We start from the raw sequence: 55470 nt of genomic DNA, 5'->3' as shown, positions 1-55470 counted from the left end.
CCATGGCTGCTGGCGGTGATCTTCTTCTTCTGCTCGGCGCTGCTCTACTCCCAGGCCGCCACCGCCAAGGCGCTGATGCCGATGGCATTGGCCCTGAACGTCAGCCCGCTGACGGCCGTCGCCTCTTTCGCGGCGGTATCCGGCCTGTTTATTCTGCCGACCTATCCGACGCTGGTCGCCGCAGTGCAGATGGACGATACCGGCACCACCCGTATCGGCCGTTTCGTGTTTAACCACCCGTTCTTTATTCCCGGCACCATCGGCGTCATCCTCTCCGTAGTGCTCGGCTTCCTGCTGGGCGGCATCATGCTGTAACTCTCCACGGGGCCGTCAGGCCCCGTATTTCCTGCGGTATCCGCGCTGGTGATAAACTCGCCTTCTAGCCGCTAGGCCTTCAGGGTATAGTGCTCTGCAGAGAATCGGGTTGAGAGGGAGTCAAGATGTCTGATTGCGAAGCCGTCGTCATACTTTGTACCGCACCGGATGAGGCCAGCGCTCAGGAGCTGGCGGCCCGCGTGCTGGGTGAAAAGCTGGCCGCCTGCGCCACGCTGCTGCCCGGCGCGTCATCGCTGTATTACTGGGAAGGGAAACTGGAACAGGAGTACGAAGTCCAGATGCTGTTCAAAAGCAATCGCCAGCATCAACACGCCCTGCTCAGCTATCTGAAACAACATCACCCGTACCAGACGCCCGAGCTGCTGGTACTGCCGGTGATGGCCGGAGATAAAGACTATTTGTTATGGATCAACGCATCATTAAACTGATTTTCCTGCTGTGCAGCCTGTTCTTCCTGCCGCAGACGGTGCAGGCCTCGCTGTTCAGCAACGGCGGCGGCAGCCAGTTTGTGCCGGTCGATCGGGCATTTGCCTTCGACTTCCAGCAAAAGGGCCAGCAACTGACGCTGAACTGGCAGATCCGCCCCGGCTATTATCTGTATCGCCAGCAAATAAAACTGGTGCCGCAGCAGGCGCAGCTGGCCGACTTCAGCCTGCCGAAAGGGATAAGCCATAAAGACGAATTTTTCGGCGAGACCGAGATTTATCAACAGCAGTTGCAGCTGCCGCTGACGCTGCGGCAGGCCTCGGCGAACGCCAGCCTGAGCGTCACCTATCAGGGCTGCGCCGCCGCCGGTTTCTGCTACCCGCCGGAAACCCGTGTGATTCCGCTGGACGCCGTGGCGGCGTCATCCCCGCCAACGCCGGCCAGCGCGACGCCGGCAACGCCCGCTCCCGCCAGCCTGCCGTTTTCACCGCTGTGGGCGCTGCTGATCGGTATCGGCATCGCATTTACCCCCTGCGTCCTGCCGATGTACCCGCTGATTTCCGGCATTATCCTCGGCCGGGAGCGACCGCACAGCAGCGGGCGCATCCTGCTGCTGGCGGTGGTGTATGTGCAGGGTATGGCGCTGACCTACACGCTGCTGGGCCTGGTGGTGGCCGCCGCTGGCCTGCAGTTCCAGGCGGCGCTGCAGCATCCGTACGTGCTGATTGGCCTCTCCGCGCTGTTTATCGCCCTCGCGCTGTCGATGTTTGGCTGCTATTCGCTGCAGCTGCCTTCCTCACTGCAGACACGGCTGGCCAACTGGAGCAACACTCAGCGCGGCGGCTCGCTGTTCGGCGTCTTTGTGATGGGCGCGCTGGCCGGGCTGATCTGTTCGCCTTGCACCACCGCACCGCTCAGCGCCATCCTGCTGTATATCGCGCAAAGCGGCAATATGTGGGCCGGCGGCGGCACGCTGTACCTGTACGCACTGGGGATGGGCATTCCGCTGATTATCGTCACGCTGTTCGGCAACCGACTGCTGCCGCGCAGCGGGCCATGGATGCAGTACGTGAAAGAGGCCTTCGGCTTTGTCATCCTGGCCCTGCCGGTATTCCTGCTGGAGCGGGTGATCGGCGATCTGTGGGGGCTGCGCCTGTGGAGCCTGCTCGGCCTGGCGTTCTTCGGCTGGGCCTTCGCGCTGAGTTTGAAAAGCTCACGCGGCTGGACCCGCGCGCTGCAGCTACTGTTGCTGGCCGCAGCGGTGATCGCCGCCCGCCCGCTACAGGACTGGGCGTTTGGCCCCGGCGCCGCGCAGCAGGCCGTCCAGCCGCACCTGGCGTTCACCCGTATCAGCAACGTAGAACAGTTGAATCAGGCGCTGCGGCAGGCGCAGGGTAAGCCGGTGATGCTGGACCTGTACGCCGACTGGTGCGTCGCCTGCAAGGAGTTTGAGAAATATACCTTCAGCGACGCCGGCGTGCAGGCCAGCCTGGCCGACACGGTGCTGCTGCAGGCTGACGTCACCGCCAACAGCGCCGAACAGGCGGCGCTGCTGAAACATCTACAGGTCTTGGGATTGCCCACCATTTTGTTCTTTGACCGTAACGGCCATGAGCAAACGGCCAATCGCGTTACCGGTTTTATGAATGCCCAGACGTTTAACGCACATTTGCAGAAAACTGTGCAGTAAACGACACTGAGGTGCAGAAGCAGAATTTGGAGGGGAACACAGGTGCAACGCGAACATGTTCTTGATACCGCGCTGGGGTTGCTGGAACAGCAAGGTCTGGCGAACACCACGCTGGAAATGCTGGCAGAGAAGCTCGACGTACAACCTGCTGATTTCAAGCCCTACTGGCCGGATGCGGAAGCCTTGTTGTATGACTGCCTGCGCCATCACGGGCAGCAGATCGACGCCTGGCGCCGGCAATTGCTGCTGGATGAGACGCTGACGCCGCAGCAAAAACTGCTGGCGCGCTATGACGTGCTGGCGGAATACGTACAGAACGGTCGCTATCCCGGCTGCCTGTTTATTGCCGCCTGCAGCTTCTTCCCGGAGGATGACCATCCGATCCACCAGCTCGCAGAGCAGCAGAAGATGAGCTCGCTGGCGCTGACCCGCGACCTGCTGCGGGAAATGGACGCCGACGACGCCGATATGGTGGCCCAGCAGATGGAGCTGATTCAGGAAGGCTGCCTGAGCAAATTGCTGATCAAACGACAGCTTCAGGATGTTTCCGTCGCCAAACGCCTGGCGGAAGACATTCTGCAGGTGGCCCAGTGCCGCAAACACGGAGCCTTGGGCTAGGTGATTACAGCGCTATCCGGCCATATAACGCGCTGATTATCCTGCTTAAGGATAAACTTCACGCAAGCTGAATGAAAAGAAAGCAAACGACGCTGTTTTTTCACGTTTATGTCATAAAGCGATTGACGCCAACCGGGCTTTACGGTTTAATGCAGCCCGTTGCCCGGATAGCTCAGTCGGTAGAGCAGGGGATTGAAAATCCCCGTGTCCTTGGTTCGATTCCGAGTCCGGGCACCACTAATTCTGCATATTTGCACGCTTGTTAGAGGCATTCCCTGTAACGGGCGAAATCGGAACCAGCAAGTCGTTAATCATTCAGTTAGCTAATTACAGCAAGACTGTTATGGGTATGGTTCCTCAAGAAGGATGCCTGTGTTCCAGCACAGGCGTCCTTTTCTTGATCACTGTTCATATTCACAGCGAATCATCATATTGTCAAGCTTTGTAAGCCTCTCGCTGCAGTTATATCTGTATGCAAAACAAGCTCCTTTTCCAAAGCCTGGCCGGCGACTTCCATATCCAACTCGATATACTCCATTGTGGTGCTGACATTCCTGTGCCCCAGCAAATCTTTAACCAGCTTTAAGTTTCTGTCCGGCGCCTTCATCAGCTCTGTTGCTAACGTATGACGGAATCGATGTGAAGAAACATCAAATCCACATTCCCTGGATAAGCGGCGATAGAAACTACGAAACGACTGCATCACCCCTTTCTCGCTATAGACGTATTGCGTGTGTCGTGGCGTCGTAAAACGTTTCACGTCAAAGAGCAGATCTTGAAGGCCGGCGCCTCGCTCCATGGCACGGGAGATCAACTGTTTTATCCGTTCTCTCAACTGCCGGACAATGGGCACCTTCCACTCTCGATGGGTCTTGCTCCCTTCCAGTCGTAACTCTATCCAGCCTTGCTCAAGATTGACGTCTCCCAAGCGTATGTGTACCAGCTGATTATTCCGCATGCCGGTATACCTGAACGTATCAAGCACAGTCATCCAGAACCAGGTCGGATAAAGTGCGCACTTCCCGCCACGTAATGGTTTTCTGTCCTTTTCCCGTTGTTCATACTGCTGCATGATTAGATACATGCGAGTCAGCTGCGTCCGCGTTAATATTCGCTTTTTCTTTGTGTCAGAACGGACAACCGTTCCGTTAAACGGATTATCTTCAAACTCAACAAGTCCTTTTTTTATCCCCAGATTAAAGATCGCACGCAGATGCGCCACCTTGTTGTTCCAGGTATGTACCGATAAATTTTTCTCCTTTAATAAATGCCGGCGCCACAACAAAACGTCACGTTGAGTGATCTTGTTTGGCGGAACCGTGGCACCAATGAAACGAGTAAAAGTGAGAACAACCTTCCTATAGCTCCACTCGGTAGCCGAACGAAGCTGCTTGGTGAAGAAATACTCTTCGAGTAAAAACTCCCATTCATCATGCATCAATTCTTCGTTTTTCATTGCAATACCTCATCGTTGCTTTATCGCACCCTGACCATTAAGTGATTCAGGGTTCCCTGGTTAACTACGGGATCACCAATAACTGGCTATCCTCAGGTACATGTTTCCCCCCATATAAACTATTGGCTTTCACCAGGTAGCCATTGATACGCCGGTACGAACCGCATCCGGCAGGCTCCTGGTACAAATGACCAATAAAAAATCGCTGCCCTTTACGTACTCTGTGCCTCCCCTGTTTTTCAAACGCCTTCTGAATAGCATTCCGCTCGGAACGCTCCTTACCACACTCTTTTATATACAAGTGAAAAATCTCTGGAACACAAAGGAAAACAAATCCGCTGACCATATGCGCCCTGGACTCAGGATGATTGACGCTGATGCGCTGCTCTTGAAGCCCTGTGGCCAGCCACTTCCAAAACTCATCGTCTGCATTTTCCATCTCTTGTTGCCGCTGACTTATCGCCATCTGTTCAGATCCCTGATTGCTTAAATCAGTTTGAACAAGGGGTTGAGCGTCTGGCTCTTCAAGAAGAAGCGGTTCGGCAATAGATTCTGATGGAGAAGGCTCTGGGTCATCAGCTGCCTCAGTTTCAGTGCTAATATCAGTTGCCGGCTGCTGACTGCCTTCTGATGGAGGTACCTCATTCTGAGGGGCGTCACCTTTCTCAACGGGCTCTGAAGCAGCCGGCGCCAATACACTGACATTCATCAGCGAAAGTAGCGCCTGCATATCCTCCTCAACCTCAACAGCAGGTTCGGGTGCAACAACCATCTCGGCCAGGGGTAAATCATTTACAGGGGCATCCAACGCGGAGCTCAGCAGTACATCCCCCGATGGAACAGCCATGGCTTCTTCCGAGCTGACTGCAGCTGCAGTGTCAGCACCATTTTCCTGGTCGTTAGTGGCAGCAGGTTCTCCCGTCACAACACTTTGGACTGCTGCACCAGGTACACTGCTCTCCAACACAACCTGCGCAGCAGGTGCACCAACAGGATCTGGCGATGTCTCTGCCGGCACGGGTATGGAAGAGGAAGGAGCAGTAACGGCCGTTGGCGCCGCCATGCCAATGGCATCACCGCGCGCCAGCTTGACAGCCTCCTGGACTATCTCATCGATCACCGGCAGGGAACTGGGCTGACGTGAAGCTATCAGCATCACTGCCTGCGCGGCAGCCGGCAGGGTAGACAGCCAGTTGACCGCCTCAGCCGGTAATAACCGACACGCTATTAACCCACTTTGGCTTGCCGTGATAACAGGCTCAGGAACAGCCGGTCTGAACCGAAAACGGTAAGGTTCGGCAGGAACGGTCAACCCGGGTAACCACGGGCGCCCAGTCTGCAGCTCACCTTGGAACAGCGCGAGTTGTGGCAGGTAACGCCAGAGCGCCGCGTAAAACACCACCGCGTTCCACAGAATATTTTGCGCCGACTGATCTTCAGGTGCGGCGCCTGGCGGCAACATATGCCCCTTGGCCAGGCGAACGGCAAAGGTCGTCGTCTGCAGCGTGATATCGACCAGGCCTCCTTCGTTGGCATATTCACCTTGCTTGGTTGCCGGCAGTTGCTGCATCAGCGTCACCAGGTGATGCAGCGGCTGCAGATAAAACTGCTCGTACAAATCCTTTGGCAATGAGCTGTTTTCCCACAGCTGCTGCAGGCACTGTTTACGGGCGGGTATGTCCAGCAGCTGCGTGGCGGACTTCGGCATAAAATACCCTGCCTGCCCAGCAGGCGGTGAAGATGCTGATGATTTTGCCCTGGCCGGTACTTCACGGGTACCGACCAGCAGCTCCTTGATGGCTTTCAACATGCAGGTATATCCCCTTCCCCGTCATCCGCGGCGTCTTCGTCGAGGAGTACCTGCAGCAACCCGTTAATCACCAGGACTTTTCGCGCGCGAGTGACAGCTACATACAACAGATTGGTTTCATCGGTACGTTCATCATCAGGCAGCATCGGGTCGGTGATGTCGGCAAAGTCTTCATTCAGGGCGACCACCGGCCATTCCAGTCCCTTACTGCGGTGCGCCGTCGACACCGTAACCTGGGCCTGGGTTTCCTCCTTCACCGCATGCTCACGCATCACCTGCAGTTTTTGTGGCAACGGGAAATACTGTTCAAGCAGGCGTAAACCCTGGTTCATTTCCGGATCTTTCGTGGCCTTGGCCACCGATTCGAATTCCTCAAAATCACGGTACTCCCGCGACAACGCCGGCGAGCGCATCCGTTCGGGCATGTCTGCAGAGAACCAGTACAGGTCCTCGAGCTCCTCGGTTTTGTAGCCGGCGATACCGCCGACCCAGAACACCTTCTGTCCTGCCAGGCTGGCATCCAGCGCAGCCCCGATCACGCCGGCAACGGTTCGGCTTAATACCGTGACGTGCTCTCCCCGGTTTTCTTCTGGCAGACGTGTGACCACCGCGTCTTCCCCGCCATCGCCCACAACGGGCAGCGTTTCCCCCTGGCGGGCCAGCAGCATGTTGGCCACGCTGGCCACCGCCGGTCCGAACCGGAAACTGTGAGTCAGATTCAACCGTTCAGCGTCAACCAATGCCGGCGCATCGAGGGCATTCTCGGCACCTCGGAAGCGGTAAATCTGCTGATGACGATCGCCGACCAGCACCACATTACAGTTCTGCGCCAGCACCAGGCTCTGTGTCACCGGATTGGCATCCTGCGCCTCGTCGAACAGCAACGTTTGCCAGCGTTTTGAGAGATCTGGCTGAGAGAGCTGATACAGCTTGAGATAGACATCGTGTGTAACCAGGAACGTGCCGTCCTGGCGCGCAGATTCGCGCCATAACAATTGCGCGGCCGTCAGGATCCTTTCAGCGGACACCCCGCTGCGGTCATCTTCATCCGGCAGATGTTGCGCCCCCAATTCGTGGTCGGCACTGCACAAAAAGGCGTTGAAGGCCATGATGGCCGTTCTGGCCAGCGGCCAATGGCGGGTATTGAGCAGGCGGGCAACGTCGGTGATCCGCAGATTCCCTGTTAACCGCTTCTGGTAATGACGGCCGAAGTTTGCCCAGGCCAGCTGATGCGACGTTTTGCACTCAACGTTGAACGGGAATTTCTGTTCGGCTTCATCCCTAACCGCGCGGTTATACGCAAGGTAGAGCATCCTGCTGTTCGGGTTCGCCAGGGCATAGCGCACCAGGGTGGACGTTTTGCCCGTGCCGGAAAACGCTTTGACGACCAGGCGATGACCAGACCAGCCGATAATAGCGGCCTGTTCAGGTGTATCAGAATAAGACATCAGCAGCACTCCATTAAAACGGAACCGGCGCTATGCTGCGCAGGTCGGCACGATACGCACCACAGGAAACTCTTTTCCCGGAAGAAAAGATTTATCCTGTTCAGGCGTATTCAGGGTGATATACCGTTATCACTCATGCTGCTGCAGTCTGGTGAAGTAAAAGGCCGCAAAAAGGCCACGTGGATTAATCATCCACGTGGGCGTTTGAGGCAAAAACAATTATTTATATTATATTCAGGGCGCTACCATCATTATTTAAGCCCTATTTATTATTCGGGAATTAAATGAATAATTAATTCCGTTTTATTTGTTTAAATACTTCGACGGTATTTTTAATCGCTATTTCCGTTGGCAGGCGTTCCATCGAACTGGCGCCGTAGAAGCCGTGACAGTCCGGGCAATGCGCCAGAACATACGCAGCGTCTTCAGGCCTGGATATAGGACCGCCGTGGCACAGCACTATCACGTCATCACGTACCGCTTTCGCCGCCCAGGCACAGGCGTTGATTATCGGTATGCAAGACTCCAGGTCATGCGCCGTTTCAGCACCGATATCCCCACCGGTAGTCAGCCCCATATGCACAACAATGATGTCCGCACCGGCCTGGGTCATCGCTACCGCGTCGTCCGGATTGAAGACGTACGGGGTGGTCAGCATCCCCTTCTCATGCGCCAGACGTATCATGTCGACTTCCAGCTGATAGCCCATGCCGGTCTCTTCCAGGTTCTTGCGGAAGTTACCGTCGATAAGGCCCACCGTCGGGAAGTTCTGCACCCCAGCAAAGCCCTGGGTTTTCAGCTCGTCCAGGAACGGCGAGAGATTGCAGAACGGATCCGTACCGCAAACGCCGGCAAGTACCGGTGTCTTTTTGACAACAGGCAGGACTTCATCGCCCATCTCACGCACTATCTGGTTGGCATTACCATACGGCATCAGCCCCGACAGTGAACCGCGGCCAGCCATTCGGAAACGCCCCGAGTTGTAGATGACGATCAGGTCAACGCCGCCGGCCTCTTCGCTGCGCGCGGAGAGACCAGTACCAGCGCCAGCACCGATAATCGGTTCATCACGGGCTACTTTCTGTTTCAGACTTTCAACAAGCATCTTGTAGTTATTCATTAAAGTTTCCCTGGTGTTGAGTGATGAGAGGTTCCCTGGTGTTGCATGACTGCGTTGAACTCCTCAATCACAAGTGCTGCAAATTCAGGTGCGTTAATATGGTGAGGCGTTTTGATAATCCGGCGCCGGCTCGTCTGTAACACAGTCTTCTCTAACCCGTCAGCAAACGCCCGTCGTGCGTCAGGGTCATAAAACGGCTGGCCAGGAGCATCAAGCGCGGAGAATCCGCCTTCTGGTAGTAAGAAACTAACAGGCCCATTGCATTGATTGAGCTTTTCCCCAATCCACACGCCGAGCTGGTAGTTTTCCCTTGGTGTTGTGCGCATTAGCGTCACCTGAGCGTTATGCTCGACAAATTTCCTTTGCTGAGCATAACGCTCAGGTATGCTGTCAGGCTCTGCAAAGTTGACCATGTCCAGGGCGCCGGCGCTGCCTACCCAGGGCACTTCTGTCTGGGCGATGACATCGAGTCGCGTTTCCGGGCAGGCCAGAACGCCACCGAACAACAGGTCAGCCACTTCGGTCAACGTGATATCAATAACCCCGACTATCTCGCCATTTTCGACTAGCCGCTCCATCGAGGTACCACCGTTCCCAGTGGCATGGAACACCAACGGATCATACTGTTCGTTCAGCACAGCGATCAGCTGGTTAATACATGGCGTAGTCACCCCAAACATGGTCAGTCCGAGTACTGGCTGTTGCGCCCGAGTAGGCGCAACAACATAGTTGACCGCGCCGGCTATCATATTGGCTGCATAGGTCAATATGTTGCGAGACAGGTAGTTGAGGCCGCTGAGATCCGTCACGGTATACAGCATGGCGATATCCACACCACCGACATAGCCGCCCACGTTACCGGATGCCATCGTAGATATCATCAGCTTGGGTAAGCCTATCGGCATCGACTTCATGGCTGACGATATGAGGGCTGTTCCCCCCGAACCGCCTATACCAATCAAGCCCGAGATATCCTCCAAAGTGCTGCGTAGAAAGCGCGTCAGCGCTACAGACATAGCCGTAACCGCCCGGCCGCGTTCATTACAGAAGACAGCTTTGCTGCCTTCAGGATGATATTCAGCGATCTGAGACGACGGGATATCTATCTTGCTGTTTTCACTTAGCGCCTCCGGACTCCCTGTGGACACATCAATGATGTGTGAATCCACGCCGGCGGCATGTAAACAGGACTTCAGCCAGACCAGTTCATCCAGCTTGGTGTCTGCAGTCCCTATGACATACACAAACTTGGCCATACAACTCACTCCGTGATAAGGGGTGAAAGATTGATTGATATCGTGCAATATAAAGCTAGGCTAATATTTTATAACCTGCAAGATATTTTTATCACATGTGATATTTTTTGTTGAGCGAGACAAAAAAATGCAACTTTTTGACGAAAACAACCTGTCACCAGTGCGGCGCAGAACGCTTGAACGTCTTGTTAATGCAGCGCTGAAGCTCTACAAGGAAGACAAATTCCCATCCCCGGAAGAGATTACCCGCGAAGCCGAATATGCAAAGGTCACCCTCCGGAGTTACTTCACGACGCACAGCGAGTTCGTTGAGTATGTCGTCAAACAGGTCATAGGGTCTGTTGAGCGGCCTACCATGGGGGAGGATGCTGAGGAAAATATCAGCCGATTACTGGGCTGGGGATATGGAGAGCTGTACTCTCATGAAGGACTAATGCGTGATGCAATGCGCATTTCGCAACATCGCTGGCAGGCCCACCATGAGGAGCAGGGGCGTGAAGAAGAAGATACTCTGCTTAAAAAGAGTAACCGTCGCGAAGCGCTCACTGAAGCATTAGCGCCGCTTGAGTCACAGCTCCCAGAGGAAAAAGTTCAAAAACTGGTCATGCTGATGTCAGTGCTCTACGGGACCGAAGCGATGACGGTACTTAAAGATACCTTTGGCCTGGAGCAGGAAGAGATCGTAGATTTGACCACCTGGGGGGCTAAGCTAATGCTCAGACAGGCAGTGATTGAGGGAGAGTCGAAATGAAAAGACGAGCCATTAAAGATGATTTGCCATTCATAAGTAAACTCATCTTCGATGCAGCTAAAAATAATCACTTTTCACGGGAACTCCGCTCACCTATTAGATGGTTTTTTTTCAAACGCAATCTTAATTCCATGGTCATTAAAGATCGTGACAACGGAGGGTTTACGACAGAGGTTTACATCTGGGAAAAACTAAATCTCCCCATTGGTTTCGTGATCCTCGCGTGGGATCCATTGGGTGGTTGGGAGTTAAGAATGGCCGCGATATCTTCTGAATACAGAGGAAAAGGTTATGGTCGAGAAATGCTAGACAACTTCCTATCAAAGTTCATGAAAGATAAAGAGACTTTATATGCACGTTGCTATTGGGAGTCTAAGGTTATGTTAGGTTATCTGAAACGTAGAGGATTTAAACAGTTGAGTGCGGATAAAACATCCACATTCCTAACTAATGATTATAGATATACCTATTAACAACCAATCAAAAGTATAATTATCAAAAAATAACACAGAGATTTATTTATGAGCACTAAAAATACACTCCCAGCGCTTGACGCTGATAGACTTTTAGAGAACGCATTAACTTCGATACGACTTGGTGTGGAAGACTTTAATAAAAGCCAACGAAGCCTAGATGCGGGTGGGGATCCTGATAGGGCCCTATCAGCTGTAAGAAATTTGTTTTCTGGAGTTCTATTACTATTTAAATATAAAATAGCCAAATCTGTTGATGAATCCTCAGATGCGGCCTCGTTAATATTTAACCCGCCAGAAGTGTTGCCTGTCCCTGATGGAAGTGGTGGTGTCAAATGGGAACCATCTGGTAAGTTTAAGAAATCAACTATAGATGTCGGGACAATAAAAAAGAGATTTGAAGGATTCGGAATCGATGTTGACTGGCGTGTTATTAATAAGCTTCAAGACTGCCGTAATCATTTAGAGCATCTTCACCCTGCTAATACTTTAGGTGAGGTTGCTGACTTTGTGGCTGAATTGTTCCCAGTATTAAGGGACTTCATTCAACAGCAGTTAGACGAGCATCCTGGCGACCTTCTTGGTGAATCATGGCAAATCATGTTGGCACATCACAATTTCTTTGTTGATACCAGGAAAGAGAATGATAAGAAGTGGCTTACTGCTGGGGTTCCAGAGCAAATGCTATCATTAACAACAATTGCCAAATGCGAGGTGTGCGGTTCATTGCTAATTGCCCCCAATACAGACCAGTTAGACGGTGGTGAGACAGTAAAGTTTAATGAAGAGAGTCTTTTATACCATTGCCTAGCTTGCAATAACTACGGTCTTGCAGCACAGTTACTGATAGATACGCTCAATGAAGATAACTTCGTCGACCCAAGGAATGGTGGGGAGCCTATTATTGAAACGTGTTATTCATGTCATCATGAAACATTTGATACAATTAAACAGAGATGCCTTTGGTGTGATGAGGAGTTAGATCATAAAGATTGCGTTAATTGTGGCGTCACATTGAGTCAAGATGAGCAAGGTCTTGATGGTCGATGTGGTTATTGTAACAATCAATATGATAAATATATGCGCGATTAATATAGCCCCCTCATCAAGCATCCCATATAGTAATAACCCTCCCCATAAACTCACAGGAGGGTTATTTGTCAATTAATAAGTTTTTTTATTTTAGGCGAGCAGACCAATTCCCCAAATAATGCCCAGCCGTGTGGAGTATTCGGCGTCGCTCGTTATGCAGCGAGTTGCCGATCACCACTTCCCCCGCGATACCACAGAGCGACAGCTGGATATAGGCCATACCGGCTGCCAGCGGGTCGATGTCAGTGGCCGACACCCACATATGGCGGTGTGAGAGATAACCTGCCTGATTAAGCACATCGGCATAGGCCAACACCATACAGCCGGCACCGCACGCCGGTTCGGCAAGGGTAATAAACGGTTTATCCCGGAAAACGCTGTCAACATCGCCCAGGGATATCTGCGCCATCATCCTGCCAACGTCCCACGGCGTGAAAAACTGGCCGCGGTATTTATCGCCCAGCTCCAACTGCATGAAGACCTTCCCCAGGAAATCATTGAATTGCTCCATCATGCTCGTCGACACCAGGGCAAGCAGCTGCGCCATGCGACTGACGTCCGCTTTCTCATAGCCTTTGACGATCTGCAGGTACTTGTCTTCCCGCTTTTGGTTGAAGCAAAGACGGTTCTCCAGCGCGATGACGCTGCAGCTGACGAAGTCCTCAAACACCTTGGTGCGCCGGTGATACCGCGCCGTCTCATTGAACAGTGAGATAAACGCCTTTTCATGGTTAATAAGTCCGGACATACGTGTTCTCCAAAGAAAGGGAACACGTATCCCGGGCGGGAAACAATGTTCCCCGAGGGATGAAAAAAGACCACCGGAAAATCCGGTGGTCATCGTTTAGGGTCGGTGCTGCAGCGAGCGTTTAACTCGCTACGGCGTTGGGTGGTAACGGCAAGGAGTCCTTGTCGGCATAGGTAAACTGGATCACCTCACCGCCCAGGACTTCCGGCTCCATTCGGCCGCCATCGACATGTTCACCGTGGTCGTAACGGTCGTAACCGCTGCGGCCGGCGTCGAACATATGCCAGCTGTGTTCAACCTGACAGCTGAACTGCCTTGACAGCTCCCCAATGACCTCGCCTGCCGGCGCGTACCACGGAGAATCAAAGTGCACCGTCAGAACATTGATGCTGTCACGCACGCAACCGACGTTGTGGCCACACGGCCATTCAACGCCATACTGACGCCCGTACAGGTCAACCGTTGCCGGCACATCACGCAGCAGCGCGCCGCCGGCCCCGTTCAGCTCTGTCGCCAGACGCGTGGGGATCAACATCAGCATGTCGCAGGGCACGGTATACTCAGGCATATTCCCGAGCCGCTCCCAGCAGCTGCCGGCATCAACCTGGCCATCAAGCCCCACAATGCCGAACCAGTCGGCAAACTGGCGCTCGATGACGTCCGCTATTCGCGCCTGGGCAAGTGGTGGAATGTTCTCCCACTTGACTGACGCGATGCCGGACTGGCTGTAGAGCCGCTCAATCTGACGGATATTTTCAGCCGTCAGCGGCGCATCGGCTTTCAGCAGCCAGAACCACTGTTCAAACGCCAGGTTCTGTACTGACGAAACGCCGGGATGTGCCAGCAAACCAGGGTAAGGGACATAAACCCCCGGTTTTACCGTCGCCGGTTTCAAGATGCCGGCACAACCTGCCAGAAACATCCTGCAGCTTTGTTGGATGGCATGGCGGTAGTCAGGAACGACATGGCCATTCACCCATTGCTGCAGCTCGTCGACAACCACAGATTGGCCGGTAACAACCAGACGATTTTTGCACCAGTTAGACATGGTAGTTCTCCTCTTCATTCAAGAAAAAAGGAGAGACGTCCCCATCGGGGGAGCATCTCCCCCGTTGGGTTAAGGTGTAAATCAGTGACGGTCAGCCTGTAGGCTCAACCGCCGTCAGTGGCCGGAAAGTTCGCGTAAAACCCGTAACTCATGGGCCAGGCTAATGGGTGGCGACAACTGCTGATAGTCATTGACATCGATACGTTCGAGGTCGAATTTCTCAGCCAGATCGTTAATCGCCTCATACGGCCGTAAACCGGCCTCCTGCATAGTAATGACGCAGACCTCTTCGCAGAGGTCGGTGTCGTTCAACGTCAGTCCGTAATGCCGACTTAAAAGTACGCCGGCAACGGTCTGCCAGTGGTGTTGTTCCTCGGTCATAATGCCTCCCCGTTCAGGCCGCCCGGGCGGCGTCAGTCTTTACCGTTTCTGTCTCTGCCGCCGGCATTAACAGAAATTCGGTCGCCTGACGCGCCTGGCTGCTCGCACGGAACAGCGCGCGTTTGTCTTCCTTCATGATTTTCAGCCACCCTTCCAGGTAGTTCTCATGCTGGACGTCGCCGGCAACGCCGATCCGGGCACAGAGAAATGCACTGCCCAGCTCGGCAACCAGCTCCTCAAACGCATAGACCGGGTCACCCCGCTTACGTGAAGAAGACGTTATCCCCTCCCGGTTAAGACGTGTCGCATGACCGGTGCTGTGCACCAGCTCATGCAGCAACGTCGACCAGTAGTCCGCTTCCGTCTTAAACTGCCGGACTTCCGGCAGCACAATCAGGTCATGGCTCGGGGTGTAAAACGCCCTGTTCTGGTAAACATGCTGAAGGTGAACACCGCAGTCCTCCACCATCGTGCTGACCTGCGCCTGTATTCGCTCATCAACCTGTGGGTCGTCCTCACCCGGCGTGTCTGCCGGCAGTGCGCCAACCACGTCATCCGGGAGTCCGTCGCACTGGCAGACATTGAACAGGTACAGCGGCTTCAGCATCGGGACACGCTCTTTCAGGGCGTTCCCTTCGTCGTCAAACAGCTGCCGGCCATCGGCGTCCTTCGCATCCCTTTCCCACGGCTTGAAGACCACGGCAAGCGTCGCCTTCTCGCCGGCACGCACGTGGCCGCCGGCGGCTTCCGCCTGGAGATAGGTCAGCCAACGGTTAGAGCTGAAGCCCTGGTCACAGGCAGACAACCACAGCAGCAGCACATTGACGCCGCTGTAAAAGTTACCGGTGGTGCCGTTGAGCGGCATCACCGACCCCTGTGCCATCCGGGAACGGTCCGTCTGCCAGGGCTTGCGCCACGGCAGCGTACCGCGCTCGATGGCCGCGATGATTTTGTCCGTCACCTGCTGATACAGGTCGGGACGTTCAGGCCGTTTTTTCGCTGGCCGTGATGATGATGTCTTTTTCATAGGAGACTCCTCAGTAATAAGGCGCACTCCTCCCCTGGCGGCGAAGAATACGCCCCAGGGGACAAAGAATGGGTTAACGATTAATGTGCAGGGAAACGGATCGCTCCTTCCGCATTAACCGTGTCGGCCAGGTGATACAGACGTTCGAACATCGAGAGAAACTCCTCCCTGTCGTCCGGCTTCGCCCGTTTAGCGTCGGTATGACTGGCAGTCGCCAGCAGGTCGATGGCGCTGACGCGCCAGCGTTTATACTCCGCGTTGCCGACGCATGCACGGTAATGGACATGGGCCAGGCGCTGCATGCGATTAATGATATGACGGTACTCGGCCACCGGCACCCAGATGACGGGTGACGCATGCACATGGATCTGGTCGTGCAGCACGTGTATCCAGAGCTCAAAGCCGTCTGAAAGTATTCGTTCCATGCTTTCGTCGGTCAGTTGCAGATGCTCACAAAAGTCGTCGCCTCCCACCAACACGCGGGAGGTTTCGTACCAGGCGTCATCCTTTTCCGGATGACAGCCGTCGGCATATGCTATGTGCTTCACGCGGCCCGTATCGCCACGTTCGGCCACTGCTGATATCAGGTAAACACCGTCGTCTTTGGCCAACGCCAGTTCGCACTGGTTGGCCTTAACTTCGGCTACGACCAGGCGCAATGCCTCAGGGTCAAAGTGCAACATGTTAAGTCTCCTTAAAAAGAAAAAGCGGAGACGGCTTCCCCCGGAGGGGAAACCCCTCCAGGGAAATAAAACGTTATGGCCAGCGCGGTGGTGTTACCACGATGCCCGGAAGTAAAGGTGATCCCGGCTAAAATCGAAGCCGGTCAGTACGCTGTTAACGTACGTTTTCAGTGAGTCGACAAGCATCCAGTACACATCGCCGTAGTCGCGAGAGTCATCGGGGAACTCCTCATGGCAGTTCGCTTCATTCAATCGTGACAACAGCATCTGCAGCATCTGGACGTCGTTGCGGTCGAACGCCATCAGCTCACCGCTTTTGACGTCCCCGACACTGTTGTCCACCCAATGCATCAACGCAGTAAACCCGCGAAAATGACAGGTGTTAACCAGCAGCGGCGGATGGTAGTGATTACACGTTTTGTGGTTGTATATTCGCGGCGCCTGTTCACAGTTACCGCCGTCCTCCAGCCACGCTGGTGAACACGGCACCCAGTCACCAACGGGTGTCCAGTCGCCGTTTACCGGCAACATTGCATAGTCAGCCTTACGCTGACGGAAAAAGTCGATATCAAGCCCCATGGGTCACTCCTCTCGGTAAACAGGCAGGAGCTCCCCTGCAGGGAGGCCCTGCCGGGTAAAATGCGCGCCTTAATCAGGCGACGCGTTGAGTCAACTTTCTGCGTTGGGACAACACCTCATCCATCCACGTAATCACTTGCCAGTGGTACGGAAGGTCGGCATGACACAAACTGTCCCGATACCGTTCAAGGTGCAAACGGATCGAGTTATCCCCCATCGCCGCAGCGTCAACGTATCCCGGAGCTGAAAGCGCCGGACGCTGCAGATGATGACGCAGCCAAATCAGCGGTTGTTCCCAGCCTGACTGGCTGGACAACTCCCGCTCAATGCGCACGCATCCAGGACACAGGTTGTGTATCAGGATGAGTACCAGGCGGTTAAAGAAATCCGATGCCTCATCCCCGGGGACAATCTTCTGCACGGGCAGGTTATCGGCCGGCCATGAAGACAGACGGATACCAGGGCCAGCAAATGCGCCGCCGGCAAACAGCTGCCCTGCGACATCAATACCTGCAGGTCTTGCAGATGCCGGCAGCAACCAGAACATCTCTGTCACCGCCAGGGTAAAATCAATCCACGCGTCCTGGGACGGTGGTGCGTCAAAATACACAGTCGTACTCACGATAAATCCTCCAGAAACAAAAAATGGGGGGATTTATCCCCCGGACGGGAATAAATCCCGTCAGGGTGTACTGCTTACGTGTTACGCAAATCGCCGTACCTCAATACGCTGTATCGAGCGCAGCAATCACTTCGTCAGACTCTCTGTCACGTTTACCCTCCGCCACAGCGCGCTCCCAGACTGACGCGTTAACTTCCTTCCCTATTTTGTCCAGGACATTCATCACATCCTTTCCGGTTTCGGGAAGTGCAGGTAACCCGCTCTTCTGCAGAGCAAACAGGAAATACCCAAACGCAAAGCCGGCGCTATGAACGGCAACCTCAACGAGCGTCATACCGCTTGCCGGATCGCGCTCCACATCAAAACCAAGCCGGTGGAACGCTCGGGCGCTCATCAGCTCGCTTTCGAGCAGGCACAGGTAGCGCAGCATATCGAGAGGGGTTTTCAGGTAATCGATAGTGGTATTCATGGATAAATCCTCGCACGTGGGGGATTTATCCCCTGGCGGGAATAAATCCCCGACAGGGTTGGGCGTCGACCACGGAATAGCCGTCGCAATGTCATTGTTTTCAAATTCAGAAACCGAGCGCAGCTATGGCCTCATCAGCCTCACCGTTAACCTTGCCGTAGGACAAACTCCACGCCCACGCTTCTTTGTGGGCGTCGTTGCCAAGACTGTCCAGGTTGCTCAAGACTTCCCGGCCAGCATCAGACAACGTCGGCAATCTATCCCTCTGCAGGTAGTAGAGAAAGAACCCGAAAGCCTCACCGACACTGATAACCCTATTCTCCAGATCGGTAAGTTCACGAGGTTCATCCCGCTCCTGATCGAGCCCGAGTCGTCGATAGGCTCTTGCGGTATACAGTTCACCTTCAATAGCGCAAAGGTAGAAAAGCACGTCCTGGGACGTCTTGAGGTCGAAAACATTCGTGCGGAAGTTAATGTGCGTATTCATCGGTAAATCCTCTTGTAAGATGGATTTACCCCCTGAACGGGAGTAAATCCCGTCAGGGTATAGGGGGTTAAAGCGACCGCTTTAAAAACGGTAACGCAGTCTGGCCAGATGCTCGGCCTGCTGACAGGCGAGCCCTAACGTTGAAAAGCAGGCTGCAAATCAGCAGATTCAAAACCCCGGCTTGCCGGTATCTTGAGCCGATACTCAGCCCCTTTGACTGGATGCTGCCTATGCCTGAAACAATGGAACAGGCGTTTTCCTAACCAAAATGAGCTAACTTCCTGCGTCTCCATGTACTGCCACACTTCACCAAAATTCTCAGCGACAGTGGGATCCGGCAGTACACGGTTTGCTGCCCGTTTGGCTAATTCTGCCCACATGTAATGCCATTCATTACTGTCGGCGGTGACAAGTGAAATACCATTCATTGGATAATCCTCTTTCAAATGTTGAAATGGAGGATCTATCCCCAGACGGGTATAAATCCCCGTCAGGGTATATGTGGTTAAGGCAAGCGCTTTAGAAGCGGTAACGCAGTCTGGCCAGATGCTCGGCCTGCTGACAGGCGAGCCGGTAGGCCTTTCTGCGCTCGGTATGTTTGCAAGGTAACGCAACACGGCTGCTTGCGTAGGTATATTCACCGCTGTACCAACCTTTGCGCAGCGTCAGTACCGCGTTGACCGAACCATCATCACTGCAGATAACATGTGCACGAACGGCAAAGTTACCTGCTGCATTGACGTACCAGTCAGTAAACCGCGGCGGCGCCATGCGAAAAGGTATTCGCTGAACGGCCGTTATGACACGGTGCAGGGTTGAGATGAAATCAGGAACAGCTGAAGAAGTAAAAGCGGACATAGTGTATCTCCTGTAAGGGGAAACACCAGCCCGAGGGGAAGGTATCTCCCCGGGGGATTGGACTGCGGTAATCGCAATCGTCAGCACATCAATGATGTCAGCCTTAATCATCAAAAACAGATGACATCTACTCTCAAAGGCGGGCAGATGTACTACACCGTAAACGGTGTGCTCCCTTTCAAGCTACGGAAGCGTTCTTTTGTCACTACCCGAAGGCGGTCCTCGCAAGTGACTGGACCATTGGTGGCTGTCTGTCGACAGCAGGGTCACCCGAAAGCGCTCATCACAGACCCACTGAGCATTGGTGGTTGTCCGAAGACAACAAGTAAGCCTGTTCATTTTCAGAGCAAACCTGAGATGTGTCAACCCCCGAGAAACGATATACTGGCACTCGACCATTCAGTGAATGCTCCATGCCACAACGTCACTATGCAGGTAACAGGCCAGGCTCTCGCGATGGATAACTAAAGCAGAAGACAGGCCGCGTTCCCCACGTCAGCGGGGATTCTGACTATTTTGTCAGGCTGATTAGGATATCAACATGCATAACGTCACCCCGTCATGGGTGCAATCCAACGATAAAACGGTCGAGCAACTTATCGTTGTTTATATGGCATCCCTGAATAGTCGTAATTACCAGAAAAAAACACTGATGAATAAATGCGCCATTCTAAGGAGGTTTAACGAAAAATTTGGAAAACAACGTGTAAGTCTGATAACACCCAAATTACTGCAGTCATTTATTAGGTCATACTCTGACTTGGGTTTACATAGTGCAGCCCAAACTGCGCATGGCGTCATATCAGACCTGTTCCGCGAGGCATGGTTAGAAGGGTGGGTGTTATTTAGCCCTGCACTGCCCTTGCGCGCTCCGGCCAACATGATAAAGCGGTCACGCCTGGACGTCGATTCGTGGAAAATAATTTATGATGTCGCTCAAAACCTTCGCCGTGCATATATGCCATTCGCGATGAAACTGGCGCTCACTACAGGCCAGCGTCGAGGTGATATTGCCAAAATGCGCAGATGTAATATCCATGATGGACATCTTCATATCCTGCAGCAGAAAACCGGATACAAGTTGGCATTACCCCTGGAGCTTGAAAATCCAGTGATAGGACAAACGCTTGGGGAGATTATAGAGCAATGTCCTGGGCGTGATTTTTTATTAGGGGATCGGGAAGTACATGCGTTTTCATTATCAATCGGTTTTCGCATAGCCAGAAATCGAGCGCTACCGGATGCCTGGGAGCATCCACCGAGCTTTCATGAACAACGCTCTTTATCGGAGAGGATTTATAGGAAAATGAACATTGACACACAGAGGCTACTTGGTCATCGAAACCCTGCAATGACGAGTAAGTATAATAATGACCGTGGCCTTGAGTGGAACAGGCTGAAACTTTAACAATTAGGTTTGTGAGGTCGCAGCCCTGTGTGAGCTGCGACCGTTTAACACTACTTACTCAATATCATTTTTAAAATAGACTTGTCGAATATAACGCCCCCGACCATCCCCATGACCTAAATCCATCGAGACCAATGCATTTGCTTCTTCTCTGCTCATGCCATTTTTAACGTGATGCGTTACAGCATCCCTGGCATAGGCATATCTCAAACTATGGGGCGCATCCTTTCCAGTCATACCAGCCTCACGTACGATATTTCTGTATCGTTCTATCGCGGTATGCAGAGACGGCTTATCAATCAGCTTTCCTCTATTCTCACCACAATGCTTTATCGCCTTATCCAAAATGGACAAGACCTTCTCGCGATTAAATACTGTTGTTTCCCGGGCCCGCCCCCCTTTCGTCCCGAAAATGACCTTAACCCTATCATTGCCATTCAAAATGGACTGCTTCCAGGTTTTTAGTGATTTGGCGGACTGGACTGTTTCTTCTGTTCTCAATCCCAGGTAACGGGACAACTGCACACCTATTGCTACGCCCTCATCTTTTTTAAACGCATAGCTAACAATTGCGGCTAACTTATCATCCGGAAGTGGTGTTTTAGTTCCGTCGCGACTTGCCCCTGAGATACCTAATGCCTGGTTACTCAATTTCTCATGCGAAGGATCAGCGAGTTTATTCCGTCCTGCAACTGACATGATCGAACGTACCGCTGCCATTTCATTTTGGAGTGTACGTTTTGACATATCTTCAGCCATACGGCTACTAATATACTTTTCGATATGAGACGTCTTGACGTGTTTTACATCACGGATTTGGATATTTAATTTCGCAAGGCGTTCAGCAAAACGCTCTGCTATTCTCGAGCGGTCTGCGACAGTTTTAAAACTTCCTCGTCCCTGGCGGGCGAGCGTAACCAGCTGCTTGCTGAGCTTTGACATAACTTCTCCTCCCACGGGATACACACCCCTCTGCTTTCCACAAAGCTGACGGATCTGTATCCCGATAATTTCAACCCCGACGACACGGTTACTTTTGCGCTTCCTGCGTCTCGACGGGTATCTGTGCATCGGGGCGGCGAAATGTTGAGTTATTTCGAAGCTCCCCAGGTCTCTGACCTGTTCGCGGCTTACGCCGGGCTGACGTTCGTCAGACTGCTTCCACACACTACTGTTCGTAGTGTCGCCATCGATACCGAGTCGATTTCCTCCTTTTAGATAGTGAAACGTTCAAAACGGTGTTTCCGTCGTAATTACGTTGAAGTTAATGAGTGTTTAAAACCGTACTGACACGGACTACGTGTTGGTCAGATGGTAGTAAAACGTTGAAAGCCACGTTGTGCGTGGGTTGAGACGTTATGCGCTACGCGCGTCACTTGGTAGTGTCTTCGCCACTTCACAAGTGACGCGCGCTCCTCTGCTCCTAATGAGACTCACGTAAGCGGCCAAATGTACCAAATGGCCTTATACGTGCGTTCAAAAGTCGCATCGTCAGCAACACGTCATAAAAGCTTTAACAGCTTTAAAGAAGTTAGCGATATCAGTCTGTTGCGACTGAATCTCCCAGGCAAGGACTGCCCTATGTAGATGTGTGCCAGGCTAACAGCGCCATGGCATTGAGATGACTTTTCAGCAGCCTTAACCGCTCCGAATACTACGTTGAATGAGCGATATCTGCTCCCAAAGGCGGGCAGATGTACCACACCATACCTGGCGCGCTCCCTCTCAGGCTACGGAAGCTTTCTTTTGCCATCACCCGAAGGCGATCCTCACAGATGGCCGGATCATTGGTGGCTGTCTAACAACAGCAGGGTCACCCGAAGGCGCTCATCGCAGACCCATTGAGCATTGGTGGTCGTCCGAAGACGACGGTACAACCCGGATAGGGTAAGCGATCCAACAGAATTTCGTCAATAACTTGACTTGTCCTTGCTGACTTTCTATTGTGTATTACACTACACATAAACGTATTTCACCAATAAAAGGCTTAACATGAAAGTACCATCCTCATTTCGGTTTCCAGAGCGATTAATGAATAGTTTAAAGGCTCGTGCAGAGTCACGTAACAAATCGTTAACAGAACATGTCCAGACCGTTCTGGAAGCCAGCCTGGATAACGAAGACTTTGAAAAAAAGCATTACTTTGAGCTGATGGAAACGCCAGAGAAAAGTATATCCGACATTTACATAAAGCTCTTCAGTGCAATCAACACGCAGGCCACGCGACTAAGCCTGTCCGAAATAAAGTTTATGATGCACTATTGTCATCAAGCCTACCTTTACCATAGCCATGCTGTAAGCAATGACTACATCAGAACCATTATTAATATTTCCCTTGACCTTGTCAGAACCTCGTTACGGCATAAAATAACATTTGATAAACACTATGTTTATCGCTGTTTAGACCTCTCTGATGAAAATCTTGATGAAACCATGAAAGCCATAGAAGAAGCCGTCAACAAGTGTGTAGACGGTACTTATGCAGAATACCTTACCCGTCCATTAGAAAGTGGTGCATTTAACTTGCCGCAGTACCCAAAGGAAGCCATAGACCACATCTTCACTAAAGAAAGATTACAGAAACTTTTCCCACTGGTCACTCGAGGGATTATTGCCACAAAGAAAGAATCCTGGAGGATAAAAGAACTTGCTCAAAATACACTTTCACACCGGGTCGAATTCAATGTCGATGATTTAAACTTCTCCATAGTCTGCCATGGAAATGAAATAAGTCACGATGACCCTGCTTCGGTGTTCTTTGTCATAGAAGGGAAGAACTTCATCAAGCCCTATAAATTAAAGCGCTTGCTTGCAATCATCCGTTTAATAAACCGTGACGAACTAGAAGGATTTTCGACTTCATATAATGACTCCGATAAAGTTTCCGTTTGGCCACCATCACACATGAGCCAGTATGGAACAATTGATATTGATTCACTCAGGTTGCTGTATAAGCCAGAGCTTTACAATGAATTTAAAGTGAAGTTCATGGATGCCATTAAAGATGAACAAATGTCGGCTATACTAGATGCAATGAAGATAATGCACGGGGATATCTGATCCTTTCAACTACTTTGGAGATCACAATGTTAAAAATGATTTTCGTCTCACTTGCCACCTTATTAAGCCTTGGCCTCGCGATCCTAGGCATCATTAACCTAAACAAACCACTTGAAAGCGACGTATATCAGTTCTTTATCAGTCTGCCTGAGGTTAGTTATATGTTTATTCTTGTCGGCCTCATTGGTGTCTTGTTGGGGGGCAAGGAGATCAGAGCTATTCTAAGGTAATCGTGGCGTGACTATTCTCCATACGAGCCTGGCATTTGGGCACAGTAAGTGCCCTTGCCTTTCCTGACGATTCTTAACACCTTACTTTGAGTATATCTGCATACTTGGTTGTCCGGCATGGCGACAAATGCTCCCGTCTCATCTTCCAGTCTGCTTTCGCACTCTGTATTCCTTGCCCGGCAAACCATATTTTCGCTTTTCCCGAACCATTTATTCTGTCCAATAGTTCCATTAATTTATCTCCGTTATGCTGGGGTTGATATTCATCAAATAATGTCAGTTGGGATACCTTCCCGCTACGAAAATCAGTCAGTATTACGCCTGCCCGATGATAACGATGCCCCGGGATAAATACAGCGTCTAACGCTTTGAGCGCAGCGCCAATGATGTCCCTGGTATCCTGAGTCGCCACGGCTAATTCGGTTGAAGCCTGGTTCTTATAAAATATCTCGTTTTCAGCAAATGGGCTGGTACTGACAAAAACACCGATCCTTTTGCAATACTGGTGCTCTGCCCGTAGCTTTTCAGCTGCACGCTCCGCATGTGCGCAAATTGCCTGGTGCACGCTGTCCTCATCCGTTGGTTTTTCACCAAAAGAACGGGAGCAAATGATCTGTTCTTTAGGCGCCGCAAACTCCTCCAGGCCCAGACACGATATTCCGTTTAGCTCCCGAACGGTCCTTTCGACCACTACGGAAAACTGTTTGCGTGCGAATGCCGGCGAGAGTCTGGAAAGTTTCAGCGCAGTGTCGATACCCATCATCTGCAGCTTTTTGGCCAACTGTCTGCCGATCCCCCAAATCTCCTCTACCGGCACCAGGGCCATCAGCTTTTCCTGGCGCTGCCGGCAGCTCAAGTCAACGACCCCCTTTGTCGCCGGCCATCGTTTACTGGCGTACTGGGCCAGCTTGGCCAGCGTCTTCGTCGGGGCGATCCCGACGCCCACTGTCAGATGCGTGCGAAGCTGTATCTGCTCACGCAGCTGCTGGCCGAACTCGTCAAGCGCGGTCAGTCTCCTCATCCCAGTGAGATCACAGAATGCCTCGTCGATACTGTATATTTCGACGCGAGGGGTCAGTTGCTGCAAAATAGTCATGACTCTGTCAGACATGTCAGAATACAGACTATAATTGCTGGAAAAGGCCACTACGCCTCTGCGTTCGGCCTCCCTGGCCACCTTGAACCAGGGGTCCCCCATTTTGTATCCGAGCCGTTTGGCTGCAGCCGATCTCGCAATAATACAGCCGTCGTTGTTGGACAAAACTACGACTGGCTTCCCCCTTAAATCCGGCCGAAATACGGTCTCGCAGGATGCATAGAAGCTGTTGACATCAACCAGGGCAAACATGGTCAGGAATCCCGCGATTTAAAGCTGTGGACGAGATGGCGTACAACGCCAAACACTACGGTATCGACATCCTCCGTCAGGGGGATCGGTGAATATTCCGGGTTGGCCGGCAGCAATGCCGGCATCGGCAGTAACTGGAGTCGTTTACAGGTGAACTCACCGTCAACGGCCGCAATGACAATGTCACCGTGACGCGCTTGGCGAATGCACTCGACAACCAGGAGATCTCCATCACGAATGCCGGCGTTCTGCATTGAATTACCCTCGGCACGAACCAGGTATGTGCTCTCCGGGTAGCGGATACAGAAGTCATCCAGCGACAGACGTTTTTCGACATAGTCCTGCGCCGGCGACGGGAAACCGCACGATACCCCGTCACCAAAAATCGGGATCCCGGCCCTCTTCTTCTGCGGATCTGCTTGCATTTCAAGGGCGGTATAAGCCATCAGGTACATAGCTCACCTTTATGAATAAACTGTACATACATACAGTATAATGATAAGAATTTTACTATGACAAGGGAGAAATCAGGCAGGAGCAGCAACGCGATGAGTTACAATGAGAAAAAGGAGACCTGACGATGACCCACTCATACAACCTGGCCAACTTGTCCAAAGAGGATATGGATAAGGTGAACGTCGACCTGGCTGCCGGCGGCGTTGCTTTCAAGGAGCGCTACAATATGCCGGTGATCGCCGAGCTGGTAGAAGCTGAGCAGCCTGAACATCTGAGGGCTTATTTCAAAGAACGCCTGGCACATCATCGTACACAAAAAGACAGGCTTGGTCGCTTGCTACCTGAGGAACCAGGCAAATAGCAATTGATTGTTATTTAAGCTAAGATAGGATTAGGCTATCACCGAGTTAAGGAGTGATGATGAACGATACAACACAGCACCACGCCTATCAGCGCGGTGTGCGTATGGCAAATCTATGGAAGCGTCTCAAAAGTACCATTCTGAAGTGGGATTCTTACTGTGTTGCTAAAGCAAGCAGCTATAAGCTACCAGGCTGGATTGGGCACTCCCCTATCGTTATAGCATTTCTCTCCTCCCTTACTGCAGCCTTGCTAGGAGGTGTGGTTATTGCAGGATGTTTACTGTTTATATGGGCTATCGCATTCATATTGCAACAGGTGAACCAAACATCCTCCCACGCAACTGACTCTGAGAATTTTGATTCAGATAATAATGAGTCTTTTACAGAGTATAGAGATGGTAACCAAGGGTTTGGACTATATTGCGGAGAATATCGGATTGACCAGGAGGATGAATAAGAAGGCTGAATCAATCAGCCCTCTAGTACAGTGATTATATTACAGCTTTACTGTTCTTTTCATAGTGTCGACTGCCTGCCCTCCTGTATCTTGTGCTTTCTTTGACCCAGCATTTACAGCATTACCAATCGCTTGCCCTGCACTAATACCGGCCCATGAAAGCGCGGCCATCCAAACTGTCGGTAACACGATGAACATAGTTCCCATCACCAGATTCATGATCAGGTCATCGGAGCTGTTCTGGAAGCCGGCCACGTTCCAACGACTGTGCGAGTCTGAGCTGTAAAGTGCTTCCAACGTCCAGCTGTCCAGCCAACGTGCCAGCTCCCACCAGAACGTCAGGAAGTTCAGTGCGAACACCACAAACGTCACGGTGATCACCGTTTTGTACTCATAGGCCGCAAAGGCCAGAATAAGCGGTACCATGATATACACCGCCATCAGCAGGACAGCCTGCACCATCGGCAAGGCCTGTCGCATGGCATCAAAGGCCGGGAAGGCCGCCAGGCTCCCCAGAGCTGTACCACCGAGTGAGGCCATACGCGTCACTGCGTTGTCACCTGTGAAGTCTGCGTTACCGCCATAGCCGGCATAAGCGCGCCCGCCCTGGGAAACCGTCAGGTTATCCGGGCTGACCAGGCGACGCACCACCGCCTCCTTGTAGTCGGCGTTGTTCTCACCCATCATCTTGAGCGCGGCGGACATCCGCAGCATCACACCCGGATCAACCTGTTTCACTACCCGGGCTTCCAGGCCGGTGTCGGCCGCCGACCACCACTCGCTGCAGGTCGGATACCCACCCCGGCCGGTGTTCGGCCGGCCACTGTCCCGTGATTCGTTCCATGGGAAGCTGGCGCGCGGCGTCTTCGACTGCAGGTTGTTGTAGTACCCGCCATTCAGGAAGGTTTTCGAGCCCAACCATTCGATATCACGCAGCGTCGCCTTGTCCGTTGTCTGTCCCTGGTCACGGTTCTGCCAGGTGTACAGCGCCAATGCGTAGCAGTCATTGGTGAAGTCCTGCAACTCCTTCGCCAGCGCCGGGTTATTGACCCGGCTGTGCTGGACCTCAAAACGCACCTGACGCAGGTCTGGCCGGCAGGGAATGCTGGCCACGGCCGCAGACGTAATCCCCTTCGACAGCTTATGGACGACCAGCCACCACACCGGTACCTTCGCCGTCTGGCCGTTCATGCTCGACATCATGCTGGCGTACCCGGTTTCATCCGGTTTCTTCGGCGTCCAGGTACCGCAGGTGCTCGCTCGGCTGCTGTCATACTTGATGGTGTCCAGGCTGACGTTCATCAGCGGCAGGCAGCAGGCAAGCATCACAAAGAAGGCTCCGTACAGCAGGTTCTCGATGCGCGGCAGGGACAACATCCCCTTGTTACCTTCATCTTCCCCCTCCTCACGGACTTTCAGCCAGATGCCGACAACCTTGAACAGCAGCGGCAGCACAAACAGCCCGGTGCTGACCAGCAGCTCCCACAGGCCGTTGTTCACAATCCAACCGAGGAGCGTCAGGAAATACTCCAGATAACTATTGGTCATCATAGCGTCAGCCCTCCGCCGAAGATGGAGTATTCACACGCCAGGGCAAAGACCGCGCACGCGATGGCCATGCGCTTGAGGGGCTGCCGGTGTTCCGGTTTAACGCCCGGAGCATGCCAGATTTTCCAAAATCCCCAGGCCAGCACGGCATAAAGCGCCAGGCGCCAGAACAGCCAGCCGTAACGGGTACTGTGCACCCAGCTACGTAGCGCGGTGGTTTCACCGGGGTGAGTAACGCCCCAGTGCGCGAGCCCCAGCGCCATGACCATGGCCACCACAAGCATGGCAAGCAGCTGCAGGGCGCGTTTCGCGCCCCGACCAAACCTGCCGCCCCGGCGGGGCAGCAGGTCTTTCTTCTCTGATTCAGTCATAGTTATCTCCACGCTCACTGGTCAGTTTCCGGTACCGCCAGCTGATTAAACTTGGTATCCGGGCTGTCTGCAGACTGACGCTGCGGGTTGGTTTCAGCGCGGTTGTTCTCGCGATCGATAATGGTCAGCACCGCATTGCGGGAGATTTCGCGTTTCATCTCCATCTCGTTTTTCAGCGCCGTGATTTCCCGATCGAGCGCTTCGATGCGGCGATCACCTTCCTGCATCGCCACCTTCTGCGCAGCCGCATTCGGTTCGGACATACCGGTGGTGATCATGCGGCGCATCAGGAAGGCGGTCTCGATGGTATCGGCCATCGCCAGCTCGCTGGCGAGACGCCCGACCAGGGCAGCATTGTCCGGGTCACGCTGCAGTGCACGCACAACGCCGGCGGTCACCGCCAGGCTGCCGGATTTGAGCTTGGCCAGGTTCGCAGCCGTCGGTTTTTCAGCGCCGTTAACCAGTTTGGCCAACTGCTCATTATTGCTTTTGGTGGCCTCCTCGAGCATCGGAGCAAAACCGGTGCCGGCCACGGTGCTGCCCGGCTGCTCATCGCCTTCACCACTGGTGCATTGCGATGCGTCTTTACAGGTGCGTAATGACGTGTCACCCAACACCTTCACCACCGCAGCGGCGGCCTCCTCGCTGCTGGCGTATTTGGCGCAGGCGCCGCCTGTGCAGCTGCTGCCGGACACGCCGGAGGTACTGGTGACAGGCAGCGCATTCATCATGTTGTAGCCGGCTGCTGCCAGGTCATGGGTCGGCTTGATGGCCGGCTGGCCAGAGCCACCGCGTTTCTGCCCGCCGATCCAGGTCTGCCCGGACTGGCCGGTCACTTTCTCCGTCGCATTCATCGAGCGGACGGCATCGCCGCCGCTGCTGTTGACCAGGCTTTTGGCCTCTTCCATCGCAGCCGCCTGGCTCCAGGCGCCAGTATCCGCCATATCCATCATGCGTTTGGAAAGGTTCTGGCAGTTGAGCTGTGCCTTGTCGAAGGCAACCCCCCCCTGCAGTACCCCGTTGGTCAGCATTTCATACAGCCCCGGGTTGGCGCGCTGGATAGCCATCGCCGGCAGGCTGGCCACCGCACCGGTGGCGCCCTGGATAACGTCACTCATCAGGTTTTTGAACCCGTCGGTGACACCGTTAAGCTGGTTGCCGATCGTCGTTTTCAGGTCGAAGTTGCCGCACATCAAATCCGAACTCCAGCCCAGGTTCATGCCCAGCCGCTGCATGTTGCCGCGTGTCGCCGGCTGCGAAATTACCGAGCCGCCGCCCAGCGAGTAGAACAGTTTGTCAGACACCGCGCCGCTGGCGCTCTTTCCGTACCCGACATTGCTGTCATTGACCTGCGGCAGCGAAACGCCAAACAGCGTACCGTTGTCGTCATTGTCATCAGCGTGCGCACTCATTGTGCCGGCCAGCGCCAGGCTGCCGGCAATCAGCAGAGACAGCAGACTGCGCCGTCCCCGTAAAAATGTATGCATCGTGTTATTCATCATTCAGACCTCAGAAATCCGTGCTGTAGAGGAAACGCTGCCCGCGGCGCTGGCAGCAGCTGTAGGGTTGCCACAGGGCAAAGGCGGCGTTGGCATCTGCCGCCGGCGGATGGTCGCCGTCCGGGAAGACCGCACAGGACTGGCTCAACTGCGGAGAAAGACGCTGCCATTTGTGGTTGCGGGTGCCGGTATTCTCCTGAACGGAACCCGGTGGCCAGTACCCTTCCGAGCGCTGGCCAATCAATGGCTGGTACACGTGAGGCTGGCCGGAGCGGGTAATGATGTCAGCCACCCGCTGCGCCACGACGGCGCCGGCCTTGTCGTCATCAACCTGGGTCACGAACCCCGACCGGGGATAGACGTTCCCCCACATATTGGAGCCGGCCTGGCTGCCAATCTCGCGTTGACCAGGCACCAGGGCTTCGGGATACAGGGACTCGGGCATGCCGGTACGCCATGCCAGGCTGTCGAGCGTGCTGAGGAAATACGGCACAAACGGCATGGCGGCGCTGCGGCAGGAATACCCGGGGATGCTGCCGCCAATGATCGACGTCGCCGGGTGGCCAATCGCATCAGAGTATTTGAAATGCAGGTTGGTCTTGCGCTGACCGGGGGTTTTCAGCTCGTTATTACCGCCGCCGGCGGATACGCCGCTCAAAGCGCCGGTAATGCTGCTTTCCAGGCCGCCGGAGGCCTGGCTGACCATCGACATCTCACGCCAGGGATTGCCGCCCTGACTGTTGTAGGTCGAGACCACCGCTTCCGGAATAAAGTGCGTCACCTTGACCGAGGTTCGCACCGTACAGCCATGAAAACCGCAGAACAGCCAGTAACAGATACCGCTGACTCGCCAGCTGATACATGACGGCGATACGGCGCTGGCAACAATCTGCGCGGTGTTGAGCGCTGCCAGCGTGGCCGGCGCCGAGGCCGTCAACAATACGGTGCCCACCCCGGCCGCGCAAAACGCGCGTTTCAGTTTCGAAGGACTCTGCGAACCTCTCATCACACACCTCCTGCCGGCTGCAGCGCCAGCACAGTCTGAGCCGCCACACCGTGTTCACGGGACGACGCAATATTTGGGTTTAACCACAAACACTCCGTGCGCCGTACTGAGCCGGCGCGGCCATTCGCTATTGTGATTCGGGAAACGCATGCCCAATCCGGCAGCAGGTCGCTGTAGAGAGAATTTGGATAACCACACAAGATGACCTTCCCGCGAAGCTGTCTGAGGCAGTTCAGCAACGTGAGATGGTCAACATCTGTCATGTCATGTCGGTAAGCGCTGTTCTTGGCGACCTGGACGCGGGTATCGTGCAAATAAGGCGGGTCAACAAAGTGCAGAGTGTCAGGTGTGTCATGGTCCTGCATACACTGAACCGCATCACGGTTCTCGACCAGCACGCCGGCAAAGCGGCTGGCTACGGCAGCAAGATTATCCGGCTGACAGGCCCATACACGCTGTGCGGTTGTGCTGTTGCGGCGGGTATCCAGACGAAAACCGGTCACGCCGCGAGTTGCCCCCGCGCTGCCGAATCCCATCGTTGCCCTAACTACCAACCGACGCGCCTGTTCAACAGCGTCAGAGCTCGGGGAGTAAGCCGCCCTGAATTCATCCCGAGAATAGGGAGTCAGCGCACAGACATGTGCCAGGCGCTTGCTCATAGCCGGGTCACGCAGCACACGGAACAGGTTCACCACATCGCCATCGAGGTCGTTATACACCTCGGCATCACTGGCGGCTTTCCTCAGCAACACCGACGCCGCGCCACCAAAGGGCTCCACATAACAACGGTGAGCAGGAAAGTAGCTGATGATCCAGGGAGCCAGCCGCCACTTTCCACCGTGATAGCGGATGACGGGATGCTTAATTGCCTGCATGCGTCCCTCCTCCCGCCTGTTGGCGCAGCGCTACAGCCTGAGCAACATCTGCAGTGCCGTACACCACGTCGGTGTCGTCAAACACCACCGCCGGCACTTTTTTGACGCCCAACTCCCAGGCGTGCACCACTGCACGGTAAACCGTGGCCAACTGCTGCTCGTTCGCCTGCCATTGCGGGGATTTAAGTACGGCCTGCGCCTGGCGCTCGGCCTCGTCGGGGTTTGACGACAGCTCACCAAACAGTTGCTTTTGCAACTGTTCCGGGCCGTCAAGATAAATCACGGATACCGACGTATCGATGTTGGTCGGGGGATGGTGAGAATCGGTATAGAGTACCGTGCCGGCAAGCACCGATGCCGGCATCAGCAGAGGGAACAACGTCAGCAACGTGCTGATTTTCATGGCGTGCACTCCTGCATGGATAGAATCCACACAGGGTGCTACGACATGGTCAGAAAGGCAGCAAAGAAGTCTTTATTGGATTATGAAAATTTTAATCTCATGAAAATATAAGGGTTGTCTTACTGCCGTTGAAAATTGCTTCAAGATACTTTCGTAACAGAGCAATTTTTTCAGGCGTATTACACACCGTTTCAGAGAACACACCTTCGAGCTTCGAGCAACCGAAATGCTCATGTGAATCAGGCGTGATAACCACATCTAAACGGTCAGAATGCAAAATTACCTTCTCGATCGCTGCCGATGCTTCATAAGCAGACTGTGATGTTTGCAGACCAATCCCCTCATCAATTGAGTCATTATCTTCATCATCCAACCGAGTAATGATTAGATAATTCACAGGCGACTGCTCATTATCGCCCAGAGCAACAGTGAGCGCATCGTCCTCTTCATAACATACCAGTACCAAGGCTTCGAATTTCATCAGGCTCATTAGCACCTTAGCTAATCCAAAATTAATGAAATTTTCTCATTGGATTCATCAATGGCACAGGACAACTCAAACACTCCCTGAGGGATCGAAAAGTCTTGGATTTTCTCTCTGTTACGCAAGGCTTCTACATCAAAATCCGCCAAGTACCCCATACCGCAGATGCTCAATTTACCCTCTGATTTGAACACACCAAGTTTGGAGGTATCCTCCGCAGGCTGCGAACACTGCAGGGATACCTCATATAACCCCTCAGGCACTTCAAAAATAGGGAGGATGATCCCCGCTTCGGTCAGCTTATCTGCCTCATCATTCGTCGTCATAAAGGTGAGCAAATCCTTTCCTATACCGTTCTCTTTCATGAAAGACAGCAACGGCTGTTCAGAGAAAACAACGAAACCATAGAGTTCCGGAAATAATTTCATACTAACACCCACCTTTTCCTGTTGTTCCTATCTTCTCATGATGCCATTTTTCCAAGGCTTCAAATGCTTTTGCAGGTGATACGTTTTTGGCTAAAACCTCACCTGTTGCTGGTATTTTCAAATCACCTTTAACCCAATCTACCTCACCCAGCCCTGCTTTACTTGCAGCAATGAGCTCATCGCCACTGCCTTGCCAGGCACCTTGCACAGATCCAACATGTGGTTTTTGCGCTCTATGAATTGCTTCATGTGCACCTGGCGTATAGGGCTCACTGAAGAAATAAGTCGGCGTCTGACTACCGGATGCAAGGTGATCCCACCCAATACTCTTGGCTTTCTGTTTATAGATAAGGTGGTGACCTTGACGTATTGGGTTTGGCCATGGCATTAACCCTAAAGGATCCACCCATCCATATGGGTTTGGTGCATATTGATACAGGTTTAGCCCGCCGCGCAATCCTATCGGATCCTGTGTGGTAAAGCGCCCTACTTCCGGCTCATAGTGGCGGAACAGATTATAATGCAGCCCGCTTTCATTATCCTGGTACTGGCCGGCATAACGCAGCGGCTGGTCAATGAGCGCGCCCTTGCGCCGTTCGGCGCCGGCGACCGTCTGCCCCTGCAATTTGCCGAAGGTGTCGTAGTTGCCGGACCAGCGCAGGTTGCCCTCGGCATCGCTCACCTCCAGCGGCGCGCTGTTAAGGTCGGTGTGCAGCCAGTAGATATCCGCCTGCTGTCCGTCGCCCGCCTGCTCGAGGGCCGCCAGCGGCGTCCAGGCACTGTCCGGGTCATAGCTCCAGGTGCGGCGCGTGCCGTTGTCCCGCTGCTCCTGCAGCAGCCGGTAGCCCTCCCACAAGAAGCGCGTGGTTTCCGGCGCTTTCCCCTTGAGAGTTACCGTCTTGCGTGTGCGGCGTCCCAGCGCGTCATAGTGATACTGCGCCTCAAAATCCCCCTGCGGGCCGCGGCCGTGCGCCTTTATCAGCCGGTTGTCCGCATCATAGACGTAATGCTGTTGGTAAACCCCGTTACGCCGGCTGACCAGGTTGCCCCAGCCGTCATAGCGGTAAAACATCCGCTGCCAGTATTCGAGCCGGTTATTGACCACCGGCGCCGGCGGCAGGTCGGCATCCGGGTCTCGGCTGACGCGCTGCTCCCCGGTCAGGTTATCCGCCAGGTCGTAGCGCAGCCGGTGGCCCGGCCTGCCCTGCTGCGACTCACGGTGCTGCAGCAGACGTCCTTCCGCGTCGTAGCCGTAATGGATCTCGCCACGTAGCGCATCACTGACACCTTCCAGTTCGCCGCGCCCGGTATAGCGGAACGTGCGCCACAGCACGCCCTCTTCCGGTTTGGTTATCTGTCCGTGGCTGAAAGCACTGCTTTGCCAGCTGCGCCGCCCCAGCGCATCGTATTGGCGCTGCTGCTGCAGTGCACCCTGGGTTCGGCCGGTTTCCCGGTGCAGCCGGTCGCGGCTGAATTCGCTCACCAGTTGCTGGTTAAACCTGATGGCGCTGGCATGGCCGGAGCCGTAATGGAGCCACTGCAGCCGGTCGCCCTGCGGCAGCGTCAGCGCCTGCAGGTTGGACAAGGCATCCCATTGGTACTGCAGCTCGCCATTGACGCCCTGCTCGCTCAACAGGTTGCCGGCCTTGTCGTAGCGCAGCTGCACGCTGTCCGGCTCGATACCCAATTCAATGCCGGCAGCGGTCGGCGTGCGCGTCAGGCGGTGCATGCGCCCGGCCGCATCATAGTGGTAATGCCACTCGGCGCTGTCGTTGGCGCGCCAGACCAGCTGGCCGGCGTCGTCATAACGGAATTGATGCAGCCGCGGGGACGGCTGCGGCTCTACGTCCGGCGGCGCGACCTCCCGGTACTCGGTAAGTTGCCCGTCAAGGCCATAACGATAAAAGCGGTCGAGACGGTCGGGACGCCGCTCGCCCTTCAGTCGGCCGACGGCATCGTGACTAAAGTGGTAGTCCCCGCCATTGCCGTTCTCGATGTTGGTCAGCCAGCCGCGGCAGTTATAGTGATAACGGCGCATACGCTGGATGCGGTCGGTGACACTGACCGGCTGGCCCAGCAGGTTGTACTGCCAGCGCGTCTCGCTGCCGAGCGGGTCCTGGTGTACGGCCAGCTGGCCCTGCGCATTCCAGGCAAACTGCTCTTCGCTGCCGTCAGGATGCAGTAGCGTCTGCAGCCGGCCGGCGGCGTCCCAGCGGTAACGGGTCAGGTGGCCTTCCGCATCGGTGCGGTGCGTCAGTTGCCCCAGCGCATCATAGGCGTAGGCGGTGACGCTGCCGGAACAGTCGGTATAGCGCGTCAGCAGTCCCTGAGCGTTCCAGGCCAGCTTCACCTCGCCGCCCAGCGCATCGATGACACGTTCCGGCAGGCTCTCTTCCTCGTCGGGATAGTGATAGCGGGTAACTTTGCCCAGCGCATCAATCTGCTGCGTCGGGCGCCCCTGGGTGTCCCAGTGCTGAAACGCCTGACTACCGTCCGGATAGGTAACCGAGAACAGGCGGCCGCTGTTGCGGGAGTATTGATAGGTGGTGGTGCGCCCCAGCGGGTCGGTCTCGCTCAGCAGGCGACCGTAACGGTCCCACTCGCTCTGACGCTGCGCACCGCCCGGCAGCACCACGCCGCACAGCTCGCCCCGTTCATAGATAAACGCCGATTTTCTGCTGTCAAAATCGGTGAACTGCGCCACGTTGTCGTCGTCATCCAGCTGCCACAGCGCCTGCCGGCCATCATCGCGCACCACCCGCCGCATGCCGCCGGCAAAATCATAATAGAGCTCCAACTGCTCGCCGGCGCTGCTCCGGTAGGCCACCACCCGCGGCAGGCCGTCAAGCTCCTGCCAGCGGTACTCGTTCAGCAGGCCGTTGTGGTCCTGGTGACTGACCATCAGCCCATCCTGCCAGCCAAAGCGTCGGGTGACCTCGCCGGCGCGGTTGCTGACGGTCACCAGTTGCCCTTCCTCATCGTAGGCGTAGTGCACCAGCGGCAGTTCGCCGTCCGGGGTATGCAGCAGCACCGTGCTCAGGCGGGACAGCCCGTTGGCGGTGGTCAGGTAGCGACACGCCAGCCGCTGACCGGCGCTGTCGACCAGCTCGGTCAGCTGGCCCTGGTCGTCGTGGAACAGGGAAACCGCGTTGCCGGCGAGGTCAGTCACCATCTGCAGCCGGCTCGGTTGTTCATCGGATAAGGCCGGGTAGTGCCAGGCCTGTTCGCTGACGTCGAACACCTGCCAGCTGCCATCGCTGTTGTGCATCAGCCAGCACTTTTCCGCTTCGCAGTAGGTTTTATGCCCTTTGGGCACCATCGGGAAGGAGACATAGTCGCCGGACGGCGCACGCCACACCAGGCCATCCTGGTACCGCTGCAGGCTACTTTCCCAGAACAGACTCCAGCCACGGCCCAGCACGCTCTCTGCCGGGTTTCCGCTGCGCCAGTAGCGCTGCCACTCAACCGGCAGGCGCGACGGCAGCACAAAGTCCAGTTCGTCGTCGCCGGACAGGAACTTCTGGCCGCTAATGATATCAACCGGCCGGGCGATAATGCCGGCGGCGGCCGTGGCAGTCATTAAAGTACCAAAGCGGCAGGCAACACGACCCAGCTTGTTGATGCCTGGCGCCTTGCTCAGCATTCTGCCCAGCGCCCCCAGCTTGCTGGCCGCGCCACCGACACCGCCTACCAGGCCGGCAAACAGCAGCGTCAGGTCGGAAATCTTATACATCCAGTCCGGCACTTCCGGTTTTATCGGCAGGGTGGTGACGGTGCCGCCGCCGATACGCACGTTGGGCGAACCTTCCATCACCTTGGCGTCGCAGTTGGTTTTATCCCCCACGCGTGCCGCCGGCTGGCCGTTGATATACACCTTGTCCGAGCCCTGCGCCATCTGCATGCTGGGGCCGTCCTGGTCACAGGCGACCTGGCTGACGGTGGCGATGGCCGCCGGCTTGCCATTGATACGCACATCCGGCGAGCCGGTCACTATCTTGCCGGCAGGCGTCAGGCTCCCTGCGCCGGCCTCCGCAATGCCATCTCGCGCCTTGGTCGCCAACTCCCCGGTGAGATAACCCACCGCCAGGCTGGCACCCACCAGTAATACGCCGACGCCCACGCAGGATGCCGCCAGGCCGGCAACGAACAGCGCGCCCGCCGCCACCGCGCCGGCAGCGGCAATCAGGCCACCAACAATCGTGCCGCCAATCATCCCCGCCAACGCATGGGAATGGCCAATCGCATCGCCGACGCGTGCTGCTTCGCCCATCACAACCTCCTGTTGTTATGCCGGTTGATAACTGTCCAAAACCTGCTGCAGCAAGGCATCATCCTGCGGCAACAATTTACGCGTATGCGCCAGGGTGAACACCAGAACGTGACCTTCCTGCAGCGCAAATACCGCCTGGCGCTGCCAGACGCGTTTGCCATCGCGCAGATAGCTGGCATGTACGCATTCGCCCTGCAGTTGGTCTTTGCCCAACGACGCCGGCTCACGCTTTTTCAGCACCCAGCCCTTGAGGCCCTGGGATAGCTCTTCGAGCTGACGCGTGATGTAGTTGGCCAGCGCCTCATCAGGCTGCAGCACATCACGAGAGATATTCAGGGAGGGAGAAAAGTCGTCGCCGGGCAACAGCACGTTAACAGTGCGGTCGCTGTAACCGTCCGGCAGGGAAACGCTGCCTTCAGAAAAGGCGCAGCGGGAAAAATCAGGCATCGCGCAGGATCCTTATGCTTAATGAGGGCTAAAGCATCGCATAAGATAAGGGCAAATGAAAATCGATGCCCCCCTGGCAGCTGGCCGGCACGTCAGCCACCAGGAGATCTGATACCGCCCTCACTCGCTGCGTGCGCGCGACTCTGCTTTCGTGTGGTAGTAATACAGGTAAGCCAAACCCACTGGTGCGATGAAGATCGCGAAACTCCAGCAGATAACCATGGTTATCAACTTCACAAACAGCATGAATAGCGCATTCCCCACGAAGATATTGTTACCCACAATGAAGTCGACAATGCTTTCGTAGACGAACCGCGCATAGGGATATAACACCGTGTTGATCACCAGAAGAACGACCAATCCCCACTCCAATGGATGAGCCTGCAGATCACGCGTTTGAATGAATAAGATCAGCGCGCTAATCGCCAGGCCAAAAACGAACTGGCGGCCATAGTACGCCGCAGATAAGCCACCTAAGGTCTTTCTTAGAACAGGATGCATCCTTTTTCCTTACGAATCAGTGCTAATAAACATTGAAAACAACAGGTCATTTGTCAGAAGGTGCGTCACTTCCGAGCATTCTTCGTTAATTCTCTATAAGCACAGACTGTCAAAGCCAAAAGCCCTATTACTAAAATATTTAGCAGGATAACAATATCTATCTCGAGCTTCGTTACTTCATTCATGTACATGATAGTTTTAGTATATTCACTCATAACTTGTTCTTTACGTTACCCTTGTGCATGCATCATCCCCGCCAAAGCAGAGATTAACAATTTATAAACATAAGAGATGCTACCGGTACGCTGAGGGGTAATCAACCAGGGCATATCTCTCAGGCAAAAAAAACCGGCCCTGTGGCCGGTATAAGTGATGAGCATTTTTGCAATTTGTCACAAGTTCACAGTAAGTATAGACGCAACTAGTTGACCTGAAAACGTTCGCACAGATCGCTCAGATGAAGCAGCAGGTACACCACATCCGCCGCGTCCGGCACGGTAATGTACCAGCGAGGGTGATCGTACTCCTCAGGCTGTGGCCAGGAAGTGGTTCCTGTCACCGTCACCAGGATATCGACAGATTGCCCCAAACGACCTTCCAGATGCAGCGCCACGCTGGTTCGACTCCCGATACGGTGCGGGTGTGCCGTCAGCACGACCCGCCCCAACAACCGCTCACGGAGCGCATCACACAGCGTCCTGAGTGCCTGCGCATCCGTCTGGCTGATGGTCGCTGCCCCCTGGGGCGGCAGCGTAAACAGGCCGGTGCCCTGTGACGGCACTTCCTGAGGGCGAACAGCTGGCTCGGGGTATTTCAACATCATCATGCAGCCTGGCTCCCCGCTTCCTCGTCATTGGCAACCAGACCGCGCAGGCGATCAAGCTTGCGCGCCACCTTGAACGCGGCTTCCAGCTCGGTGCAACCGAACTCCTGCATCAGCGCACGGCGCTCTGCCTTCTCTTCCTTCTCGGTCATCCCCAGCGCCAGGTAGAGGCTAGGCGGCACGGCCCGGAACAACGCTTCCACTTTTTTCGACAAAATGACGCCTTCGGTATAACACCTGGACAGCTTGCTGGCCGACAGCAACACCGATTCCTGCTCAGCCGTCAGCGCCTTGAAGCGGGCGATATCCTTCACCTCCTCCGGCGGCATGGTCAGACACACCCACCATTCGGCCATGTTGAGCATCTTCTCGGCAATATCCGGGAAGTCTTTTAAGTTCTGCGTGGCCAGCCACAACCAGGCGCCGAGCTTACGCCACATCTTGACGATCTTGGTCATGTATGGCGACAGCAGCGGGTTGACCGTCACAATGTGCGCTTCATCGACCACAAAGACGATATCCCGCTCAGAGTATTGGTCACGCTCGGCAATGTTGTTGATGGTGTTGGTCAGGCTCACCATCGTCAGGGCCATCTGCGCTTCATACCCCTCACGCGCCAGATGCCCCAGGTCAATCAGCGTCACATCCGCTTCTGGCCACAGCGAGCCTTCACGGTTGAACAGCTCGGCCTCAAAGGAGCCAGGCTGGGTGAACATGCCCAGCGCCTCGGCCATTTCCGCCGCTTTTGCCCGGCGCTGCGGGTTACGCTTTTCGTTACTCGTGTCATTGCCGATGTCATACAGCGCGTTCTGCAGGTCGGACGGCAACATCTGGCGCTGCTCATCATAGGCCGTCTGTGCGGCCATCAGTAGCGCCTCGCGGATCATCGCCCGATCGGCACGCTTGAGCTCGGCTTCTTCCTTCGGATCGCCGCCGGTGATCATCATACGCGCCGAGATTTCCATTTCGCCCAGGTAATCGCGTTTATCCTCGTCCTCATCATCGGCATCGATATCGCGCAGCTCGCTCTCGTCCAGCTCCAGTGAACTGAGCTCCTCAATCAACTTGTGCGCAAACGAGAACGGCGGCAGTGACACGCCGCTGCCGGGCTTGATGCTGATCTTGTTGACCGTCAGCCCCTGACTTTCGAAATAATCCGCCTGCAGGCCAAACGAGTTACCGGCCTCGGCGATGAACAGACGCGGCCGGTGGACGGCCATCAGTTGCGTCGTCGCCGCACAGAGCGTTGCCGACTTGCCTGCACCGGTAGGACCAAAAAACAACATATGGGCGTTCTGACTGCGGTCATCCTTATTTAACGGATCCACCGTCAGCAGGTCACCGCCGCGGTTAAAAAAGCTCAGGCCGGGGTTACCGGTGCCGGTTTCCCGGCCGGTGACCGGCAACAGGCCGGCGAGGTGTTGGACGAAGGTCAGCCGGGTGTACCAGTGCTTTTTGTCCGTTTCCGGGTTAAAACACATCGGCAGTGCACGCAGGTAGGTATTGAGCGGCGCCACATCAAACTCCGGGCGCACCGGTTGCAGGCCGGCGCCGAGCAGCACGTTCGTCAGCTCCACGCGTTTGTGGTTAAGCGCCGTCAGGTCGCCGGCGCGCAGCAGGAAGGTAATGCCGGCGCGATACAGCTTGTGCCGGTTGCCCAGGTATTCCTTAACCTGAGCCACATCCTGGCGTACACGCCCGGACTCGGTGTTCTCGCCGACGGCATTTTTCGACAGCTTGTTAAAGTCGTTTTCCAGCGTGTCCTGCGGCTGTGCCACGATGGTCATGCAGACCATCGTCCCCTCCGGGAACATGTCCATCAGCGCATTGATTTTCTTCTCACCGCGCTTCATCTCCCCGGTAATGGTCCCGGGCTCCGGCGCGCGACGCAGCTTCTCGACAGGGATGGCGCAGTGCGCCTGATTATCAAACCACCACACGCCGTGGTCCGGATCGGACACCGGCGGCGTAAACCACAATGTTTCGGCAAAATCGTTTTGTACCGGCATCATGCCTTCCGGCGTATCGCGGCTGTCGAAATAGGCCGCCTCACGGTACAGCGTATTTTTATCCACCCATTCCGGGTTTGGATTGAAGTGACGCAGCATCCAGTCATGCACCTGCGCGCCATTTTGCCGCACACAAGCCACACCGGCCCCGTTCAGTGCACCGGTCAGCCGTTCACAGGTCTGGTTCAGCATGGCAACCGGTGGCATCGGGTCGGTATTGCCTTTACCAATCCAGCGGTACACCACCATGCGCGTGCGGCGCTGCTGGCCACGCCAGGGCTGGTCTGTGATCAGCGTATCCTTGAACAGCCCTTCCGGCCGAGCGATACCCCGCAGGTGCCGCTCGGTTTCCTGCAACCAGGACTCGGTCAGCTGAGAACCCTGGGCATGCGGCTTGATATAGCCGCGCAGGCGACTCAGGTAGGCATCAACATTGTCTTCATCCTGGCAGAAAAACTGCACCACCCAGGGGTTCTGATCATGCTCATCAAACGAGTCCTGCAGGGCGTCTTCCACCGTATCACGCATCTTCTCCAGCTGGTCGGTGGTTCGCCCTTCCGTCGCCACCGGGGTGACTTCATAAACCGCACCGACGGATACGCCGTCATCGAGCAGAATGCACTGCTCATGATCCAGAAACTCCGCCCAGGGCAAATAATCAATGATGGACGGATTGGCGTCGTAAATCTTCTTCTCGTCCTGGACGGTCATCTTGCCCGGGCGGGTCAGCGCTTCGCGGCCGGCCACCGACAACGGCGCACCATCTTCCGTGATGGTCATCGCTTCAGCTTCCGCCGACGCCACCGCTTTTTTGCGTGTCAGGCGCTTTTTATCAAACAGGGAAAATCGCATCAGTAGGCCTCCGTCCGTTCACCCGGCATTGCGTATTGCACCTGGCTGTAAAACGGGAACACGGTGCTGTACCCCGGTACCGGCGTGCTACCGTCCGCCAGGTGCGGGAAAACGTACATCACCAGATCGGGATTCGGCAGCCGCGGGAACTGCTGGCTGATCTCACTCTCCTGCGTACGGCTGTAGCTGCGATCGTCAGCCACACTGGCCTGGCTCTCGCTCTCCGTCAGCGGGCGGCGCAGGCTGTCCCGGGCCGCCACCGCATTACGCGTGGAGCCGCCGCCATCTTCACCTTGCCAGAGCTGCAGCATCGTGCTGTCACCCGGCGGCAACATCTCTTCCTTTGAGGTGGAGCAGCCGGACAGCGCGGCGCCAATCACCAACATGACCAGGGCCGATCGGATTGTCTTCATCATGGTTTCCTCTCTTAGTCCAGACCGCCGGCGCCGCCGCCTTCGCCCGGCAGGCTGAAGTCGTCATAACGCACCTTGCGCCCTTTCGTTTCAAAGTCGATCGCCAGCTGGCGGGTGATATGCACCGCCAGCGTCTGGCCCGGTGGTACATAGATGGCATCGAACATCATGCCGTAACGCTCACGCACCCAATCTGCCGTCTCTTTCATCCCGCCTGACAGCGCCTTGCCCAGCACCGCCTGCCCGGCATTACCGGTCATGGTCGAGGTAATGCCGTTGACGTTATTCTGCGTGGTGTACTGCCCCTGGCTGATACCGTCACCGGCCGCGCTGGCGGCCGACAGGGCGGCAATGGTCGGCAGGTAAGTGGAGGCATTCGACTTGCGTTCACCGCCGATGCACGGAATGCCGCTATCATCAGAGATCCAGCCGATGCCCGCGGTAGTGCTGACATCCTTCCCGTTGTTGCCGCTGTTGTTATTGCTGTTGGCTTTCATATTGGTATCGGGGTGCGGCAGGGTACGCACCGTGCCGTCGGCAAACACGAACGTGATGCTGTTGACCTGGCCACGCACGCACGACAGCGTCCAGTCGCCGCTGGCGGTACCGGAGACAATCGCCCCTTCCACATCCGGCAGTTCGATGCCGTTGGCCGTCAGGTTGTCCTTGCCGATCATCAGCTTGAACGGGTACGGATCGGTTACCGTGCCATTGATCGGCACGCGACCCAGCAGCGCCGTCATCGCGCGGCTGCCCACCAGGGTCGAGTTCTCCGGCAGGGTGAACACCGGCTCGGCATTCTCCTCCGCCCCTTGTTCATTGGTGCGGCCTTTGACCTGCTGCTCATAGGCAGCTTTCTGGCGCGTGATGGCGTTGTCTGACAGGAACGACGTCGGGAACTGCGGCCCCTCCTTGGCGCTGTTCGGGTTACGCGGATCGACTTCTTTCTGGTCCTTCGGCCCGACCCACATCAGGCCGTCGTCGCCGGCAGTTGCGCTGCCACCGGCGGCGCCCATGCCGTCCAGTCCCAGCCCCAGCGGCATGTCGCTGTCACTTTTGGCCTTGTCCTTGTTGCTGGCCAACTGGTCCGTCAGCGACTGGATACGCCCCATCAGCGTCTGTTGCTGCTCCTGCAGCTGCTGTTGACGCTGCTGAGCCTGTTTCTGGAAGCCGGCCACCGCTTCATTCACCTGGCCGGAGACGTTGCTGTTGCGTTTGCGCAGAGCCTCGTTTTCCTTCAGCACGTTATCGATGTTTTTCTGCAGCTCGGCCTGCTGTGCCCGCGTGGTACGCAGCGTGCCAACCAGGGTGCGCAGCGTGTCTTCCGGGGTATCCCCTTCGACGCCCAGCGCACGCAGCTCTTCCGGGGACATATTGGCCAGCACGTTCTGCGCCTGCTGCGGCTTCTCTGCAGTCTTGTTGCCACTGCAGGCTTTAAGGCCGACAAGCACGGCCGCTGCCAGCATGCCGAACACGATCACTTTCGGCAGCATATTGGATTTCACATCAGCCATGGTTTGCCCCCTTCTTCGCCGCTTTCACCGCCTTGCGCACTACCGACGGCTCGGCAACAAACGCGCCGTCAGGGCGACCGGAGGTCACCAGGTACAGCGTGGTGGTGTCCTCCGGTGTGCCAACCGGCCCGAGGTACCGATGCTGGAACGTCGCCGTAACAAACTGTCCCTGCAATACCCGCGGGTCGAGCGTGATTTTGCGGCTCGCCGTATTCTTCACTTTCAGCGCCACCACGTTGCGGCTGCCGATACCCCAGCCACCCAGCGGGGTGACGGAGACCGGCTCGGACGGATACAGCGTAGTGATGCGTTTTGGCAGGTGCGGATTCACCGGATGGATGCCGGGCACGGCTTCGACGGTACGCACCGGGCCGTACAGGCTCTGCGCTGCGTAACGCGTCAGCACCACCGGCAACGGCGCGTTGTATTTCACCTTCTTGCGCTTCGCCTGACTGCCGTCATCCTGACCTGGCGAGGCACTACCGCCCTCTGCGGAGGCCGGTTTGTCTTGACTGCTGCTGACCGAGGAGACCTCACCGCTGTAGACGATGCGTACCGGCTCTGTAGAGCCTTTGTCAGACGCCGTGACGTCGAGCAGGATGACCTCCCCGTTTTCGACGTCCTGCAGCTGCAGGCGGGTCTGCGGGAACGCGCTGTCCGCTTTCAGATACACCGCCCCACCGCTGCTTTGCACCCGCAACTTGCCGTTCAGCGCCGGCGGGAAGCCGACGCGGACATTTTTATCGGCAAACAGCACACGCTCCTTGCCGACCGCCAGCGGGATCTGCAGTGGGATACGCTCCCACTTCATCAGTTCTTCTGCCTGCGCCTCTGGTGCAGAAACCAGTGTTGACAGTGTCAACACGCTCAGAGAAAGCGCCAATACGCGAGCTTTCATCATTGGAAGACTCCTTTTTTCTCAGGCGCAGGCGCTGGCGGTGCCGCCGCCAGGCGCTGCGGCATACTGTCGTAACAATCCAGCGCCAGACCAAATTCATTGCGCTCTGGATCCCCTTCCGACCGCACCACTTTCAGCGGATAACGGGTCAGGGCGCGTTTCACCGGCTCGCCGGCAAACGTCTCATCAGCCACCAAATCCAGGCGAACGACCCAGTTATCCCGACCTTTGATGTCGACCGGATTCTGGTTGTAACGGGCGTTGTAACCGTGATCCGGAATTTCAAAGACAACGCGTGTACGGCCGGCCAGCTCGCCGGACTCACTGCGTTTTTTGGCGTCCGCATTAAGGAAGCGCTGGCACGACGGCGTCAGGTAAGGAGAAAGCGCATTGATTTTGGCCGGGTAATCCACCTCACCATTTTTCGGCCAGGCATTCAGCTGCTGAAAAATATAGAAACCGAAGCTGTAGACCGTGCTGGGCGGGACTTCCCACCAGGCGCGGGTCGAGCCACTGCGCAGATCAGGCGGGTTATGGATAGTCAGGTTGGATGGCGCGCGCATCCAGCCAAGGATGGCGACCAGGAGAAACACAACCAGCACGCCGCATGCTGCACGCAGCGTCATGATGTGCTGGTCACGGTTTTTTACCGCATGACGAAAACGGCTCATGTTGACCTCTTGACTGCTCGGCTGCGTCGCAGTGACCAGCCCTGTGAGTCGATAATGAGGGTGGGACTACTCCACCCCATACGACGTTTACGCAGCTCAAGCCGCTGCCAGATATAATTCTCCGGCTTACCGCGCTTGAGGCGCGTCAGCCGGCTGCCACCAAACCAAAGAACCGCCAGCGGGGTGAGCAGCATGCCGGTGGGGATCACCACCCAACCGGCAATAAGCAGAAACGGCAGCGACACAAGCAGACCCAGGCCCACGCCAATTGCTGCACCCAGCACCATCTCCGGGGTAGTAAATCCACGGAATACGACCGGTTCAGCATTAAGACGATCAGGCAAAAATCGGATAGTCTGCATGGCGAGCGCCCCTAGAACAGGATTTCAGCAGATTTGCCGACCAGCCAAATGACGGCCACGACCAACACCACGCCAACGACGATGATGGCAGCGAATTTGCCCCAGACCGCCTTCCCTTCCCGTACCTCGTGGAACGTTGAAACGGCAGCATTGGCGACCACGATAAATGCCACGGCGGCCAGCACCAGTCCCACCAGGACAATCCCGTCCTGAATGTAACCTTTGATGGTATCCATCAGACCGCCGCCACCACCGGATGACGGCGGCTCCACTGCAGGTAAGGCTGCCTGTGCGGGTTGATTGGCCGCAACGGCCAGAGATGTCGCCACCGCAATGCGCGTGGAGAAGTGACGGAAAAGACGAACTACAGCATTCATAACGTGTTCCTTAAATTGCAGTGTGAAAATAACAACGAGTAATGGGTTCAACGCCCTGCCAGCATTAGCTGGCGAACATCCACATAACGACGACCAGCAACACGACGGTTTTGACGACAAAGCGGATCAGCGCCTTGGTGGGGACTTTTTCGTTCCTCCAGCCTTCGTAAACATCAATCCAGGCCCAGGCAGCCCAGACAAACAGCACCGCCAACAACCCACCGATACAAACCAGCGACATGACGTTGATCTCAACTCCGCCGCTGGCCGCATTGAAGGCCTGTTCCTGGGCGCCGGTCATGGCCATCAGGGACGCTCCCGCCGGTAATTGCCCGTGACGGAGCCGCCATCACGCGGTTGTGCACGTGACGGCTCCAGATAACGGTCGATGCCGGCATTAATGGTGTTGAGATCAGAGGTGGCGCGGCGATAGTCGAAAAAGAAACGACCACGCTCAGCCGGATCGGCCTGGACGGCCGCAACCCGTGCGCGCTCAAGCGCCGCCTGTACCTGAATCAACATGCGCTGGGCGGACGCCAGCTCATCTTTTTCGGCAGCACAGGCAGGCAATGCGGTGAGGAATGACAACCCCAGCAAACAGCCGGCGCCCAGTCCTCGGGTAACTACGGGGATACGCATGCAGCACTCCTTGGTGATTTAGGGTGCTGTCAGGGTGCGACATACAGGGGATCAGGTCAGCGGATAACTCTTTATGGAATTTTGATAATTTTTCGGGGAGTTATTGCTTAGAAGGGGAAGGTTTAATTGCCCATCACGAGTTATGCGATGGGCAAAATCAGATAATCAATTTACTTCGTTTAACCCTTTATCCGAGATCCAATATTCGCCTGGGTACCCAGAGATGGTGATATGCTTTCTATACCACTGAAATCCCTCTCGTGGATCTTTAATACAGACTTCAACTCCTTCCGGGACTTTAATAATAGAATGTGCCTGAACCAAATTTTTGATTACATCTTCACTACCACTCTCAACAGCACTCTGCATTTTGGAATAATCTTTTTGGTTAATGGCTGCATAAAAACCAGATTTCGTCACTGCAGCCATACCTTCTGAGCAAGCAGCGCTGACGGAAAATGAAGCGCCAATGCAAATACTCATTAGTCCAGCAGCACATATTTTTCGCAAGTTCATAAATACCTCATTCCTTTTGAAGATAAAAAACAACATTAACAATATGCTCACAGCTTGGACAGCCTCATCAGCTGAAAATTTTCAGGGAAAATAACTGACGCGCCTGTACTGGTTATTACAGGGCTTGTCTGCTGACGATGACGCACAAAAACAAGTTTTGCACGCCATCGTCCAGCTCGAGGGTAAATCAGAGGTATTTCTTGAAGCTCGCCGTCGTCACCGTTACCGCGATACCCAGCAAAATCGCTGCCGGCAACAACAGCAGGTTGGGATACACCGCAGTCGGCCAGGACAGGTATAGCATGCAGGGGATATACACCGCCGGCTTGACCATCCGTTTTGCATGGTGGTAGACAAAGCTGGACTCGTACCCCGCCCCATACCGCCGGATATCACGCCGTCCCAGCCCTTCGGTCAGCGCGACCAGTACCACCAGAATAAACAGCGGAATGGACAGCACCAGAATGGTCACGCGCACCAGGGTAATCACCGTCACATACACCGTGGCCATCAGGTATTCCTTGAGCGTACTGGCCAACCAACCACTCCAGCTGTTCAACTCTCTGGCAATGGCGTTCTGGCTATGCGTCTGCGTCTCATACGCCTGCTGTATCCAGCTCAAAAAACCGCTGTCCACAAACGCCCACTGGTAGGCCACCAAAATCCAATGGGTCACCGTTACCGACGGCTCTGACAGCAGCAGGCTGCGGGTAAACTCCGAGGACAGGTAACCCAGCTCGGTGTTCATCACCGCTTCACTGTGCGAGGCACCCAGCTCCGGCCAGAAGAACGCCATCCCGACATATTCAATCACCAGACTCACGAACAGGGACGCAAAAAACATCCCTATCAGCATCCAGGGCCAGCCCCACAGCAGGTTATAAAGCAGGCCATGTTTCCGGGGTTCTGCCGCCTGCCGCGGCTGCGTATTATCCGCCTGCGCCATTGCGTCCTCCCTGGGTGACCACATCCGGCATCACCTGACTTGCCGACCACCATGACTCACTGGTGCGGTAGTTACGCTGCATCTCCTCGGCGATTTTCTGCAGGTTCGCCGGCATCAGGGCATCATCGCCGTCACCACTCGGCAGCGGCATGCGAATTTTCCACAGTTGACCGCCTTCCAGCAGCGCGAACGCCTGTCCTTTCGGCAGGTTAATCACGTCTGCCTCTTTCAGCAGCGGAACCTTGACAGTACCGACACGGTCCTGGGTACTGGATGTAAAATCCTGCCCCTTCTCAACGTCTGCCGTGTCAGCATGCCCGGACACCAGGGTTTTGGTGTAGACGTCCACTTCCGGTAGCTGTGAGGTCAGCAGCTGCGCGGTGCGATTCTCCCTCACACGCAGCATGATGAGGGTGTTGAAGTTACCCGTGACCTGTGCCGCCTTGGCCGAGCTGCCGATACGCGCTTCAATGTCGGATTCGGTCTGCGTGTAGGCCGTCACCTGCATGCCGGCACCACCGCCCTTGTTGATCAGCGGAATGAACTCATCACCCATCAGCTCGTTGAACTCGTCACAGTGCAGGTTGATCGGCAGTTTGCCATCGGCCCGGGTCGGCAGTCCGCCGTGCATGCCATGCTTGTAGATATGGCCGGCGACTGAGACCAGGTCGGCGAACATACTGTTGCCCACCGCCGACGCCACGACACCATCAGACAACGCATCGAGCCCGATATAGACCACGCCCCGCTTGCGAATGACCTGCTCCCAGTCGAATACCGGCCGCGGGTCACTCATGTCCATGTAATCTGGCGCCAGCAGCTCCGCCGTCTTGCCGGTGGTCAATTTTTCCAGCAACGGCAGCAAAGAGGCGACGATTTTGTCGAAATAGGTGCGGTCATAGCGAACCGCACTGCGCAGACCATCCAGGATAGGGTCGTACAGCTGCTTGCCGGCTTCCGAGCTCAGGGCCATTTCAACCGCGAATATTTTGACCGCGTTCGGTTGCCCCTGCATATTGCGCGGTACATCCTCTTCCGTCAGCACCGACAGGTTATTGTCGATTTGCTGCTGCAGCGCCGGCATCCGATCTTCAATGACCTTTTTCGCATAGATCTCATACAGCTCGCTGATGTTGTTCACATAGCGGGTAATGAGGGTGTAATCAGGGCGCTGTCCCAACGCCACCAGGGCGCGGGCGACAATATTCACAAAGCGCCAGGCAAACTCGCGGAACGCGGCACTGTTGCCCTCGCCACTTAACTGCCCGGAGATACGCCCCGCGACTTCGGAGACACGCTCAAAGCGGCCGACGGCGTTATATCGCGCCGAGATATCCGGCCAGCCCAGGTGGAAAATATACAGCTCGTTACCCCGGCCGGCGCGGTGCGCTTCGGCCCACACCCGGCGCAGCAGGTCGGCATCCCCTTTCGGATCAAACACGATGGTGATATCACCGCGGCGAATATCCTGGGTGATCAGCAGCTCTGCCAGACGCGTTTTGCCAACCCTGGTGGTGCCCAAAACCAGTTTGTGGCCAACGCGTTCGGCCAGTGCCATCGAAACATCGAGCTCGTTAGGCTCAATACCATGAATTGCCGGATTGCCGCCTACTGGAGGTAGCGGCCGTACCGGATTCAGCGGGGAGTCCTTGCGCAGCAGCTGCGATAACCAGGGCATGCTGTACTCGGTCTGCAGCTCGAGACGGCGCGCCATCTGGTAAGCCTTTGAAGGCTGGACATACATCTCCACTTCCGGCCGGCGCGTATCCATCAGACGCTGGGTATGTTTTTGCTGCCAGCGAAATCCCTTGCCCAGGAACAGCCGTTGCCGGCTGACCGGGATTTGAGCGCTGGTCATGACATACCGCGGCAGCCGGCGCAGATTGCGGCGATAGCGGATCACCTGCATCCCCTGACGGGCGCGAATGGCAGACAGCACCGCAAAGCTGCCGGCGGTGACATAACTCACCTCGGGCGCCAGCGCCACCGACCAGGGTGCGACAGCACAAACTACAGCCGCGCCCCCGGCCACAATCGCCGTATTGAGCTCCACCGCCGGACGCAGCAACGCTTCCATCACATGCCGGTTACTCATTGCGACCTTCCTTATCATTCACGGGTTTGTCATATTGGAATAAAACGCTGCGTTCCCCTCTCGCATTGATACTTCCGTAAACAGCATTCAGGCTCATCTGGCGACGGCGGTACAGCAAATAAAACAGTTCAACCAACAGGCCAAAGGCGATAAGTACACTCCCGATCCAGAGAATGATGCGCCGTTTTTCCGCGGCAACGTCAGCAAAGGTCTTCGGATAAGGTTTGCAGTCCCGTTCTGGTACCAGCACCGCCTCCGATACAGGATCATCCGCGTGTGGACACAGACGCACCATCACCATTCCGGCAGGGGCTGCACGGTATTCCTGCGCGGTGTCCGCCAGGCGGGAAGCTTCCTTATGCCCGCCATCATCACCGAGCGTTGCGATAAAAAACATGAAGCCAAAAACTGCCAGGATCACACCTGGCCAGACCAACAAAACCCTGAGCACCGCTGACAGAAAGCGGATAGTCACAACAACATAATTAGACTGATGAAACATGGGAGGTACTCCGTTTAATTACCGTGTTTCCTGGCAGAACAGAAAGCCACTGCGCATTACCGGCAAGCAGCGCCAGCAGCTTCTGGCCGCTGACCAGGTGGACTTGTGGATGGTTCTGCAGCAAAGCCCGGCTCAATTGGCCGGTACGGCCGGTATGGATGAAAAAGCCCTGGCAGTGGTGATGCCGCAACAACGCGCCAAAACTCTTGATATGAGACGGTGTAATAGCCCGTCCGTAACGCTTGGCCTGGATGAGGTACTTTTGATCGCCGATGATGACCTGACCGTCCAGGCCACCGTCACCGCTGTAAGCGCGGTTGCGGATAACCGCATACCCCTGACGTTCAAACGCCAGGAGCAGCAGCTCTTCAAAAACGTAGGGATTGATTTTGCGCAGGTACATCAAGCGCTGGCCATCACCGCCCAACTGCGGCAGTCGCTGCAGAATACGGGCGGCCGTCGCACGGTAACGCCGGTGGCGCCGTGCGGAGGTCGATTCACGTCCACGCAGGTTAAGCGTGGCCATCACCACAATAAACACCCCGATAAGCAAGACAGCCAGCAATGGACTCGCCATCAGTGCTGCACCGAGATGCCCCGGAGACATCATGGCGTGACCTGCTGAGACAGGCCGGTGTCGATGATGAGTACCGGGTAGTTTGACAGCTGCAGGCGGCGCGCCAGTTCACTGCCGGAAGCTGGCGCCATCGGTACGCCAGGAACCAGCGCCTGCAGCGACTGCAGGGCCGGCAGGTTGCTGACGTTCACAACCAGGCCTGCAGCATGGCGCGACTTGAGCCCGTCTGCATTTGCCTGCAGCCAGCTGCGGCTGGCATCGTCATCGCCCACAATAAAAAGAGCGCCAATCCCCGGCAGCTGGAGCGGTCTGTCTGCTACCTCACCGGGCGAAAGTTCCGGCGTAGTCACGGGCAACATAGAGGCCTGAGCGTCACCAATACCGGGTTGGCCGGTAGGTGACGCCGGCGTCTCACCCTGGGCGTTAATGCCGTCAAAATAGGGGGAGGCGTCCTCACCGCCAACATCGGCGATCACGTTCAGATTCGCCAGCGCGGTGGAGGTCACCAGGTACAGACCGAACAGCAGAAAATTAACGTTCTTCATCATCCCCCCCTTCCTGTTCAACATGACCCCTGGTGGCGGCTAACTCAAAGTCCCCATCGAGCTGAGCCAGCAAGGTACCGATAACTTCAGGGTTGGCGGCGTGCAACCATCCGACAGTGATCCTCCGGCCCTTGGACTGTTGCCACGTCGCCAGCGCTGCCGGCAGTTGTTCTTTCAGGTCTTCCAGTTGCTTATTGGTCATCAGCTTATTGACTCCTCGGCTCAACCCACGTCAGCGCGACGGTTTGCGTCGCTGCCGGCGTCGGGTCAGGTGTATGACGGGAAACCACTGGCGTCTTTGTACCGCTGCGATTGAGGCGTGCCAGCTTGGTTCTCACGATGGATTTATAACGGGCTGCAGGGGCGCCGCCGGCCGGATGGTGATAACACCCGGCAGCTGTCAGCCAGCTGCCGGGGTTGCGGTCATAACACTCTCGCAGGATGGCTGCCGCGGCATTCAGATTGGTATAGGGGTCAAAGGCTTCCCAGGTCGAGGTGAAGTGATGGCCGTTCCAGCCCAGGTTGACCTGGGCAATACCGACATCGATGCGCTTACGCGGGTATTTCTTCAGGAAGCCCTGCAGCGCTTCCCAGGCCTGCAGTCGGGTGGCATAACGGTAGCCTTTGCCAGCGACGTTAATGGTCCATGGCCACGGGCGTTCAACATCCGGTGCCGGACCGGCGCCGCGGGTCACCGAAATAATGCCTTTCGGTGACATCGAGGTCTCGGTCAAGGCTACCGAATAGAGCGACTCCGGCGGCACACCGTGGCGCATTGCGACTTCGCGGTAACCCTGCGGCACGTCCTGCGCGGCAGCGGCATGCGCAAACAACAACGTGGCCTGCAGCAGGCCTGCGGTCAAAACGCGGCGATAGTCCATCCGTCTTTCCCCTGTTGCAGGACAACGGGCATCAGACCGTTGCCGAATTTCATCCAGCGGCCGCCATCGTGATTGAGCGTGATTTGACGGGCCCGAACCTTGTCTGCCGGGATATGATGCGCCTTCGCCCAGCTGCGCAGCACGTCGTCATCCCCCTTGCTGTCGACCAGGTAAATGTCGACCGGACGGTTGTCAGCCAGCACCGCAGCAAGACGCGCATCGCACTGGCCGCAGTCCTTGCCCTTCACGAACAGCGCCAGACGGCCTCCGCTGTCATGTGCAATGCCGGCCGCATTCCCCATGTTGACCGGCAGCACACCCAGGCGCTGCCAGGCCGCATCGACTTCGCGCTGGAACTTCAGCTCTTTCTCCGTACGGGCAAACTCCTGACGCACCCACTGCTCCGCGTACTTCTTGCGCTCGGCATCACTTCTGGCCTCGATGCCGAGCGCCGTCAGCGGATCGAGCCCCGGGGACTGTGTCCCGCGCGGCCCGTCCATGAGTTGCTCGTAACGCTGGTACTCCTGGCCACTCAATCCCCACTGCTTGCCTTGTTCGGCCAGCTTGTTGGCCTGGCTTTGCTGCAGCTGGCTCAGTGTGGACTGACTGTTCTCGATAGCCGTCTGCTGCGCCGCCTGTGATAACGGGCTCAGTAGCACCAGGGCGAACAGGCTGTATCTCATCTTCATCGGATGCTCCTTATTGCGCGCTGACGGTCTGCAGGCGGCCATTGACACGGAACGTCGCCTGGCCGTGACCGGCACTGACCAACGTCCACCCTGCAACAGACTCGCCTTCCCCAATCAGCCGAACCTGTGAGAGGTCACTGAATCCCTGCGGCGCTACGGCCGCAAAGGCCGCAGTCCCACGCTGCTCCACCCCGGTCAGCACGAATGGCGCTTTACGCGCCACACGGCGTACCGCTTTACGCGGGGCAGATTTAATCGGCGTAGGTTTGTGCTTTGGGGTGATTTTTGCCGTGGCCGACGGTGCAGCCGGAACGGCGACAGAAGGTTTGCCGGCAGGGGCGGTATTTTCTGCCGGTGCCGTTACCGCAGACTTTTTCAGCGCTTCCAGGCTGTCTTTGAATGCATTGAGTTCAACCTGCTGCGCCTGCAGCTGCTGCTCAAGTTTTTCGGGCAGACTGTTAGTGGTTCGGAACCCCATCATCTCGTCGTTGAGTGTGTTCAGGCGTACTGTCAGGGCTTTCAGCTGTTTGGCATGCGCCTGCACCACGTCGGCCATGGAGGTCATGTCATCTTGAGGCGCCAGCGCTTTTTGCGCCGTCTCCAGCTGGGTAATACGCTGGTCAACGTGTTTGACAGCTGCGGTACCGGCAAGCCCCGCCACCAGAACAACAACCACACCACCGGTTACCGCCCAAAAGGCCTTGCTGCGCAGCAATCCTTTTTTCGCCGGCGTCATCGGGATCATTTCTTCGTTATGCTCGCTCATTTTTTCAGCCATCCTCCGGTTGAAGACACAGGTTTAACCGCCGGCGGCGCCATCGTGCCTGCAGGTACTGCGGTCGGCGCAGCGTGATACACACGTGGCGTCGGCGACGGTGGCAGCTGAGAGGCCGGCAACTGGTAACCGTCGCGCAGGCTGTGGCAGACAACGCGCTGCACATCGTCAACTTCGAGCTGCCATGCCGGCCCCGCCAGTACCTGCAGCGCGGTGCGCAAACGCATCGGCCCCAGCTGGTACTGCACCGCCGGCAGTGCCTGGCGATACAACACGCCATTGGCTGGCCCGGTCGCGCACAGGGTGTAACCAGACTGACGCAGCGAGTAACGCAGCGCATCAGCCACCGTCGGTTTGACGGAGGCAGGAATACGGATATCGATGATTTGAGAAAGCGGGTCGCGCTGGACAGCAGCCGGATCGGTGCTGACCAGCAGATAGCGGTCATAGCGCACGACTTCCGGTGCCTGGCCATACGCATCCGGGGATACGGGCTGGACATTGCGGGTGACGGTGACAGGCGGTGTGACCAATGACGCATCACGCTGCTGCAGGGGTTGTTGCGTAGTGCAGCCCGTCAGAATGACGGCTGCCAGGGCGGAGACTACGAGTGTTTTTTTCATCTGGGAGGTTCCTGTACAGTGACTAAACAGGTGCCACTGTGCTGTTACCGCCCCTCCCTCTCAATTAACAACTCTTTATTGAAAATAAAAAAAATGCAGACCCAGAGGTCTGCATCACGGTTTCACAACACCGGCATTGTTCATCGTTCTGTCAGGTCAATCTCTACAGTCACGTCAATGCCGCGATCAATAACGAACAGGTTAACATCTCGCATATCAAACGGCACACCGA

The 55470-nt window shown here is 55.7% G+C and carries 63 protein-coding genes and 1 tRNA gene (2 of these 64 only partly in view); 12 read left to right on the top strand and 52 right to left on the bottom strand.

Features of this window, described 5'->3' with window-relative positions; genetic code table 11:
- The 5 genes from TAN611_RS01825 to TAN611_RS01805 all read left to right on the top strand — a co-directional run.
- On the top strand, positions 1-315 hold the 3' end of the coding sequence (locus TAN611_RS01825; protein WP_105229457.1) for an anaerobic C4-dicarboxylate transporter. 987 nt of this gene lie to the left of the window's left edge; only the last 315 of its 1302 coding nucleotides appear in the window; its start codon lies off the left edge, out of view; it ends in the stop codon at positions 313-315.
- Positions 316-440: 125 nt separating this feature from the next.
- Positions 441-764: a divalent cation tolerance protein CutA gene (gene cutA / locus TAN611_RS01820; protein ID WP_105229456.1), complete on the top strand. Its 324-nt coding sequence runs from the start codon at positions 441-443 to the stop codon at positions 762-764.
- The gene (locus tag TAN611_RS01815; RefSeq protein ID WP_197951033.1) at positions 740-2452 is read left to right on the top strand and encodes a protein-disulfide reductase DsbD; all 1713 of its coding nucleotides are present in this window, start codon (positions 740-742) and stop codon (positions 2450-2452) included. The genes cutA and TAN611_RS01815 overlap by 25 nt, the downstream gene beginning before the upstream one ends.
- A gap of 42 nt (positions 2453-2494) precedes the next feature.
- On the top strand, positions 2495-3070 hold the full coding sequence (locus tag TAN611_RS01810; RefSeq protein ID WP_111737877.1) for a transcriptional regulator: 576 nt from the start codon (positions 2495-2497) through the stop codon (positions 3068-3070).
- 161 nt (positions 3071-3231) lie between these two features.
- Positions 3232-3307: transfer RNA gene (locus TAN611_RS01805), tRNA-Phe, on the top strand.
- A gap of 190 nt (positions 3308-3497) precedes the next feature.
- Here the strand turns inward: TAN611_RS01805 and TAN611_RS01800 are convergent.
- The 5 genes from TAN611_RS01800 to TAN611_RS01780 form a co-directional block, all read right to left on the bottom strand.
- Positions 3498-4526, bottom strand: coding sequence for a site-specific integrase (locus TAN611_RS01800; protein WP_203067199.1), 1029 nt, complete (start codon positions 4524-4526; stop codon positions 3498-3500).
- Positions 4527-4590: 64 nt separating this feature from the next.
- Positions 4591-6336 (bottom strand): TraI domain-containing protein, encoded by a 1746-nt coding sequence (locus tag TAN611_RS01795; RefSeq protein ID WP_203067198.1) that lies wholly within the window; start codon positions 6334-6336, stop codon positions 4591-4593.
- Entirely contained in the window at positions 6330-7784 is a 1455-nt protein-coding gene (locus TAN611_RS01790; protein WP_203067197.1) for a UvrD-helicase domain-containing protein, read from the bottom strand. The genes TAN611_RS01795 and TAN611_RS01790 overlap by 7 nt, the downstream gene beginning before the upstream one ends.
- A gap of 292 nt (positions 7785-8076) precedes the next feature.
- Positions 8077-8904 carry a phosphoenolpyruvate hydrolase family protein gene (locus tag TAN611_RS01785; protein ID WP_203067196.1) on the bottom strand — a complete coding sequence of 276 codons (828 nt, stop codon included), beginning with the start codon at positions 8902-8904 and terminating at the stop codon, positions 8077-8079.
- On the bottom strand, positions 8904-10160 hold the full coding sequence (locus TAN611_RS01780; RefSeq protein WP_203067195.1) for a Tm-1-like ATP-binding domain-containing protein: 1257 nt from the start codon (positions 10158-10160) through the stop codon (positions 8904-8906). Before TAN611_RS01780 ends, TAN611_RS01785 begins: the two co-directional genes overlap by 1 nt.
- Positions 10161-10287: 127 nt before the next feature.
- Here TAN611_RS01780 and TAN611_RS01775 point away from each other — a divergent pair, with 127 nt between their 5' ends.
- The 3 genes from TAN611_RS01775 to TAN611_RS01765 are packed head-to-tail and all read left to right on the top strand — an operon-like array spanning position 10288 to position 12476.
- Positions 10288-10911, top strand: a complete 624-nt coding sequence (locus TAN611_RS01775; RefSeq protein ID WP_203067194.1) for a TetR/AcrR family transcriptional regulator — start codon at positions 10288-10290, stop codon at positions 10909-10911.
- Positions 10908-11384, top strand: coding sequence for a GNAT family N-acetyltransferase (locus TAN611_RS01770; RefSeq protein ID WP_203067193.1), 477 nt, complete (start codon positions 10908-10910; stop codon positions 11382-11384). Before TAN611_RS01775 ends, TAN611_RS01770 begins: the two co-directional genes overlap by 4 nt.
- 48 nt (positions 11385-11432) lie before the next feature.
- A complete protein-coding gene (locus TAN611_RS01765; protein ID WP_203067192.1) occupies positions 11433-12476 on the top strand; it encodes a hypothetical protein in 1044 nt (347 codons plus the stop codon).
- A gap of 85 nt (positions 12477-12561) precedes the next feature.
- On the opposite strand, the gene TAN611_RS01760 is transcribed toward TAN611_RS01765, so the two are convergent.
- From TAN611_RS01760 to TAN611_RS01710, 11 genes are all read right to left on the bottom strand, one after another.
- A complete protein-coding gene (locus TAN611_RS01760) occupies positions 12562-13224 on the bottom strand; it encodes an N-6 DNA methylase (protein ID WP_203067191.1) in 663 nt (220 codons plus the stop codon).
- A gap of 121 nt (positions 13225-13345) precedes the next feature.
- On the bottom strand, positions 13346-14272 hold the full coding sequence (locus TAN611_RS01755; protein ID WP_203067190.1) for a DUF1281 domain-containing protein: 927 nt from the start codon (positions 14270-14272) through the stop codon (positions 13346-13348).
- 114 nt (positions 14273-14386) lie between these two features.
- On the bottom strand, positions 14387-14653 hold the full coding sequence (locus TAN611_RS01750; RefSeq protein ID WP_203067189.1) for a TA system toxin CbtA family protein: 267 nt from the start codon (positions 14651-14653) through the stop codon (positions 14387-14389).
- A 13-nt stretch (positions 14654-14666) separates the two neighbouring features.
- Entirely contained in the window at positions 14667-15680 is a 1014-nt protein-coding gene (locus tag TAN611_RS01745; RefSeq protein WP_203067188.1) for an ArdC family protein, read from the bottom strand.
- 80 nt (positions 15681-15760) lie between these two features.
- On the bottom strand, positions 15761-16363 hold the full coding sequence (locus TAN611_RS01740) for a DUF3085 domain-containing protein (protein WP_203067187.1): 603 nt from the start codon (positions 16361-16363) through the stop codon (positions 15761-15763).
- A 93-nt stretch (positions 16364-16456) separates the two neighbouring features.
- Entirely contained in the window at positions 16457-16942 is a 486-nt protein-coding gene (locus TAN611_RS01735) for a hypothetical protein (protein ID WP_203067186.1), read from the bottom strand.
- 73 nt (positions 16943-17015) lie between these two features.
- The gene (locus TAN611_RS01730; RefSeq protein ID WP_203067185.1) at positions 17016-17564 is read right to left on the bottom strand and encodes a hypothetical protein; all 549 of its coding nucleotides are present in this window, start codon (positions 17562-17564) and stop codon (positions 17016-17018) included.
- 100 nt (positions 17565-17664) lie between these two features.
- Positions 17665-18033: a hypothetical protein gene (locus TAN611_RS01725; RefSeq protein ID WP_187044109.1), complete on the bottom strand. Its 369-nt coding sequence runs from the start codon at positions 18031-18033 to the stop codon at positions 17665-17667.
- Between the two features lie 106 nt (positions 18034-18139).
- A complete protein-coding gene (locus TAN611_RS01720; protein WP_203067184.1) occupies positions 18140-18520 on the bottom strand; it encodes a hypothetical protein in 381 nt (126 codons plus the stop codon).
- 134 nt (positions 18521-18654) lie between these two features.
- Positions 18655-18948 carry a hypothetical protein gene (locus tag TAN611_RS01715; RefSeq protein WP_203067183.1) on the bottom strand — a complete coding sequence of 98 codons (294 nt, stop codon included), beginning with the start codon at positions 18946-18948 and terminating at the stop codon, positions 18655-18657.
- A gap of 91 nt (positions 18949-19039) precedes the next feature.
- Positions 19040-19378: a hypothetical protein gene (locus TAN611_RS01710; RefSeq protein WP_203067182.1), complete on the bottom strand. Its 339-nt coding sequence runs from the start codon at positions 19376-19378 to the stop codon at positions 19040-19042.
- A gap of 541 nt (positions 19379-19919) precedes the next feature.
- On the opposite strand from TAN611_RS01710, the gene TAN611_RS01705 reads away from it, so the two are divergent.
- Entirely contained in the window at positions 19920-20786 is an 867-nt protein-coding gene (locus TAN611_RS01705; RefSeq protein ID WP_203067181.1) for a tyrosine-type recombinase/integrase, read from the top strand.
- Between the two features lie 54 nt (positions 20787-20840).
- Here the strand turns inward: TAN611_RS01705 and TAN611_RS01700 are convergent, their stop codons facing one another.
- A complete protein-coding gene (locus TAN611_RS01700) occupies positions 20841-21728 on the bottom strand; it encodes an integrase domain-containing protein (RefSeq protein ID WP_203067180.1) in 888 nt (295 codons plus the stop codon).
- Between the two features lie 1050 nt (positions 21729-22778).
- Between TAN611_RS01700 and TAN611_RS01695 the strand changes: the two genes are divergently transcribed.
- On the top strand, positions 22779-23846 hold the full coding sequence (locus TAN611_RS01695; protein ID WP_203067179.1) for a hypothetical protein: 1068 nt from the start codon (positions 22779-22781) through the stop codon (positions 23844-23846).
- 303 nt (positions 23847-24149) lie between these two features.
- Here the strand turns inward: TAN611_RS01695 and umuC are convergent, their stop codons facing one another.
- The gene (gene umuC / locus TAN611_RS01690; protein WP_203067178.1) at positions 24150-25424 is read right to left on the bottom strand and encodes a translesion error-prone DNA polymerase V subunit UmuC; all 1275 of its coding nucleotides are present in this window, start codon (positions 25422-25424) and stop codon (positions 24150-24152) included.
- Positions 25425-25426: 2 nt separating this feature from the next.
- Positions 25427-25870, bottom strand: a complete 444-nt coding sequence (gene umuD, locus TAN611_RS01685; RefSeq protein ID WP_203067744.1) for a translesion error-prone DNA polymerase V autoproteolytic subunit — start codon at positions 25868-25870, stop codon at positions 25427-25429.
- A 134-nt stretch (positions 25871-26004) separates the two neighbouring features.
- Here umuD and TAN611_RS01680 point away from each other — a divergent pair, with 134 nt between their 5' ends.
- Positions 26005-26241 carry a DNA polymerase III subunit theta gene (locus TAN611_RS01680; protein ID WP_203067177.1) on the top strand — a complete coding sequence of 79 codons (237 nt, stop codon included), beginning with the start codon at positions 26005-26007 and terminating at the stop codon, positions 26239-26241.
- A 59-nt stretch (positions 26242-26300) separates the two neighbouring features.
- Complete coding sequence (locus TAN611_RS01675) at positions 26301-26699, top strand: DUF3742 family protein (protein ID WP_238404497.1); 399 nt, start codon at positions 26301-26303, stop codon at positions 26697-26699.
- A gap of 39 nt (positions 26700-26738) precedes the next feature.
- On the opposite strand, the gene TAN611_RS01670 is transcribed toward TAN611_RS01675, so the two are convergent.
- The 33 genes from TAN611_RS01670 to TAN611_RS01510 all read right to left on the bottom strand — a co-directional run.
- Entirely contained in the window at positions 26739-28250 is a 1512-nt protein-coding gene (locus TAN611_RS01670) for a conjugal transfer protein TraG N-terminal domain-containing protein (RefSeq protein ID WP_203067175.1), read from the bottom strand.
- The gene (locus tag TAN611_RS01665) at positions 28247-28618 is read right to left on the bottom strand and encodes a hypothetical protein (protein WP_203067174.1); all 372 of its coding nucleotides are present in this window, start codon (positions 28616-28618) and stop codon (positions 28247-28249) included. Before TAN611_RS01665 ends, TAN611_RS01670 begins: the two co-directional genes overlap by 4 nt.
- Positions 28619-28632: 14 nt before the next feature.
- On the bottom strand, positions 28633-30117 hold the full coding sequence (locus TAN611_RS01660; protein WP_203067743.1) for an integrating conjugative element protein: 1485 nt from the start codon (positions 30115-30117) through the stop codon (positions 28633-28635).
- A 10-nt stretch (positions 30118-30127) separates the two neighbouring features.
- Positions 30128-31123: a TIGR03756 family integrating conjugative element protein gene (locus tag TAN611_RS01655; RefSeq protein ID WP_203067173.1), complete on the bottom strand. Its 996-nt coding sequence runs from the start codon at positions 31121-31123 to the stop codon at positions 30128-30130.
- Entirely contained in the window at positions 31123-31998 is an 876-nt protein-coding gene (locus TAN611_RS01650) for a DNA adenine methylase (RefSeq protein ID WP_203067172.1), read from the bottom strand. Before TAN611_RS01650 ends, TAN611_RS01655 begins: the two co-directional genes overlap by 1 nt.
- Complete coding sequence (locus TAN611_RS01645; RefSeq protein ID WP_203067171.1) at positions 31985-32401, bottom strand: TIGR03757 family integrating conjugative element protein; 417 nt, start codon at positions 32399-32401, stop codon at positions 31985-31987. Before TAN611_RS01645 ends, TAN611_RS01650 begins: the two co-directional genes overlap by 14 nt.
- Before the next feature lie 97 nt (positions 32402-32498).
- Complete coding sequence (locus TAN611_RS01640) at positions 32499-32882, bottom strand: hypothetical protein (RefSeq protein ID WP_238404496.1); 384 nt, start codon at positions 32880-32882, stop codon at positions 32499-32501.
- 20 nt (positions 32883-32902) lie between these two features.
- Entirely contained in the window at positions 32903-33313 is a 411-nt protein-coding gene (locus TAN611_RS01635; protein ID WP_203067169.1) for a hypothetical protein, read from the bottom strand.
- Position 33314: 1 nt separating this feature from the next.
- Entirely contained in the window at positions 33315-37583 is a 4269-nt protein-coding gene (locus TAN611_RS01630; RefSeq protein WP_238404495.1) for an RHS repeat-associated core domain-containing protein, read from the bottom strand.
- 15 nt (positions 37584-37598) lie between these two features.
- On the bottom strand, positions 37599-38030 hold the full coding sequence (locus TAN611_RS01625; RefSeq protein ID WP_203067168.1) for a DcrB-related protein: 432 nt from the start codon (positions 38028-38030) through the stop codon (positions 37599-37601).
- A 120-nt stretch (positions 38031-38150) separates the two neighbouring features.
- Positions 38151-38531: a hypothetical protein gene (locus TAN611_RS01620; protein WP_203067167.1), complete on the bottom strand. Its 381-nt coding sequence runs from the start codon at positions 38529-38531 to the stop codon at positions 38151-38153.
- A 421-nt stretch (positions 38532-38952) separates the two neighbouring features.
- Positions 38953-39357, bottom strand: a complete 405-nt coding sequence (locus tag TAN611_RS01615) for an acetyltransferase (protein WP_203067166.1) — start codon at positions 39355-39357, stop codon at positions 38953-38955.
- On the bottom strand, positions 39354-42215 hold the full coding sequence (locus TAN611_RS01610) for a conjugative transfer ATPase (RefSeq protein ID WP_203067165.1): 2862 nt from the start codon (positions 42213-42215) through the stop codon (positions 39354-39356). Before TAN611_RS01610 ends, TAN611_RS01615 begins: the two co-directional genes overlap by 4 nt.
- On the bottom strand, positions 42215-42628 hold the full coding sequence (locus tag TAN611_RS01605; RefSeq protein ID WP_370576257.1) for a TIGR03751 family conjugal transfer lipoprotein: 414 nt from the start codon (positions 42626-42628) through the stop codon (positions 42215-42217). Before TAN611_RS01605 ends, TAN611_RS01610 begins: the two co-directional genes overlap by 1 nt.
- Before the next feature lie 14 nt (positions 42629-42642).
- On the bottom strand, positions 42643-44142 hold the full coding sequence (locus TAN611_RS01600) for a TIGR03752 family integrating conjugative element protein (protein ID WP_203067163.1): 1500 nt from the start codon (positions 44140-44142) through the stop codon (positions 42643-42645).
- Positions 44135-45043: a TIGR03749 family integrating conjugative element protein gene (locus TAN611_RS01595; protein ID WP_203067162.1), complete on the bottom strand. Its 909-nt coding sequence runs from the start codon at positions 45041-45043 to the stop codon at positions 44135-44137. Before TAN611_RS01595 ends, TAN611_RS01600 begins: the two co-directional genes overlap by 8 nt.
- On the bottom strand, positions 45040-45711 hold the full coding sequence (locus tag TAN611_RS01590; RefSeq protein ID WP_203067161.1) for a PFL_4703 family integrating conjugative element protein: 672 nt from the start codon (positions 45709-45711) through the stop codon (positions 45040-45042). Before TAN611_RS01590 ends, TAN611_RS01595 begins: the two co-directional genes overlap by 4 nt.
- On the bottom strand, positions 45708-46073 hold the full coding sequence (locus TAN611_RS01585) for a TIGR03750 family conjugal transfer protein (protein WP_203067160.1): 366 nt from the start codon (positions 46071-46073) through the stop codon (positions 45708-45710). The genes TAN611_RS01590 and TAN611_RS01585 overlap by 4 nt, the downstream gene beginning before the upstream one ends.
- 11 nt (positions 46074-46084) lie before the next feature.
- Entirely contained in the window at positions 46085-46450 is a 366-nt protein-coding gene (locus TAN611_RS01580) for a TIGR03745 family integrating conjugative element membrane protein (protein WP_151428235.1), read from the bottom strand.
- Between the two features lie 64 nt (positions 46451-46514).
- A complete protein-coding gene (locus TAN611_RS01575) occupies positions 46515-46757 on the bottom strand; it encodes a TIGR03758 family integrating conjugative element protein (protein ID WP_203067159.1) in 243 nt (80 codons plus the stop codon).
- A complete protein-coding gene (locus TAN611_RS01570; RefSeq protein ID WP_203067158.1) occupies positions 46757-47089 on the bottom strand; it encodes an RAQPRD family integrative conjugative element protein in 333 nt (110 codons plus the stop codon). Before TAN611_RS01570 ends, TAN611_RS01575 begins: the two co-directional genes overlap by 1 nt.
- Before the next feature lie 165 nt (positions 47090-47254).
- Positions 47255-47605 carry a hypothetical protein gene (locus TAN611_RS01565; protein ID WP_203067157.1) on the bottom strand — a complete coding sequence of 117 codons (351 nt, stop codon included), beginning with the start codon at positions 47603-47605 and terminating at the stop codon, positions 47255-47257.
- Positions 47606-47792: 187 nt separating this feature from the next.
- A complete protein-coding gene (locus TAN611_RS01560) occupies positions 47793-48551 on the bottom strand; it encodes a TIGR03747 family integrating conjugative element membrane protein (protein ID WP_203067156.1) in 759 nt (252 codons plus the stop codon).
- Positions 48535-50646, bottom strand: coding sequence for a type IV conjugative transfer system coupling protein TraD (traD, locus tag TAN611_RS01555; protein ID WP_203067155.1), 2112 nt, complete (start codon positions 50644-50646; stop codon positions 48535-48537). The genes TAN611_RS01560 and traD overlap by 17 nt, the downstream gene beginning before the upstream one ends.
- Positions 50639-51148 carry a hypothetical protein gene (locus TAN611_RS01550; protein ID WP_203067154.1) on the bottom strand — a complete coding sequence of 170 codons (510 nt, stop codon included), beginning with the start codon at positions 51146-51148 and terminating at the stop codon, positions 50639-50641. Before TAN611_RS01550 ends, traD begins: the two co-directional genes overlap by 8 nt.
- On the bottom strand, positions 51132-51758 hold the full coding sequence (locus TAN611_RS01545; protein ID WP_203067153.1) for a restriction endonuclease: 627 nt from the start codon (positions 51756-51758) through the stop codon (positions 51132-51134). The genes TAN611_RS01550 and TAN611_RS01545 overlap by 17 nt, the downstream gene beginning before the upstream one ends.
- On the bottom strand, positions 51755-52270 hold the full coding sequence (locus tag TAN611_RS01540; RefSeq protein WP_203067742.1) for an integrating conjugative element protein: 516 nt from the start codon (positions 52268-52270) through the stop codon (positions 51755-51757). Before TAN611_RS01540 ends, TAN611_RS01545 begins: the two co-directional genes overlap by 4 nt.
- A complete protein-coding gene (locus TAN611_RS01535; RefSeq protein ID WP_203067152.1) occupies positions 52257-52472 on the bottom strand; it encodes a hypothetical protein in 216 nt (71 codons plus the stop codon). The genes TAN611_RS01540 and TAN611_RS01535 overlap by 14 nt, the downstream gene beginning before the upstream one ends.
- Before the next feature lie 4 nt (positions 52473-52476).
- A complete protein-coding gene (locus tag TAN611_RS01530) occupies positions 52477-53151 on the bottom strand; it encodes a transglycosylase SLT domain-containing protein (RefSeq protein WP_203067151.1) in 675 nt (224 codons plus the stop codon).
- Positions 53130-53840, bottom strand: coding sequence for a TIGR03759 family integrating conjugative element protein (locus tag TAN611_RS01525; RefSeq protein WP_203067150.1), 711 nt, complete (start codon positions 53838-53840; stop codon positions 53130-53132). Before TAN611_RS01525 ends, TAN611_RS01530 begins: the two co-directional genes overlap by 22 nt.
- A 10-nt stretch (positions 53841-53850) precedes the next feature.
- Complete coding sequence (locus tag TAN611_RS01520; protein ID WP_203067149.1) at positions 53851-54606, bottom strand: hypothetical protein; 756 nt, start codon at positions 54604-54606, stop codon at positions 53851-53853.
- Positions 54603-55238, bottom strand: coding sequence for a PilL N-terminal domain-containing protein (locus tag TAN611_RS01515; protein WP_203067148.1), 636 nt, complete (start codon positions 55236-55238; stop codon positions 54603-54605). The genes TAN611_RS01520 and TAN611_RS01515 overlap by 4 nt, the downstream gene beginning before the upstream one ends.
- Before the next feature lie 140 nt (positions 55239-55378).
- On the bottom strand, positions 55379-55470 hold the 3' end of the coding sequence (locus TAN611_RS01510; RefSeq protein WP_203067147.1) for a hypothetical protein. 238 nt of this gene lie beyond the right edge of the window; only the last 92 of its 330 coding nucleotides appear in the window; its start codon lies off the right edge, out of view; its stop codon occupies positions 55379-55381.

It is taken from the genome of Serratia sp. Tan611 (genome assembly GCF_905188235.1).
Classification (GTDB): Bacteria; Pseudomonadota; Gammaproteobacteria; order Enterobacterales; family Enterobacteriaceae; genus Serratia_B; species Serratia_B rhizosphaerae.
The sequence above is the reverse complement of the archived record's forward strand: the minus strand, read 5'-3'. Positions and strand labels throughout refer to the sequence as shown.

Bases quoted from the DNA above. Each gene is read 5' to 3' on its own strand.
- TAN611_RS01710 (WP_203067182.1), bottom strand. From the start codon at position 19,378: ATGTCCGCTTTTACTTCTTCAGCTGTTCCTGATTTCATCTCAACCCTG.
- TAN611_RS01600 (WP_203067163.1), bottom strand. From the start codon at position 44,142: ATGGCTGATGTGAAATCCAATATGCTGCCGAAAGTGATCGTGTTCGGC.
- TAN611_RS01545 (WP_203067153.1), bottom strand. From the start codon at position 51,758: ATGATGTCTCCGGGGCATCTCGGTGCAGCACTGATGGCGAGTCCATTG.
- TAN611_RS01645 (WP_203067171.1), bottom strand. From the start codon at position 32,401: ATGAAAATCAGCACGTTGCTGACGTTGTTCCCTCTGCTGATGCCGGCA.
- TAN611_RS01795 (WP_203067198.1), bottom strand. From the start codon at position 6,336: ATGTTGAAAGCCATCAAGGAGCTGCTGGTCGGTACCCGTGAAGTACCG.
- TAN611_RS01615 (WP_203067166.1), bottom strand. From the start codon at position 39,357: ATGATGATGTTGAAATACCCCGAGCCAGCTGTTCGCCCTCAGGAAGTG.
- TAN611_RS01775 (WP_203067194.1), top strand. From the start codon at position 10,288: ATGCAACTTTTTGACGAAAACAACCTGTCACCAGTGCGGCGCAGAACG.
- TAN611_RS01580 (WP_151428235.1), bottom strand. From the start codon at position 46,450: ATGAATGCTGTAGTTCGTCTTTTCCGTCACTTCTCCACGCGCATTGCG.
- TAN611_RS01755 (WP_203067190.1), bottom strand. From the start codon at position 14,272: ATGTCTAACTGGTGCAAAAATCGTCTGGTTGTTACCGGCCAATCTGTG.
- TAN611_RS01675 (WP_238404497.1), top strand. From the start codon at position 26,301: ATGAACGATACAACACAGCACCACGCCTATCAGCGCGGTGTGCGTATG.
- TAN611_RS01590 (WP_203067161.1), bottom strand. From the start codon at position 45,711: ATGAGCCGTTTTCGTCATGCGGTAAAAAACCGTGACCAGCACATCATG.
- TAN611_RS01700 (WP_203067180.1), bottom strand. From the start codon at position 21,728: ATGTCAAAGCTCAGCAAGCAGCTGGTTACGCTCGCCCGCCAGGGACGA.
- TAN611_RS01585 (WP_203067160.1), bottom strand. From the start codon at position 46,073: ATGCAGACTATCCGATTTTTGCCTGATCGTCTTAATGCTGAACCGGTC.
- TAN611_RS01765 (WP_203067192.1), top strand. From the start codon at position 11,433: ATGAGCACTAAAAATACACTCCCAGCGCTTGACGCTGATAGACTTTTA.
- TAN611_RS01695 (WP_203067179.1), top strand. From the start codon at position 22,779: ATGAAAGTACCATCCTCATTTCGGTTTCCAGAGCGATTAATGAATAGT.
- TAN611_RS01655 (WP_203067173.1), bottom strand. From the start codon at position 31,123: ATGAGAGGTTCGCAGAGTCCTTCGAAACTGAAACGCGCGTTTTGCGCG.
- cutA (WP_105229456.1), top strand. From the start codon at position 441: ATGTCTGATTGCGAAGCCGTCGTCATACTTTGTACCGCACCGGATGAG.
- umuD (WP_203067744.1), bottom strand. From the start codon at position 25,870: ATGGCTTATACCGCCCTTGAAATGCAAGCAGATCCGCAGAAGAAGAGG.
- TAN611_RS01720 (WP_203067184.1), bottom strand. From the start codon at position 18,520: ATGAATACGCACATTAACTTCCGCACGAATGTTTTCGACCTCAAGACG.
- TAN611_RS01735 (WP_203067186.1), bottom strand. From the start codon at position 16,942: ATGGGGCTTGATATCGACTTTTTCCGTCAGCGTAAGGCTGACTATGCA.
- TAN611_RS01785 (WP_203067196.1), bottom strand. From the start codon at position 8,904: ATGAATAACTACAAGATGCTTGTTGAAAGTCTGAAACAGAAAGTAGCC.
- TAN611_RS01535 (WP_203067152.1), bottom strand. From the start codon at position 52,472: ATGACCAATAAGCAACTGGAAGACCTGAAAGAACAACTGCCGGCAGCG.
- TAN611_RS01620 (WP_203067167.1), bottom strand. From the start codon at position 38,531: ATGCATCCTGTTCTAAGAAAGACCTTAGGTGGCTTATCTGCGGCGTAC.
- TAN611_RS01630 (WP_238404495.1), bottom strand. From the start codon at position 37,583: ATGGGCGAAGCAGCACGCGTCGGCGATGCGATTGGCCATTCCCATGCG.
- TAN611_RS01705 (WP_203067181.1), top strand. From the start codon at position 19,920: ATGCATAACGTCACCCCGTCATGGGTGCAATCCAACGATAAAACGGTC.
- TAN611_RS01530 (WP_203067151.1), bottom strand. From the start codon at position 53,151: ATGGACTATCGCCGCGTTTTGACCGCAGGCCTGCTGCAGGCCACGTTG.
- TAN611_RS01565 (WP_203067157.1), bottom strand. From the start codon at position 47,605: ATGAACTTGCGAAAAATATGTGCTGCTGGACTAATGAGTATTTGCATT.
- TAN611_RS01640 (WP_238404496.1), bottom strand. From the start codon at position 32,882: ATGAAATTCGAAGCCTTGGTACTGGTATGTTATGAAGAGGACGATGCG.
- TAN611_RS01815 (WP_197951033.1), top strand. From the start codon at position 740: ATGGATCAACGCATCATTAAACTGATTTTCCTGCTGTGCAGCCTGTTC.
- TAN611_RS01725 (WP_187044109.1), bottom strand. From the start codon at position 18,033: ATGAATACCACTATCGATTACCTGAAAACCCCTCTCGATATGCTGCGC.
- TAN611_RS01635 (WP_203067169.1), bottom strand. From the start codon at position 33,313: ATGAAATTATTTCCGGAACTCTATGGTTTCGTTGTTTTCTCTGAACAG.
- TAN611_RS01625 (WP_203067168.1), bottom strand. From the start codon at position 38,030: ATGCCTGATTTTTCCCGCTGCGCCTTTTCTGAAGGCAGCGTTTCCCTG.
- TAN611_RS01745 (WP_203067188.1), bottom strand. From the start codon at position 15,680: ATGAAAAAGACATCATCATCACGGCCAGCGAAAAAACGGCCTGAACGT.
- TAN611_RS01715 (WP_203067183.1), bottom strand. From the start codon at position 18,948: ATGAATGGTATTTCACTTGTCACCGCCGACAGTAATGAATGGCATTAC.
- TAN611_RS01780 (WP_203067195.1), bottom strand. From the start codon at position 10,160: ATGGCCAAGTTTGTGTATGTCATAGGGACTGCAGACACCAAGCTGGAT.
- TAN611_RS01770 (WP_203067193.1), top strand. From the start codon at position 10,908: ATGAAAAGACGAGCCATTAAAGATGATTTGCCATTCATAAGTAAACTC.
- TAN611_RS01790 (WP_203067197.1), bottom strand. From the start codon at position 7,784: ATGTCTTATTCTGATACACCTGAACAGGCCGCTATTATCGGCTGGTCT.
- TAN611_RS01670 (WP_203067175.1), bottom strand. From the start codon at position 28,250: ATGATGACCAATAGTTATCTGGAGTATTTCCTGACGCTCCTCGGTTGG.
- TAN611_RS01680 (WP_203067177.1), top strand. From the start codon at position 26,005: ATGACCCACTCATACAACCTGGCCAACTTGTCCAAAGAGGATATGGAT.
- TAN611_RS01660 (WP_203067743.1), bottom strand. From the start codon at position 30,117: ATGAATAACACGATGCATACATTTTTACGGGGACGGCGCAGTCTGCTG.
- TAN611_RS01595 (WP_203067162.1), bottom strand. From the start codon at position 45,043: ATGATGAAAGCTCGCGTATTGGCGCTTTCTCTGAGCGTGTTGACACTG.
- TAN611_RS01550 (WP_203067154.1), bottom strand. From the start codon at position 51,148: ATGTTTCATCAGTCTAATTATGTTGTTGTGACTATCCGCTTTCTGTCA.
- TAN611_RS01515 (WP_203067148.1), bottom strand. From the start codon at position 55,238: ATGAAAAAAACACTCGTAGTCTCCGCCCTGGCAGCCGTCATTCTGACG.
- TAN611_RS01525 (WP_203067150.1), bottom strand. From the start codon at position 53,840: ATGAAGATGAGATACAGCCTGTTCGCCCTGGTGCTACTGAGCCCGTTA.
- TAN611_RS01520 (WP_203067149.1), bottom strand. From the start codon at position 54,606: ATGAGCGAGCATAACGAAGAAATGATCCCGATGACGCCGGCGAAAAAA.
- umuC (WP_203067178.1), bottom strand. From the start codon at position 25,424: ATGTTTGCCCTGGTTGATGTCAACAGCTTCTATGCATCCTGCGAGACC.
- TAN611_RS01760 (WP_203067191.1), bottom strand. From the start codon at position 13,224: ATGTCCGGACTTATTAACCATGAAAAGGCGTTTATCTCACTGTTCAAT.
- TAN611_RS01665 (WP_203067174.1), bottom strand. From the start codon at position 28,618: ATGACTGAATCAGAGAAGAAAGACCTGCTGCCCCGCCGGGGCGGCAGG.
- TAN611_RS01605 (WP_370576257.1), bottom strand. From the start codon at position 42,628: ATGAAGACAATCCGATCGGCCCTGGTCATGTTGGTGATTGGCGCCGCG.
- TAN611_RS01540 (WP_203067742.1), bottom strand. From the start codon at position 52,270: ATGAAGAACGTTAATTTTCTGCTGTTCGGTCTGTACCTGGTGACCTCC.
- TAN611_RS01740 (WP_203067187.1), bottom strand. From the start codon at position 16,363: ATGTTGCACTTTGACCCTGAGGCATTGCGCCTGGTCGTAGCCGAAGTT.
- TAN611_RS01750 (WP_203067189.1), bottom strand. From the start codon at position 14,653: ATGACCGAGGAACAACACCACTGGCAGACCGTTGCCGGCGTACTTTTA.
- TAN611_RS01610 (WP_203067165.1), bottom strand. From the start codon at position 42,215: ATGCGATTTTCCCTGTTTGATAAAAAGCGCCTGACACGCAAAAAAGCG.
- TAN611_RS01575 (WP_203067159.1), bottom strand. From the start codon at position 46,757: ATGGCCATGACCGGCGCCCAGGAACAGGCCTTCAATGCGGCCAGCGGC.
- TAN611_RS01800 (WP_203067199.1), bottom strand. From the start codon at position 4,526: ATGAAAAACGAAGAATTGATGCATGATGAATGGGAGTTTTTACTCGAA.
- TAN611_RS01560 (WP_203067156.1), bottom strand. From the start codon at position 48,551: ATGGCGCAGGCGGATAATACGCAGCCGCGGCAGGCGGCAGAACCCCGG.
- TAN611_RS01650 (WP_203067172.1), bottom strand. From the start codon at position 31,998: ATGCAGGCAATTAAGCATCCCGTCATCCGCTATCACGGTGGAAAGTGG.
- TAN611_RS01570 (WP_203067158.1), bottom strand. From the start codon at position 47,089: ATGCGTATCCCCGTAGTTACCCGAGGACTGGGCGCCGGCTGTTTGCTG.
- traD (WP_203067155.1), bottom strand. From the start codon at position 50,646: ATGAGTAACCGGCATGTGATGGAAGCGTTGCTGCGTCCGGCGGTGGAG.